Source organism: Winogradskyella alexanderae, from assembly GCF_020166335.1.
Taxonomy (GTDB): domain Bacteria; phylum Bacteroidota; class Bacteroidia; order Flavobacteriales; family Flavobacteriaceae; genus Winogradskyella; species Winogradskyella alexanderae.
On record NZ_JAIUJR010000003.1, the window covers coordinates 115,343 to 173,013 of the forward strand.

General features: G+C 35.4%; 49 protein-coding genes (2 of these 49 running past the window's edge). 24 read left to right on the plus strand and 25 right to left on the minus strand.

What is annotated here, in order from left to right; all coding sequences use genetic code 11:
- From LBU54_RS06270 to LBU54_RS06285, 4 genes are all read right to left on the minus strand, one after another.
- Positions 1–691: the beginning of a 3-hydroxyacyl-CoA dehydrogenase/enoyl-CoA hydratase family protein gene (locus tag LBU54_RS06270; RefSeq protein WP_224527352.1), read on the minus strand. The gene continues 1,718 nt to the left of window position 1, outside the view; only the first 691 of its 2,409 coding nucleotides appear in the window; it begins with the start codon at positions 689–691; its stop codon lies beyond the left edge, outside the window.
- Complete coding sequence (locus tag LBU54_RS06275) at positions 684–1,145, minus strand: MarR family winged helix-turn-helix transcriptional regulator (protein WP_224527353.1); 462 nt, start codon at positions 1,143–1,145, stop codon at positions 684–686. Before LBU54_RS06275 ends, LBU54_RS06270 begins: the two co-directional genes overlap by 8 nt.
- Positions 1,146–1,303: 158 nt before the next feature.
- Positions 1,304–1,636 carry a hypothetical protein gene (locus tag LBU54_RS06280; protein WP_224527356.1) on the minus strand — a complete coding sequence of 111 codons (333 nt, stop codon included), beginning with the start codon at positions 1,634–1,636 and terminating at the stop codon, positions 1,304–1,306.
- 184 nt (positions 1,637–1,820) lie between these two features.
- Positions 1,821–3,599, minus strand: a complete 1,779-nt coding sequence (locus LBU54_RS06285; protein WP_224527359.1) for an AMP-dependent synthetase/ligase — start codon at positions 3,597–3,599, stop codon at positions 1,821–1,823.
- Positions 3,600–3,956: 357 nt separating this feature from the next.
- Between LBU54_RS06285 and pflB the strand changes: the two genes are divergently transcribed.
- The 4 genes from pflB (at position 3,957) to ppdK (ending at position 11,192) form a co-directional block, all read left to right on the plus strand.
- Positions 3,957–6,182, plus strand: coding sequence for a formate C-acetyltransferase (gene pflB, locus LBU54_RS06290; protein WP_224527361.1), 2,226 nt, complete (start codon positions 3,957–3,959; stop codon positions 6,180–6,182).
- 42 nt (positions 6,183–6,224) lie between these two features.
- Positions 6,225–6,995 (plus strand): pyruvate formate-lyase-activating protein, encoded by a 771-nt coding sequence (pflA, locus tag LBU54_RS06295; RefSeq protein ID WP_224527365.1) that lies wholly within the window; start codon positions 6,225–6,227, stop codon positions 6,993–6,995.
- Positions 6,996–7,035: 40 nt separating this feature from the next.
- The gene (locus tag LBU54_RS06300; RefSeq protein ID WP_224527368.1) at positions 7,036–8,292 is read left to right on the plus strand and encodes an L-lactate MFS transporter; all 1,257 of its coding nucleotides are present in this window, start codon (positions 7,036–7,038) and stop codon (positions 8,290–8,292) included.
- Between the two features lie 170 nt (positions 8,293–8,462).
- Complete coding sequence (ppdK, locus tag LBU54_RS06305) at positions 8,463–11,192, plus strand: pyruvate, phosphate dikinase (RefSeq protein WP_224527371.1); 2,730 nt, start codon at positions 8,463–8,465, stop codon at positions 11,190–11,192.
- Between the two features lie 74 nt (positions 11,193–11,266).
- On the opposite strand, the gene LBU54_RS06310 is transcribed toward ppdK, so the two are convergent.
- Positions 11,267–12,061 (minus strand): universal stress protein, encoded by a 795-nt coding sequence (locus LBU54_RS06310; protein WP_224527374.1) that lies wholly within the window; start codon positions 12,059–12,061, stop codon positions 11,267–11,269.
- 264 nt (positions 12,062–12,325) lie between these two features.
- On the opposite strand from LBU54_RS06310, the gene LBU54_RS06315 reads away from it, so the two are divergent.
- The 9 genes from LBU54_RS06315 (at position 12,326) to LBU54_RS06355 (ending at position 21,330) form a co-directional block, all read left to right on the plus strand.
- Positions 12,326–13,468, plus strand: a complete 1,143-nt coding sequence (locus LBU54_RS06315) for a universal stress protein (protein ID WP_224527377.1) — start codon at positions 12,326–12,328, stop codon at positions 13,466–13,468.
- Between the two features lie 25 nt (positions 13,469–13,493).
- Positions 13,494–15,239: a V-type ATP synthase subunit A gene (locus LBU54_RS06320; protein ID WP_224527380.1), complete on the plus strand. Its 1,746-nt coding sequence runs from the start codon at positions 13,494–13,496 to the stop codon at positions 15,237–15,239.
- Positions 15,220–16,548 carry a V-type ATP synthase subunit B gene (locus tag LBU54_RS06325; RefSeq protein ID WP_224527383.1) on the plus strand — a complete coding sequence of 443 codons (1,329 nt, stop codon included), beginning with the start codon at positions 15,220–15,222 and terminating at the stop codon, positions 16,546–16,548. Before LBU54_RS06320 ends, LBU54_RS06325 begins: the two co-directional genes overlap by 20 nt.
- A complete protein-coding gene (locus tag LBU54_RS06330) occupies positions 16,545–17,135 on the plus strand; it encodes a hypothetical protein (protein WP_224527387.1) in 591 nt (196 codons plus the stop codon). Before LBU54_RS06325 ends, LBU54_RS06330 begins: the two co-directional genes overlap by 4 nt.
- Positions 17,136–17,705, plus strand: coding sequence for a hypothetical protein (locus LBU54_RS06335; protein ID WP_224527390.1), 570 nt, complete (start codon positions 17,136–17,138; stop codon positions 17,703–17,705).
- Position 17,706: 1 nt separating this feature from the next.
- Entirely contained in the window at positions 17,707–18,318 is a 612-nt protein-coding gene (locus tag LBU54_RS06340; RefSeq protein WP_224527394.1) for a V-type ATP synthase subunit D, read from the plus strand.
- Positions 18,315–20,138 (plus strand): V-type ATP synthase subunit I, encoded by a 1,824-nt coding sequence (locus LBU54_RS06345; RefSeq protein WP_224527396.1) that lies wholly within the window; start codon positions 18,315–18,317, stop codon positions 20,136–20,138. The genes LBU54_RS06340 and LBU54_RS06345 overlap by 4 nt, the downstream gene beginning before the upstream one ends.
- 41 nt (positions 20,139–20,179) lie before the next feature.
- On the plus strand, positions 20,180–20,644 hold the full coding sequence (locus LBU54_RS06350) for a hypothetical protein (protein WP_224527399.1): 465 nt from the start codon (positions 20,180–20,182) through the stop codon (positions 20,642–20,644).
- Positions 20,645–20,766: 122 nt separating this feature from the next.
- Positions 20,767–21,330, plus strand: a complete 564-nt coding sequence (locus LBU54_RS06355; protein WP_224527402.1) for a hypothetical protein — start codon at positions 20,767–20,769, stop codon at positions 21,328–21,330.
- A gap of 24 nt (positions 21,331–21,354) precedes the next feature.
- Here LBU54_RS06355 and LBU54_RS06360 read toward each other — a convergent pair whose 3' ends face one another.
- The 6 genes from LBU54_RS06360 to LBU54_RS06385 form a co-directional block, all read right to left on the minus strand.
- Positions 21,355–22,098, minus strand: a complete 744-nt coding sequence (locus LBU54_RS06360) for a succinate dehydrogenase/fumarate reductase iron-sulfur subunit (protein WP_224527405.1) — start codon at positions 22,096–22,098, stop codon at positions 21,355–21,357.
- Positions 22,099–22,106: 8 nt separating this feature from the next.
- Positions 22,107–24,017: a fumarate reductase/succinate dehydrogenase flavoprotein subunit gene (locus LBU54_RS06365; protein ID WP_224527408.1), complete on the minus strand. Its 1,911-nt coding sequence runs from the start codon at positions 24,015–24,017 to the stop codon at positions 22,107–22,109.
- Between the two features lie 80 nt (positions 24,018–24,097).
- Positions 24,098–27,757 (minus strand): phosphoribosylformylglycinamidine synthase, encoded by a 3,660-nt coding sequence (purL, locus tag LBU54_RS06370; RefSeq protein WP_224527412.1) that lies wholly within the window; start codon positions 27,755–27,757, stop codon positions 24,098–24,100.
- Positions 27,758–27,891: 134 nt separating this feature from the next.
- Complete coding sequence (locus LBU54_RS06375; RefSeq protein WP_224527415.1) at positions 27,892–28,752, minus strand: fructosamine kinase family protein; 861 nt, start codon at positions 28,750–28,752, stop codon at positions 27,892–27,894.
- A gap of 11 nt (positions 28,753–28,763) precedes the next feature.
- Positions 28,764–30,629, minus strand: a complete 1,866-nt coding sequence (locus LBU54_RS06380) for an endonuclease (RefSeq protein ID WP_224527418.1) — start codon at positions 30,627–30,629, stop codon at positions 28,764–28,766.
- 26 nt (positions 30,630–30,655) lie between these two features.
- Positions 30,656–31,867, minus strand: coding sequence for an RsmB/NOP family class I SAM-dependent RNA methyltransferase (locus tag LBU54_RS06385; RefSeq protein WP_224527420.1), 1,212 nt, complete (start codon positions 31,865–31,867; stop codon positions 30,656–30,658).
- 99 nt (positions 31,868–31,966) lie between these two features.
- Between LBU54_RS06385 and LBU54_RS06390 the strand changes: the two genes are divergently transcribed.
- A complete protein-coding gene (locus LBU54_RS06390) occupies positions 31,967–33,049 on the plus strand; it encodes a WD40/YVTN/BNR-like repeat-containing protein (protein ID WP_224527423.1) in 1,083 nt (360 codons plus the stop codon).
- Between the two features lie 29 nt (positions 33,050–33,078).
- On the opposite strand, the gene LBU54_RS06395 is transcribed toward LBU54_RS06390, so the two are convergent.
- The 7 genes from LBU54_RS06395 to LBU54_RS06425 all read right to left on the minus strand — a co-directional run bounded on the left by LBU54_RS06395 (position 33,079) and on the right by LBU54_RS06425 (position 40,079).
- On the minus strand, positions 33,079–33,531 hold the full coding sequence (locus LBU54_RS06395) for a sensor of ECF-type sigma factor (protein WP_224527427.1): 453 nt from the start codon (positions 33,529–33,531) through the stop codon (positions 33,079–33,081).
- A gap of 14 nt (positions 33,532–33,545) precedes the next feature.
- A complete protein-coding gene (locus LBU54_RS06400) occupies positions 33,546–34,046 on the minus strand; it encodes a hypothetical protein (RefSeq protein WP_224527430.1) in 501 nt (166 codons plus the stop codon).
- Between the two features lie 55 nt (positions 34,047–34,101).
- Positions 34,102–34,644: an RNA polymerase sigma factor gene (locus tag LBU54_RS06405; protein WP_224527433.1), complete on the minus strand. Its 543-nt coding sequence runs from the start codon at positions 34,642–34,644 to the stop codon at positions 34,102–34,104.
- Positions 34,645–34,936: 292 nt separating this feature from the next.
- Positions 34,937–36,763: an ABC transporter ATP-binding protein gene (locus tag LBU54_RS06410; protein ID WP_224527436.1), complete on the minus strand. Its 1,827-nt coding sequence runs from the start codon at positions 36,761–36,763 to the stop codon at positions 34,937–34,939.
- Entirely contained in the window at positions 36,763–38,490 is a 1,728-nt protein-coding gene (locus LBU54_RS06415; RefSeq protein WP_224527439.1) for a phospho-sugar mutase, read from the minus strand. The genes LBU54_RS06410 and LBU54_RS06415 overlap by 1 nt, the downstream gene beginning before the upstream one ends.
- 69 nt (positions 38,491–38,559) lie before the next feature.
- Positions 38,560–39,513 carry a glycosyltransferase family 2 protein gene (locus LBU54_RS06420; RefSeq protein WP_224527442.1) on the minus strand — a complete coding sequence of 318 codons (954 nt, stop codon included), beginning with the start codon at positions 39,511–39,513 and terminating at the stop codon, positions 38,560–38,562.
- A gap of 53 nt (positions 39,514–39,566) precedes the next feature.
- Positions 39,567–40,079, minus strand: coding sequence for a DUF4199 domain-containing protein (locus LBU54_RS06425; RefSeq protein ID WP_224527444.1), 513 nt, complete (start codon positions 40,077–40,079; stop codon positions 39,567–39,569).
- A gap of 165 nt (positions 40,080–40,244) precedes the next feature.
- On the opposite strand from LBU54_RS06425, the gene LBU54_RS06430 reads away from it, so the two are divergent.
- From LBU54_RS06430 to LBU54_RS06440, 3 genes are all read left to right on the plus strand, one after another.
- Positions 40,245–40,496 (plus strand): type B 50S ribosomal protein L31, encoded by a 252-nt coding sequence (locus tag LBU54_RS06430; protein WP_224527446.1) that lies wholly within the window; start codon positions 40,245–40,247, stop codon positions 40,494–40,496.
- 103 nt (positions 40,497–40,599) lie between these two features.
- Positions 40,600–41,775 (plus strand): GlmU family protein, encoded by a 1,176-nt coding sequence (locus LBU54_RS06435; protein ID WP_224527449.1) that lies wholly within the window; start codon positions 40,600–40,602, stop codon positions 41,773–41,775.
- A gap of 4 nt (positions 41,776–41,779) precedes the next feature.
- Positions 41,780–42,685, plus strand: coding sequence for a TolB-like translocation protein (locus tag LBU54_RS06440; RefSeq protein ID WP_224527452.1), 906 nt, complete (start codon positions 41,780–41,782; stop codon positions 42,683–42,685).
- Here LBU54_RS06440 and LBU54_RS06445 read toward each other — a convergent pair.
- Complete coding sequence (locus LBU54_RS06445; RefSeq protein WP_224527454.1) at positions 42,675–44,297, minus strand: ABC transporter substrate-binding protein; 1,623 nt, start codon at positions 44,295–44,297, stop codon at positions 42,675–42,677. The two genes, LBU54_RS06440 and LBU54_RS06445, sit on opposite strands and share 11 nt — an antisense overlap.
- Positions 44,298–44,391: 94 nt before the next feature.
- Between LBU54_RS06445 and mtaB the strand changes: the two genes are divergently transcribed.
- A complete protein-coding gene (gene mtaB, locus LBU54_RS06450) occupies positions 44,392–45,723 on the plus strand; it encodes a tRNA (N(6)-L-threonylcarbamoyladenosine(37)-C(2))-methylthiotransferase MtaB (RefSeq protein ID WP_224527456.1) in 1,332 nt (443 codons plus the stop codon).
- 52 nt (positions 45,724–45,775) lie between these two features.
- Here mtaB and LBU54_RS06455 read toward each other — a convergent pair whose 3' ends face one another.
- Complete coding sequence (locus LBU54_RS06455) at positions 45,776–46,072, minus strand: N-acetyltransferase (protein WP_224527458.1); 297 nt, start codon at positions 46,070–46,072, stop codon at positions 45,776–45,778.
- A 175-nt stretch (positions 46,073–46,247) separates the two neighbouring features.
- On the opposite strand from LBU54_RS06455, the gene LBU54_RS06460 reads away from it, so the two are divergent.
- From LBU54_RS06460 to cls, 3 genes are read left to right on the plus strand one after another with little or no spacing between them, the layout of a single operon-like run.
- Positions 46,248–46,910, plus strand: coding sequence for an alpha/beta hydrolase (locus LBU54_RS06460; protein WP_224527460.1), 663 nt, complete (start codon positions 46,248–46,250; stop codon positions 46,908–46,910).
- Positions 46,911–46,958: 48 nt separating this feature from the next.
- Entirely contained in the window at positions 46,959–47,894 is a 936-nt protein-coding gene (locus LBU54_RS06465) for a lytic transglycosylase domain-containing protein (protein WP_224527462.1), read from the plus strand.
- Positions 47,895–47,896: 2 nt separating this feature from the next.
- Positions 47,897–49,345 carry a cardiolipin synthase gene (gene cls / locus LBU54_RS06470; protein WP_224527463.1) on the plus strand — a complete coding sequence of 483 codons (1,449 nt, stop codon included), beginning with the start codon at positions 47,897–47,899 and terminating at the stop codon, positions 49,343–49,345.
- Positions 49,346–49,348: 3 nt separating this feature from the next.
- Here cls and LBU54_RS06475 read toward each other — a convergent pair whose 3' ends face one another.
- On the minus strand, positions 49,349–49,927 hold the full coding sequence (locus LBU54_RS06475) for a tetratricopeptide repeat protein (protein ID WP_224527465.1): 579 nt from the start codon (positions 49,925–49,927) through the stop codon (positions 49,349–49,351).
- A 153-nt stretch (positions 49,928–50,080) separates the two neighbouring features.
- Between LBU54_RS06475 and rpmH the strand changes: the two genes are divergently transcribed.
- From rpmH to LBU54_RS06490, 3 genes are all read left to right on the plus strand, one after another.
- Positions 50,081–50,242: a 50S ribosomal protein L34 gene (gene rpmH, locus LBU54_RS06480; protein WP_224527467.1), complete on the plus strand. Its 162-nt coding sequence runs from the start codon at positions 50,081–50,083 to the stop codon at positions 50,240–50,242.
- Positions 50,243–50,340: 98 nt separating this feature from the next.
- A complete protein-coding gene (gene carB / locus LBU54_RS06485; protein ID WP_224527469.1) occupies positions 50,341–53,193 on the plus strand; it encodes a carbamoyl-phosphate synthase large subunit in 2,853 nt (950 codons plus the stop codon).
- A 73-nt stretch (positions 53,194–53,266) separates the two neighbouring features.
- Positions 53,267–54,127 carry a T9SS type A sorting domain-containing protein gene (locus LBU54_RS06490; protein WP_224527471.1) on the plus strand — a complete coding sequence of 287 codons (861 nt, stop codon included), beginning with the start codon at positions 53,267–53,269 and terminating at the stop codon, positions 54,125–54,127.
- Positions 54,128–54,169: 42 nt separating this feature from the next.
- Here the strand turns inward: LBU54_RS06490 and LBU54_RS06495 are convergent, their stop codons facing one another.
- The 4 genes from LBU54_RS06495 to LBU54_RS06510 all read right to left on the minus strand — a co-directional run.
- On the minus strand, positions 54,170–54,706 hold the full coding sequence (locus LBU54_RS06495) for an acyl-CoA thioesterase (RefSeq protein WP_224527473.1): 537 nt from the start codon (positions 54,704–54,706) through the stop codon (positions 54,170–54,172).
- A 31-nt stretch (positions 54,707–54,737) separates the two neighbouring features.
- Positions 54,738–56,054 carry a DNA recombination protein RmuC gene (rmuC, locus tag LBU54_RS06500; protein ID WP_224527474.1) on the minus strand — a complete coding sequence of 439 codons (1,317 nt, stop codon included), beginning with the start codon at positions 56,052–56,054 and terminating at the stop codon, positions 54,738–54,740.
- 80 nt (positions 56,055–56,134) lie between these two features.
- Positions 56,135–56,926 (minus strand): ABC transporter ATP-binding protein, encoded by a 792-nt coding sequence (locus LBU54_RS06505; protein ID WP_224527477.1) that lies wholly within the window; start codon positions 56,924–56,926, stop codon positions 56,135–56,137.
- Positions 56,926–57,671: the 3' portion of a FecCD family ABC transporter permease gene (locus LBU54_RS06510; protein WP_224527480.1), read on the minus strand. The gene runs 283 nt beyond the window's last position; 746 of the gene's 1,029 nt are visible here — the last part of the coding sequence; its start codon lies off the right edge, out of view; it ends in the stop codon at positions 56,926–56,928. The genes LBU54_RS06505 and LBU54_RS06510 overlap by 1 nt, the downstream gene beginning before the upstream one ends.

Here is a 57,671-nt window from a genome sequence, read left to right on the forward strand (position 1 = left end):
TTCCTAGTTCTTGTACTACATGGAAAACATTCATAATACTGAAGATTCCAATACGATTACCAATAAAAGCAGGTGTGTCTTTGGCAACAACAGATGTTTTGCCTAAAAACTGTTCACCATACCCATTTAAAAACTCTAAAACACTCGCATCAGTTTTAGGGCCTGGAATGATCTCAAATAATCTTAAATAGCGCGCTGGATTAAAAAAATGTGTTCCACAGAAATGCTTTTGAAAATCCTCGCTACGTCCGTCACTCATGAACTTAATAGGTATACCAGATGTGTTTGAGGTAATTAATGTTCCTGGCGTTCTGTGTTTTTCAAGCTTTTCAAAAACTTGTTGTTTAATATCTAAACGCTCAACAACAACTTCCATAATCCAATCTACATGTGCAACCTTTGCAATATCATCTTCCAAATTACCTGTAGTAATTCTATTTTTAAATGATGGATGATAGAGTGGGGCAGGTTTAGACTTTACAGATGTCATTAATGCATCATTAACCAGCCTGTTTCTTACAACTTTATCGTTTAGCGTTAGCCCTTTGGCTTTTTCCAATTCATTAAGTTCTCTAGGTATAATGTCCAGTAATAATACTTCTACACCGATATTAGCAAAATGACAAGCTATACCACTTCCCATAATACCAGAACCAATAATGGCTATTTTTTTTATTCTACGTTTACTCATTATTTAATGTCTGTTCGTTTTTAGTGTATATCTTTTTATTTGAAATCATATTATTTATTACCTCAGCTACTTCGTAAAAGTTTTGTAGTTGTTCTGAAGTTATATTACCTCTAATAGCATCGTTAAAAATTAAAACGCGCTCCTTTGAGTATTGTCGTTTCTCCCTTCCAAATTCTGTTAAGTGGATTAATACACCTCGACCATCTTCTGGATTTGGTTTACGCTCAATTAAACCCTTTTCTTCCATGGTTTTTAATGTACGGGATAAGCTAGTAGCTTCCATTCCCATTTTTGGTCCTAAGGACGTTGAAGCCGTACCTTTATCAGGATCTATACTGAGCAATGCAAAGCCGGTAGCCATTGTTGTGCCAAACTTTGAGGCTTCTTCATTATACATTTTATTGACTGCTAACCAGGTGGTTCTCAGGATATAATCTATTGTTTTTTCTTTCATAGTTTGTTGGACGATTCCAAATATAATAAAAATATACTATGCGTGCATAATAAAATAAAAAAATTATGCACGCATAGTATATTTTAAATTTAGAGTAATTTTTTTTGGATTAAATGTGGAGTATTTTACCCTTTGCGAAGCGGTTTTAATGGGTAAAATTAATTTGCATATTGCTCTATAGTGACATTTAAAAGCGCATTAGCATCTTCAGACTTTATCTTAACAGTATAAAATCCTAGATATGGACTATTGATAACTTTATTTATGTCACTTTTTACATTTTCCTTAAAAGTAGCATTATCCTGAGGATTGTTTGTTTTAGATCCACCAACGGCAAAGGAACCATAGTTTTCTCCAGTATCTGTATTAGATATGAGAACAGACATTGAACCCTTTAACAATTGACAGTTAACAATGAAATGAACACTTAAACTATTCTCCGACACATAGACCTCAATAAATCTCTCCTCAGAACTATTTTCAAAGCTCAATTCACTAGTTGTTTTAGAAAAGCTATCCTGTAAAAAAGGATAAAACAGGAATTGTTAAAAACAATAAAAAAAGAAATATTGATAGTAGAGTTTTAATAGGCTCAATTTTTTTTCAATGTGATCAATTCATTCGATTGTATCCTTAAATGAAAACAGCAATACGTCTTATTATTAAAGTATATCTTTAGGAGCGGTAAATTTTCTCATACAAGGCATCATATTTCTTTCTAATGACATCACGCTTCATTTTCATAGTTGGGGTGAGGTGACCATCGTCTATAGACCAAATGTCTGTTGTGAGTTCAAAACGTTTTATTTGCTCCCATTTACCAAAGTTTTGATTGTATTTATCCACCTCTTTCTGAATACGTTTAATTACTTTTTCTGAGGTAGCTATTTCATGCTCAGATGTTCCGATATCGTCATATTCCTTATCTTCAATCCAATCTCTAATAAATTCAAAGTTTGGCTGAATAAATGCACCAGGCATTTTTTCACCTTCACCTATGACCATAACTTGTTCTATAAAAAGAGATTGTTTTAGGTTGTTCTCGAGAAGCGTAGGTATAATGTATTTACCACCGGATGTCTTAAACATTTCCTTTTTTCGTCCTGTTATCTTTAGGAAGCCATCTTCATCAATTTCACCCTTGTCACCAGTGTGAAAATAATCGCCTGTCATAACACTAGCTGTTTTTTCAGGATCTTTATAATATCCTTTCATAACATTAGGGCCTTTGATGAGAATTTCACCATCATCTGCAATCTTTACCTCAACATTTTCAATTGGTTTTCCAACTGTTCCCACTTTATAGTGGTTGTCATCAATCATCCCAACAGACACAACTGGCGAGGTTTCTGTAAGGCCATAGCCTTCCATAACTTTCATGCCTGCAGCCCCAAATACTCTTGCAAGTCTTGGCTGTAGGGCTGCACTACCAGAAACCATTGTACCCAATTCACCTCCTAAAGCCTCACGCCACTTGCTGAATATGAGTTTATTGGCAATTTTTAATTTGAATTCATACCAACTACCATTGGCACCATAGGGTTCCCATTTTTCACCTAAACGCACTGCCCAAAAGAATAATGCTTTTTTTAGTCCTGTTAAATCTTCTCCCTTAAGCATTATTTTATCAAATACCTTCTCTAAGAGACGTGGTACTACACTCATTAGGTGTGGGTGCACTTCTTTTGCATTTTCCCCAATCTTGTCTAAGGCCTCTGCAAAATAAATGGATGTCCCGGCATATTGATAAACATATATAAGAACGCGCTCAAAAATATGGCAAATGGGCAAGAAACTTAAAACTCTAGTTTTACCAGAAGGTGGTAAGGGTACTCGAGGAGAACTATCTAAAACATTACTTGTAATATTCCAATGCGAAAGCATTACACCCTTTGGCCTGCCAGTGGTTCCAGAGGTATATATTATTGTTGCTAGATCATCTGGTTTAACCGCATCTTTTCGTTTTTCAACTTCAATCTGTGAACTCTCGTTCTTACCGAGTTCAAATAATTCCGAATAATGCTTACACCCTTTAATGTGGTCAAAGGAATAAACCTCCTTTACCTTTGTTTTAGCTTTAATCTTATTTACTTTTTCCAAAACCTCCTCATCAGAAACAAAACAATAGATGGATTCGCTGTGGTTAAGCACATATTCATAGTCTTCTGAACTTATGGTTGGGTATATTGGAATGTTTTGTGCGCCTACTTGCAAAACACCAATATCCATAATGTTCCATTCGGTTCTATTGGTAGATGATATGACAGCAATTTTATCATTTTTCTGAACACCTAATTGTAAAAGTGCTCTACTTACTGCATTGGCTTTATCCAAATATTCTTTTGTGGACATAGGCGTCCATTTACCGTTATATTTGGTTACAAGTGCAGAATCGTTTGGTTTGTTTTCTAATTGATAGTAAGGGAAATCAAAAAGACGTGTAACTTCAGTCATAGTAGTTTTTGCAAATAATTAGTCGGATTAGTACGAAAATATGAAAATCTCTTCTATAATTATGACTAATTGAATAATGCTTGTTGTTTTTTTAACAAAATTTTGGAAATTCTATATTTCATAACTATCGTTTGTCAAAATTAAGTGTTTAGTTGAAGGTGATACTTAATTTTGAAAGTGGTGTAATAATTTAACATATTTGACTTCCCTTATTTCAAACGTTTTCGCTCAAAAACCCTTTAATTATAAGGTGTTGAAAAAGTAAAACATGATAAAAATCAGCATTCCCAATTTATTTCAAAATTAATTTTGTAGCGTTAAGAAACGAAAATAGTTAAGAAATAAAACCATATAATCATGGAAGTAAAACCATTCTTGGATGGTCTCTGGACCGAATCAGTTAATGTAAGAAGTTTTGTTTTTAATAACATTACGCCATACCATGGCAATGCTGAATTTTTAGAAGGTCCAACATTTAGAACTAAAAAGCTCTGGAGTATTTGTAAAAAAGCAATGGCTGAAGAACGTAATAATAATGGTATACGTTCAATCGATACTGAAACCATTTCTACAATTGATGCATTTGATCCTGGCTATATTGATAAGGAAAGTGAAGTAATTGTTGGATTACAAACAGACGACCTTTTAAAACGAACAATGAAGCCATTTGGTGGCTTTAAAGTGGTAAATAAGGCCCTATCTGAATATGGTCTAAAACCAAATAAAAAAATAAAAGAGTTATTCTCAAAATATGTAAAAACCCATAATGATGGTGTTTTTGATGCGTATAACGATGAGATTAAAAAGTACCGTTCATTAGGTATCCTTACAGGATTACCAGATAATTATGCAAGAGGTCGAATTATTGGCGATTACAGACGCCTTGCACTTTACGGACTAGATTTTCTAATTAAAAAGAAAACGGAAGATCTGGCAAAGGTTACTGGTCCAATGACTGATGATGTTATACGGTTACGTGAAGAAATATCTGAACAGATCAAGGCATTGAGAGCCATGAAACGTCTAGGTGACAAGTATGGCTTAGATTTAAGTAGACCTGCTCAAAATGCCCAAGAAGCCGTACAATGGACCTACATGGCTTACTTGGCGGCTGTAAAAGAACAAGACGGAGCAGCTATGTCTTTAGGTAATGTTTCTACATTTTTAGACATCTATATTGAAAATGATTTACAGAAGGGAAGAATTACTGAAGCTGAAGCCCAGGAGTATATTGACCAGTTAGTGATGAAATTAAGAATGGTACGTCATTTAAGAATGAAGGCTTATGAAGAAATTTTTGCTGGTGATCCAACATGGGTAACTGAGGCTATTGGTGGTATGTTTTCGGACAGCAGAACAAAAGTGACAAAAACGTCTTTCCGATTCTTGAATACACTTTATAATTTAGGACCATCACCAGAACCAAATATGACTGTATTATGGTCTGAGGATTTACCAGAAAACTTCAAAAAATTCTGTGCAAAAGTTGCCATCGAAACATCATCATTGCAATTTGAAAATGACCGATTAATGCGCGAATTACGCCATAGTGATGATTACGGAATTGCGTGTTGTGTTTCACATCAAGATTTAGGTAAATCCATTCAATTTTTTGGTGCAAGAACCAACTTGGCTAAAACGCTATTACTGGCGCTTAATGGTGGTCGATGCGAGCTTACCGGAGTCCAAATATTTGAAGGTGTTCCATTAGATAAAGATGAGTATTTAGATTTCGATAAAGTGATGACCAACTTCAAAATCGCAATGCAAGAAATCGCCCGAGTTTACAGTGATACTATGAATATCATTCATTTTATGCATGATAAGTATTACTATGAAAAAGCCCAAATGGCCTTGATTGATACAAATCCGCATATTAATATTGCATATGGCATTGCAGGTTTATCAATAGTGGCAGATTCATTATCTGCTATTAAGTATGCTAAAGTAAAACCTGTGCGTAACGAAAAAGGTTTAACTGTAGATTTTAAAATAGAAGGTGAATTTCCTAAATATGGAAATGATGACGATCGTGTGGACCAATTGGCTGCGCAAGCAGTTTCAGATTTTAATCATGAGCTCAAACAGTTTCCTGTTTACAAAAATGCAGAACCTTCATTATCTGTTTTAACCATAACTTCTAATATTGCTTACGGCAGAAAAACTGGAGCTACACCTGATGGTAGGGCACAGGGTGTGCCATTTGCACCAGGAGCAAACCCTATGCAAGGACGTGACGAAAATGGAGCTATTGCGTCATTAAATTCAGTAGCTAAAATTAACTACAGCGATGCACAAGATGGTATTTCAAATACATTTTCAATTGTACCAAAATCCTTAGGTCCTGATATTGAAACGAGAGTTGAAAACCTAACATCAATTCTAGATGGTTATTTTGAGAACAATGCACAGCACATCAATATAAATGTATTGGATAAAGAGACATTACTAGACGCGATGAAGCATCCTGAAAATTACCCGCAACTTACAGTTAGGGTTTCTGGTTATGCGGTAAATTTTGTGAGACTCACGAGAGAGCAACAAATAGAGGTCATTTCAAGGTCGTTCCATGAAATGATGTAAAAAGGTCTAACCAAAGCATCTGAAAACAAGACGATTTTTCAGGTGCTTTTTTTATCAGAGATTATAAAAACGCAAGATAACATACTAAATGTACACTCCATTGAATCATTTGGCACTCATGATGGTCCAGGAGTGCGATTTGTTATATTTCTTCAAGGATGTAAACTTAAGTGCCTGTATTGTCATAATCCTGATACAATTGGTTTAGAAGGGGGTAAACCCTATCATATTGAGACTCTATTTAGTTTAATACTAAAATCAAAACCTTATTTTGGCAAAAATGGTGGTGTTACGGTATCAGGTGGTGAACCATTGCTGCAGGCTAAAGCGCTTATTCCTTTATTTAAGAAATTGAAAGAAGCAGGTATTCATACAGCATTGGATACAAATGGAAGAATATTAAATCATTTTGCACAAGAGCTTCTGGATGCGTATACAGATCTAGTGATGCTCGATGTAAAGCATATGACTGAAGAGGGATACCAATATATTACTGGGATGAAGAATAAAGAAACGACATTTAATTTTTCAAGATATAGGGAACTATCGAGCAAGCCAATGTGGTTGCGCTATGTTCTAATACCGGGACTAACTGATCAAACAGAGCTTTTACAATCAATGGGAAATTACTTTAAAAACTATAAAACCATTGAAAGACTAGAAATTCAACCATATCACAAATTAGGTGTTCATAAATGGGATGCTTTAGGTTGGGACTATAAATTAAAAAATGCTAGAGAAAATACGATAGAAGAAATTGAACATGCTGTTCAAACTTTAAAACCTTACTTTAAAAAAGTAGTTGTAAATTGAATATACTATAAGAACTAATGATAACTAAATGAAATTAGATATGAATACTCCTAAATTAAAAAACCGTTGGTTAATTGCACTTTCTGCCGTAGGAATTCATATATCAATTGGTTCGGTTTATGCCTATTCTGTAATTACTAATCCGGTTAAGGAAATTTTTGATGTTGAAGGAAGTGTCATAAAATGGGCCTTTAAAATAGCAATCTTATTACTTGGCTTTTCAGCTGCTTTCCTTGGTCCTTGGGTAGAAAGGGTTGGTCCAAAAGTAAGTGGAACCACGGCAGGTATTTTTTATGGAATAGGAATTCTAGGCTCAGGTTTGGCCGTACAATTAGAGTCTTTGGTTTTGTTCTACCTCTGTTATGGTGTAATTGGTGGTATAGGTCTTGGTCTAGGCTATATTACTCCCGTAAGTACGCTTGTTAAGTGGTTTCCTGACAAAAGAGGCTTAGCAACTGGCATGGCTATAATGGGATTTGGATTTTCTGCTTTAATCTTTGGTCCTGTTATGCAAACGTTCTTCGAAGCAGTTGGTGTAGCAAATGCTTTCTTTTTATTAGGTCTTATTTACATGATTCTTATACTTTCATCTGCAAGATATATTGAGCGTCCTCCTGAAGGCTATTTACCAGATGGTTACAAGCCAGGGCAATCTAAAACGGTAAAAGCAGACATATCTAATGTTACTGCAAGAGAAGCCTTAAGGTCGTCACGTTTTATCTACATATGGTTAATGATGTTTATAAATATAACTTGTGGTATTGCAATTATTGCGGCTGCAAGTCCAATGATGCAGGAGAAATTGAGCTACACACCAATGCAAGCGGCTACGGTGGTTGGTTTAATAGGTGTCTTTAACGGACTGGGTAGGATTATTTGGTCAGGATTATCAGATTATCTAGGTCGTCCAAACACTTATATTATATTTTTTGCATTTCAAATTTTAGCATTCTATTTTTTACCTCAGATTACTATTGAGATAGTATTTTTAATTATTCTTTTTACTGTAATAACGATGTATGGTGGGGGTTTTGCAACACTTCCTGCATTCTTGGGAGATTTGTTTGGTACCAAACAGCTTGGTGCTATCCATGGAATGGTTTTGGCAGGTTGGGGACTTGCAGGCGTCATAGGTCCGACGATCTACGATGTAGTCAAAAATACCACGGGATCACTCGACATCACCTTAAAGGTGTTTAGCGGTTTATTCGTGGTTGCTTTGATAGTTTCATTTTTAATGAAACGCTCTGTAAAAAAGGCTTATTCCAAAATGGAGAACAGTACTCTTGTAGCCTAATTTTATGCAATTTTCTTAATCATGTTTATTGACCTTATTAATTCATATTAATGTCAAAACTTTTTCTGATAGATGATAATTATCATGTAAATTCTTCCGTATTACATCTACTTTTATACCGTCTTTTGGAAAATTAGACATTAAAAAAGAGAATCAAAAAATTATATAAAATGGAAGTAATGGAAGGGTTAAAAACTCGAGTTTACAGATTTGGAAACAAAACTGCAGACGGAAACAGTAAAATGAAAAATTTGTTAGGAGGTAAAGGTGCTAATCTAGCAGAAATGAGTGCGCTCGGCATACCTGTTCCTCCTGGATTTACTATCACAACTGAAGTATGTACTGAATACAATCAACTAGGCAAAGATGCCATAATTGAGTTGGTAAAAGAAGAGGTTGAGCAGTCTATAGCTAATATTGAAACTCAAATGGGTTCAGTATTCGGGGATAAAGAAAATCCACTATTAATTTCAGTCAGATCTGGAGCAAGAGTATCTATGCCAGGAATGATGGATACTGTGTTGAACTTAGGTTTGAATGATGAGGTTGTAATTGGTTTAGCCAAACGTACAAACAACGAACAGTTTGCATGGGATTCTTATCGTCGTTTCATTCAAATGTACGGCGGTGTTGTTATGGGGATGAAACCAGAATCAAAAGACGATATTGATCCTTTTGAAGAAATAATGGAACACCTAAAGCATAAACGAGGCATTCAACTAGATACTGAATTTACCGTTCAAGATTTAAAAGATTTAGTGTACGATTTTAAAGACACAATCAAAAAGCGCACAGGTAAAGATTTTCCAACAGATCCATGGGAACAGCTTTGGGGTGCAATAATGGCTGTTTTCAATAGCTGGAATGGTGATAGAGCAGTCTATTATCGTAATATGCATGGTTACCCTGCTGATTGGGGAACTGCTGTAAATGTTCAAGCTATGGTGTATGGAAACATGGGAGATAATTCTGGTACAGGTGTTTGTTTTACACGTGATGCCGGCACTGGCGAAAATGTATTCAATGGTGAATATTTAATAAATGCGCAAGGTGAGGACGTTGTTGCAGGGGTACGCACACCACAGCAAATCACAAAATTAGGATCTCAACGCTGGGCAAAATTAGCGAAAATTGAAGAAGACGATCGATTAGAAAATTATCCTTCACTCGAAGAATTGATGCCATCAATTTTTAATGAATTAAACGAATATCAAGATATATTAGAGAAGCATTATCGCGATATGCAGGACATGGAGTTTACGATTCAAGATGGTAAGCTTTGGATTCTTCAGACTAGGAACGGTAAGCGTACCGGAGCGGCCACTGTTAAAATAGCAATGGACTTGCTTAAGGAAGGCATGATTAACGAAAAAGAAGCCTTGTTGTTAATTGAACCGAACAAACTAGATGAATTATTACATCCCATATTTGACCCTACTGCATTAAAACGCTCAAATGTTATAGCACAAGGTTTGCCTGCTTCTCCTGGAGCAGCAACAGGTAGAATAGTGTTCTTTGCGGATGAAGCCAAAAAGTATAAACACAGTATTTTAGTCCGTATCGAAACTTCTCCCGAAGATTTAGAAGGTATGAATATTGCCAAGGGTATTTTAACAGCACGAGGTGGTATGACCTCTCACGCTGCTGTGGTAGCTAGGGGTATGGGCAAATGTTGTGTATCTGGCGCAGGGGCGCTCAACATTAACTATAAGACTAGAACACTAACTGTTGGGGATCACGTTTTTCATGATGGTGACTGGATTTCCTTAAATGGTACAACAGGAAACGTTATTGAAGGTAAAGTAGCAACTATGGAGCCAGAACTTAGTGGTGAGTTCGCAGAACTTATGACACTTGCTGAAAAGTATGGTGAAATAAAAGTTCGTACCAACGCGGATACACCGAAAGACGCAAAAATAGCTCGAGCATTTGGTGCACAGGGTATAGGCCTAACTAGAACTGAGCATATGTTCTTTGAGGTTGATAGAATTAAAGCGATGCGCGAAATGATTTTAGCAAATACCATTAAAGGACGTAAACATGCATTAGACGAATTATTACCAATGCAACGTGTTGATTTTGAAGGTATTTTTGAAGCTATGCAGGGACAATCAGTTACGATTAGATTGTTAGACCCGCCATTACATGAGTTTGTGCCTCACCAATTAGCTACTCAAAAGGAATTGGCTGAAGATATGCATATCTCACTACAGGCGGTTAAGAATAAGGTCGCCGAATTGGAAGAATTTAATCCAATGCTTGGACACAGAGGCTGTAGGTTAGGTAATACTTATCCTGAAATTACAGAGATGCAAACAAGAGCAATAATTGAGGCAGCACTTAATTTAAAAGAAAGAGGCATTGTTTGTAAACCTGAAATAATGATCCCTCTAGTGGGAACCGTTAAGGAGTTTGAAATGCAAAGTGAAATAATTAGAGACACTGCTAATAAAATTTTCGAAGAACGTGATGACACAATAGAATTTTTAGTTGGTACTATGATTGAGGTACCAAGAGCCGCTCTTGTGGCAGATCTAATAGCAGAGAAAGCAGACTTCTTCTCCTTTGGTACAAACGATTTAACGCAAATGACTTTTGGCTATTCACGTGATGACGCGAGTAAATTCTTGCCAATCTATATTGAAAAGGGAATTTTAAAAGTAGATCCTTTTGAAGTAATAGATCAGGAAGGAGTGGGGCAATTAATAAAATTAGGTACACAAAGAGGTAGAGCTACAAAACCAAACCTAAAAGTAGGTATTTGTGGAGAACATGGCGGAGAGCCTAGTTCAGTTGAGTTCTGTTATAATACAGGAATGGATTACGTAAGTTGTTCACCTTATAGAGTTCCAATTGCAAGGTTGGTATCTGCACAAGCAGCTATCAAAGCAACTATGTAAATATTTTTTGGTTCCAAAAAGCCTGAAGATTTTCTTCAGGCTTTTTTATTCTTTGTGGTACATGTAAGAAAAAATTAGCTATGTAGTATTAGAATCGGTACAGGACTATTAAATGTTTGTTTTAAGGTTACACTTCCGCTAAATAAACGGTCTAGGAAATCCTTTTTAGTTCGCAATAAACAAAGTAAGTCTATATCATTGTTATTAATATGAACGTTTAGTTGTTGGTTTAAATCTCCTTTAGCTTTCTTATGTGTAAATTCAGGATTTAAATCCTTAACAGCTGTAGTGATTTTATCGAAACTGGGCAACCCATTATTCGAAATATGAAGAATTTCTAGCTTGCTTTTATGAAGTGTAACTATTTCTTTTAGAGATGACAGAGCAGAGGCATCTTTTATTGAATCATCACCAATTGCAAAAACAACTTTTTCAATGTCCTTGAGTTCATAATCTAGAGGCACGACAATGACTGGAATTGATGATTTTGAAACAACACCTCCTGCAATGCTGCCCATAAAGACTTCCTTTAGACCACTCACGCCTTTCGTTCCCATCACAACCATATCAAACCTACCGGAATTTCCGAGTTCAGAAATCGTTGAAACTGCATAGTTCTTAGCCATTTTAGTTTTGAAGACCACATCAGGCGCTTTTTCTCTCATAGCACTAATCAAAGCTTCCATTTCCTTAGTAGCTTCCTTGATTAAAATGCTGTCAATAGATTTCATCATTAATGCAGTAGATTTTGTGCCGTATATATGTAAAACTGTAACTTCTAGAGCATTACTATTATACAAATCAATAGCATATTGAAGCGCATTTTTTGAAGTATCCGAAAAATCGACAGGTACAAGAATTCTTTTCATTCTAAAGGGTTAAAATTACTCTTAATTTCTTTTTAAATGTATAATAACTAAATTGAAAAATCAAGGATAACATCAATTATATTCCATTCATTCTCTTAAAAAAGTTGCAGGCGAAAATTCGCTAAATTAATTTCAACAATCATGAGAATTGTCATTATTTTTTTTTGAGAATTCACTAAATTTGAGCAGTTTCAAACGATACTTGTTTTCTGTCAAAATAAGTTCGGCTCATATAAAAATCACATAAAGATAAATCTAAATTAGATGAAAATACTCGATAAAATATTATTTGCTCAAGACTTTGCATCAACATCAAAAAACCTACAAAATGTGGCCATGTCACTAGCTAAGACATTTAAGTCAACCATTGTACCGATTCATGTCTTACCCGAGGATATTGTTAACCCAAAGGCAAAAGAGTTATTAGATACCGTTGCAAAAGAAAAACTAAATGAAACAATCGAAGCGTTTAAGAGCAATGGTATAAACGCAGAAAACCCAATACTTAAGCATGGTGTTGCCCATGATTTGATTGCTATGACGGCATCTGCTGTGAATGCAAATATGATACTGGTTGGATCAGGTGAAAATAAATCTAAAGATAAGTTTAAGTTGGGTACTACAACGGAGCGAATAATACAGTATAGTGAAAAACCTGTATTGGTTATTAAAGAAGATGACAAATTTAATATAAGGACAATACTTTGTCCGGTGGATTTATCAGACCCGTCAAAACGTGCTTTAAACAACGCAATAATTATAGCAAGAAGATTTGATGCAAATCTTTTGATATTAAGTGTTTCGGAAGAACAAACATCCTCTTGGTTTACATCAAAAGAGGAGCTCAACAAGGAAAATGAGGAGCGCTTTGAAAAGCATAAAAAAGAATTCGCCAAGTTTTTAGAGCAATTTAATCTTGATAATCTTAACTGGGATAAATTAGAAACCAGAGGAGAAGCGTCTAAAGAAATATTAGGAACCATAGCATCAGACAGCGTAGATTTATTAATTATGGGTACTGCTGGCAGAACAGGATTGAATAGATTAGTAGTTGGGAGTGTAACCGAAAAGGTCATTCGTGAAGTTCCATGTAGTTTCTTAACTTTAAAATCGCAAGATGTTATAAATCTTCATCTTGAAACAGATATCAAAGATTTTGAAACCTTATATAAGGCTGGAGAGCAACTTGAAAAAGATGGTTTTTATGAAGAAGCCATAGAGCAATACAAGGCAAGTTTGGGGATCAATACCATGCATGTTCCCGCATATAGCGCTATTGCTAAACTGTACGATAAGTTAGATAAACCTGAGAAGGCAAAATTGTACCGTAAAAGTGCCAATGAAATCAAGGAGCGTATATGGTATAATAAAATTGAGGAAGAGGTGCGAAAATTGAGAGGCAGTTAAAAAAAAATAAAAAGACCGAATTTACTTGGGACAAGCAAAAGGAAAAGTTGTAAGCGTTAATGAATCTTTAGTTGGTGTTGAAAACACTGAGGGTTCAGTAATGAATGGAGAGGTAGCCTATATCATTATCGATGGAGGTAAAAGATTAAAATCCGAAGTTATTGATGTTAAACCTGGTAAACTGGTCTATCTTCAGGTGTTTGAAGACACGTCATGGATGCGTGTTGGTGATGTGGTAGAATTTACTGGCTTACCGTTATCCGTAAAATTAGGTCCTGGAATATTAGGCACTGTTACAGACGGGCTTCAAAACCCTTTGTACGAGCTCGCCAAAGAAGCATGGTTCCTAGAGCGAGGAATGGTGGTCGATCCTTTAGATACTAAAACTAAATGGCATTTTACCCCTAAGGTAAAGAAAGGAGATTCTGTAAGTGGTAGTTCTATTTTAGGTTCAGTTCCTGAAAAGTTATTTACCCACAAAATATTTGTTCCATTTTCATTCCAAGACGAATACACAATTTACAGTATTGCAGAAGAGGGTGATTATTCAGTTAATGATACTATTGCAACCATTAAGGATGAGTCAGGTAACACGATAAATCTTACGATGGTTTTCGACTGGCCGGTAAAACAACCCATGCCATTTCATCAACGCTCAGTTCCTACAGAAACTTTACCTACAGGAATGCGAATTCTTGATGCACTCTTTCCCATAGCCTATGGTGGCACGGCATGTAGTCCAGGTCCTTTTGGTGCTGGGAAAACTGTATTGCAACACAGTATTGCAAAACACTCAAGAGCAGATGTTGTAATTATTGCAGCTTGTGGTGAAAGAGCTGGTGAGGCAGTTGAGGTATTTAAAGATTTTCCTGAATTGATAGACCCTAGAACAGGTAAGTCGCTAATGGATAGAACCTATATCGTTGGTAATACATCGTCAATGCCAGTTGCCGCACGTGAAGCTTCAGTTTACATGGCAACCGCAGTAGGCGAATATTATCGTAAGCAAGGCCTTAATGTATTAATCTTGGCCGACTCTACTTCAAGATGGGCACAAGCACTACGCGAAACCTCTGGAAGGAAAGAGGAAATTCCTGGTCCAGAAGCTTTTCCAATGTATATATCAACCCTTATTTCAGCATTTTATGACAGAGCAGGTGTTGAAATCTTACCTGACGGAACCAAAAGTTCCCTCAGTATTATCGGAACCATATCACCAGCTGGTGGTAATTTTGACGAACCGGTTACTCAAGCTACATTGTTAAGTACAGGTGCATTTCTAGGATTATCCAGAGAACTTTCTGACGCCAGAAAATATCCAGCAATAGATCGCATTGATAGTAGTTCTCAATATCCATCATTGATAACAGCAGATGAAGTAATGTTTTTAAAGAATTTGCTAAAAGAAGGAAAAACCATTTCTTCTAATTTGTTGCTAATGGGTGAACGTGGTATTACTAATGAAGCATATATTACCTATCAAAAATCTGAACTATTAGACGCCGTATTTTTACAGCAAAATAGTTTCCATCCTATCGATGGGGTAACTGCGCCGGATCGTCTACGGATGATGTTCGATATGATAAAACACATTATTGATTCGCCAGTTCACATAGAAACCAAGGAGGATATTCGGTCGCATTTCAATTTCTTACGTCAAGCCTTTATTGATTGGAATAATTTAAAGTTAGATGATTCTAATTTTGAAAACCAAAAAGCTAAAATTGTTAATCTGGTTAAACAAAAAGCACATGCTAAGGAAAACGTATGAGAACATAGATAGTATTGGAAGGGCTATTTTAACCATTGAGGCCAAGGACGTCCATAATAAGGAGCTGGCCGAGGTAATTTATCCAGATGGTAAAAAAGCTTTTGCTCAAGTTATTGCCCTGAATGGTAATAAGGTAACCTTGCAACTCTTTGGAGGTGGATTTGGGGTTTCAACCGATTGTAAAATTCGTTTTTTAGGACACCCCGTTCAAGTTGGTTTTTCTGACGATATGTTGGGTCGAGTATATGCTGGAAATGGCGAGCCTATCGACGGAGGACCTCAATTAACATCAGATATGACTCGGGTTGCAGGGCCGTCAATTAATCCAGTTAAACGTCTCATTCCAAAAAATATGATACGGACTGGTGTACCCATGATCGACGTCTTTAACACTTTAGTACGGTCTCAAAAAATACCGATTTTCGCTAGAGCTGGCGAACCCTATAATAGACTATTGGCTAATGTAGCGACGCAAACTGATGCCGATGTTATTATTATTGGCGGTGTTGGACTTAAATATGACGAGTACCACTACTTTAAAGAACGTATCGAAGAAGCAGGTAGTAAGAGTAAAACGATTATGTTTATTCATACGCATCGCGACTCGATTGTAGAGGGATTAATGGTTCCAGATTTAGCATTGGCAGTTGGTGAACGATTTGCACTACAGGGCAAAAACGTATTTGTGTTATTATCGGATATGACCCAATGGTCAGATTATTTGCGTCAAGTGGCCAATGCCCAAGATCAGATACCGGCTAACCAAGGGTATCCTGGTGATTTGTACTCGCAATTAGCAAGTCGTTATGAAAAGGCCGCAGACATAGAGGATTCAGGAAGTTTAACCATTTTAGGGGTTACAACCATGGATGATGTAACACATCCAGTTCCAGATAACACAGGCTATATTACCGAAGGCCAGTTTTTTATGAAGGATGGTTACTTGGAATTGTTCGGCTCTCTGAGTCGCTTAAAGCAACAGGTCAATGATAAAACCCGTGACGACCATCGCGGGATTATGAACGCCATGGCGCGATTGTTATCGGAAGCAGAAGAGCGTGTAAAGGCTCAAAAATTTGGTTCTGTTAAGGATGATTATTCGCTACGTCTATTGGATTATCGTAAAACGTTTCAGCGTGAATTAATGGATCCGTTTAGGTATTTGGAATTAGAAGAGGCCTTGGACTTATGTTGGGATATTTTAGCCAATCATTTCAAGAAAGAGGAAGTAGGATTGGCATCAAACCTCGTTGAAAAATATTGGCCAGAAAAAGGCAAGTTTAAGATTTTAAAAGCAGAGTACTTATGAGTGAACAGACATTAGATGGATTGATTGCCAAGGTAAAATCTGAGGCTATAGAAGCCTCTGAATTAGAAGCTCAAAGTATTATTAATGACGCGAAGCTGAAAGCAAAACAGATTATAAATAAGGCTGAGGCAGACAAAAGAGCACTTATAAAAGATGCTGAAGTACATGCCGAAGGCTTAGTCAAAAAAGGAAAAATAGCTTTAAATCAAGCGGCACGAGATGTACAGATTTCAGTAAAAAACGATATTCACAATCTTTTTAAATCCGTTCTAGAAGCAGAGGTAAAAGAAGCATTCACAACAGATTTATACACTAAAGTTATTTCTAAGGTAATGGATAGTTTGGGGGGTAAAGTAGCAGTTACGCTTCCTAAAGATATGGAAGACGAGATGATTAAATCTTTGCAAAATAGTCTTGCAACCTCTAAATCAGTACCTCAAATAATAAAAAAAAATAATTTACTCTCAGGACTATCAGTTACCAAAATTGATGAAGGTTGGAGCTATGATATAACTGCCGAAGAAATTGCTGAATTGTTAAGTCAACATTTAAGTCCTAAATGGGCTGAAATTCTTAAAAACGCATAAATGCTCACAGGAAACCTAGAATATCTCATTAGCAGTCTTCCAAATCTTACTTTTAGTTATTCGGATACGGTTAAACTTGAGATTAGGGGTCTGTTTCAAAAGTATGCTTCTAATGAGGAGGACTCTCAAGACTTGGTTTCCATATTACATGATGATGCTTCCAAATATTTATCACCTTCGGAATTTAATAGGTTTAAAACTATTGAGTTAAAATCCATTCATCTACCAAACTTTCGAGACAGTTCTGTAGATGTGGTTGCTAAATTCTCAAAATTTATGCACCACTTAAAAAGTGAATTAAAAGACTATCGTATAAATCGTAAATCAATTGAATCTACTGGTAAATTGCATTATGAAATCCTAGGTGAACTGCCAGAAAATCCCTTAAAAGCAGAAGAGTATCTACTCGGTTTGCAATGGCAGAAATTAGAAACCTTATCTTTAGGTCACTATGCGAACTTTTCTGCTTTAACACTATATAAACTTAAGCTTGAGGTATTGTTACGTTGGTGGCAATTTGATGCAGAGGTAGGATTCGAAGTTTTTCAACAATCCTTAAAAGTAGCGTGATATGGCAGACAAGATTTTAATGAATAAAAACACCTTGGCTGCCTTGAAGATTGAATTGAAAGGTTACAGAACAGCGTTACCTGTCTTTGAAATGAAGGAACAGCAGTTAAAGGAGGTGATTACCACAATTGAAACTGCTGTCGAACGCTTGGAAGAAGCCATTGAAACTGCTAATAATGAGATTAAGGAATGGGCTGCAGTCATGGCTGAACCTATTATGTCTTTGGAAAAGTTGGTTTCAGTAAAAGAACTCAAATCTACAACTCGTGAAATAGCAGGTGTTATTATTGAACAATTTGTTGATATTGAATTCGAAGAAAGTAATGTTGATCTCTACGAAACACCACTTTGGGTTGATACTGCTATCCAATCTAGTAAAGACCAAACAACGAACTATGAAATATTAAAACTAGAATTGAAAAATCTAGAAAATGTAAGAGAAGAATTGGCAGAAGCACGACGCATGAAAAATGCATTAAAAGAGGTCTTTATACCAGAAACACAGCATAACATTCGAAAAATAGAGATTTATTTAGGAGATGTAGAGCGTCTTGCCATAGGTTGTGCTAAATTGGTTAAGAAGAAAAAGCAAGTTAAAAGTGAAGTAGTATGATTGTACGCATGAAGGAAATACTACTCTTTACGACTGCCAATACAGTTGATGAAACGATACAAAAGTTGGGCGCGTTAGGTGTTGTTGATATTAAAGAAGTTAATTTACCAAATAGTGATTCAATAGAGCGCTGTAAAATTGAAATTGATGAAACCAAGGAAGCTTTAAAACTACTCAAAGAACACGAACTATCTGAAAATTCAGGTACTCAGGAGTTTGATCCTAACGGCAAAGACCCAAAAAGGTTAGTAGAGCGTCTTTTAAAGTCTAAAATTGTAAAGCAGAATATATTAAGTAGCATTAATGACATAAACGAGAAGTTAGCCTTCTATAAAATCTGGGGAGATAACCTTAACGAAAAGGATTTAAACTTTTTAGAAAAAAATGGCATTTATGTAAGGTTATACCGAATAGATAAATCACTTTTAAAAACACTTCCAGATGATAAGGTAATTTTATCCTTTGATGAGTTTGAAAATAAAATTCCAATTGCACTTTTTTCACAAGTTAAGAACGAAAAGCTCATCTATAAGGAAGAAGAAATACCCAACTTATCCTATAAAAGTTTAATGGACATCAAGGCGCGAAAACTGCGTCAATTTGTGCAATTGACAGCATTTCTGGATGAATATATGAGCTATCAATCGGTATTGGAATCCTACGAACAATCATTACAAAAAAGATTGGCTTCTGAAACTGCAATTGATGGGATGGGAGACATACAATCAAAAGTCAAGTATCTTCGAGGTTTTATTCCAAAAGACGAGGTTACAGGATTTAAAAAATTTGCAGAACAAGAAGCCTTAGGTTATGTCATTAACGAACCTACCAATATGGATGAGGTGCCAGTATATATCAAAAATCCAAAATGGATTAGTATAATCAATCCAATGATGAAGTTTATCGATATAGTTCCTGGCTATAAAGAAATAGATGTATCTATTTATTTTCTAATTGCATTTGCTTTGTTTTTTGCCATGCTTGTAGGTGATGCAGGCTATGGTGTTATATTCTTAGTGTTAGCCATTATTTTTAGGAGGAAAATGGTACCACAACTTCGTACATTGATTTATGTATTAAGCGGTTCTACAATCATTTGGGGAGTTTTGAGTGGCACTTATTTTGGCGCTGAGCAAATTGCACAATTACCATTCCTAAAGGAACTAGTAGTGCCAAATATTTCAAGTTTTGGTGTAGACAACGTCAATTTTATGATGCATTTGTCCTTCTTAATAGGTGCTATACATTTAACGGTAGCCCATGGTATACGCGTGTTTCAATTTATTAATTCCATTAAAGCACTTAGTGAAGTTGGGTGGATTTCATTGGTTTGGGGACTTTATTTTATTACGGAACAATTGGTACTGGGTAAACCTGCGCCAAGTTGGTATATTTGGTTGTTTATAGTAGGAGCAGGGTTGGTTATTTTGTTTTCTAAAGAAAGTAACAGCTTCTTAAAAAGCATGGGTGCATCAATTGCCAATTTACCTCTGAGTTTAATAAGTGGCTTTTCTGATATTGTATCTTATGTAAGACTTTTTGCCGTGGGTATGGCTACAGCAGCTGTGGCCGCAAGTTTTAACAATATGGCTTTACCTGATGGCATTTCAGGAATAGGAATACTTGATTTTATAATGGCTGTCATTGCACTATTATTAGGACATACATTGAATATAGCATTGGCATTAATGGCTGTTATGGTACATGGTATTAGATTGAATATGCTTGAATTTGCAGGTCATTTAGGTGTGCAGTTTTCAGGCGAGGCCTATGTGCCATTTAGACTAGATGTATCAGAGTCAACTCAAGAGACGAATTAAAGAATATAAAAAGAATAACACTATTTTAAAACCAGATAATTATGGGAATTTTTTCACTTATACAAACAACAGTTGAAGGCTTAGGAGACATGGGAATGTCTCTTAGTATTGCCGCAATCGGTTCGGCTATTGGTACGGGTATAGCAGGAATGGCAGCCATTGGTGCTTGGAAAAAAATGATAACAAATGGTCAAAAAGCTGCTACTGCATTATTAATTTTTGTTGGCGCACCCTTGTCCCAAGTTATTTACGGTATGATACTTAAAAATCAAATCGCTGACGCTAATTTGAATCCTGATTCCTATTTGTGGCAGATTATTATTGGCTTGTTTGCCGGAGCAGCTATGGCAGGTTCTGCGATTTTTCAAGGTAAAGCAGGTGCAAGAGCCTGTGATGCTATTGCATCTGGAGCTAATGATACAGCCAAGTATATTATGATAATCGGTGTTGTTGAAACTGTAGCACTTTTTGTTATGATTTTTACCATGACTGGATTACCGAGTTAAGGTTCCGTCTTATTCCGACCTTACAAGAACAAAGTTCCTTAGATGGTTTGGATTAGTTGCCAATTTACCTTTTGAGTCAAGACCAACTAAACAAAGTAAAGCAAAACTGAAGACTAAAAATTATGAGTAATCAGTCACTAAAGTATGGTTCGTTAGGCATAGTATTAGTAAAATTCTCTCTGCTCTACGTGTTACTTTTGTTTCTTGCGTCTCTTGCAGGTCATGGTATTTACGACTTTATTTCTGGTAACGCCTTTGATTATCATAGCATTGCGACCTCACTTTTGTTTGCTATAGTAGTTTCTTCTATTACAGCATTTATATATAGGAATATGATTAAGGATATATTTAGTTTTTTAACTACTGAGCATATCGAAATTCCTCATAACCGAAATATTTCAAAAGTGGTAATGGCAAGCAAATCATTTCAAATAGATAATCTAATAGCGACACTTCAAGATATGGGGATGCTGATTACCTATTTAAATCGCGATAAAAATATTATTAAAATGAGGCAAAGGCTTATTTTTCTTAATGGTTGTGGAGCACTGTTATATTATAATAAAAACACCGAGGAACTAACGCTAATAAGCTTTTCCCTCTTTGAAAATACTCTCAATGATTATTCTAAAAAAGTAAAACAGTTTAGTCAGAAACTGAATAATAAACTTAGTCTACAAAGTTGAGCTCAAGCACTGGTTATCTTTTTCTTAGCCAAACAATTTTGTTCGCATCCAGTTGGCGTTCATCTCAGCAATATTTTTAATCGAGATTCCTTCTGGACATTCTACTTCGCATGCTCCTGTATTGGTGCAATTTCCAAAACCTTCTATGTCCATTTGATAGGTCATCTGTTTTAGGCGATTAGAGGATTCTGCCTTGCCTTGTGGTAAACTATTTAAATGATTTATCTTCGCAGAAGTAAATAGCATGGCCGATGAATTTTTACATGAAGCAACACAAGCGCCACAGCCTATGCATGCCGCTGCGTCCATTGCTTTATCAGCAATTTCTTTTGGTATTGGAATAGCGTTAGCTTCAGGTGCTGTACCTGTTTTAGAACTTATATAGGCACCTGCTTCAATAATCCGGTCAAATGCCGAACGGTCGACAACCAAATCTTTTATTATTGGAAACGCTTTTGCGCGCCATGGTTCTACTGTAATTGTCTCGCCGTCCTCGAAGCTGCGCATATGTAATTGGCAAGTGGTCATATTTGGATGGGGTCCATGTGCACGTCCATTAATAAAAACGCCACATTGACCGCAGATACCTTCACGGCAATCATATTCATAGGCTATTACTTTTTCATCCTTTAAAACAAGTTGTTCATTAAGATGATCTAAGGCCTCCAAAAAAGACATATCTTCAGTTAATCCTTCGACGTCATAAGATTTAAATCCACCTTTAACATTTGGATTGTCCTGTCTCCATATTTTGAATGTTACTTTCATCAAAAATCTTATTTATAACTACGTACCGTAGGCTTCACAAATTCAAATTTCAATTGTTCCTTGTGTAGATTGAATTTGCCATTATCATATTCCCATGCCGAGACAAATGAGAATTCATCATCAACCCTTAATGCTTCGCCTTCGTCAGTTTGATATTCTTCCCTAAAATGTGCACCACAAGATTCTTCGCGTTGTAATGCATCCGTGCACATTAAAAGGCCTAATTCAATAAAATCTGCTAATCTATACGCTTTTTCTAATTCGGTATTCATCTCATATTGATCGCCAGTCACTTTAACGTCCCTCCAAAACTCCTCTTTTAGGGCTTCAATATTAGAAATAGCTTTCTTAAGACCTTCTTTTGTCCTGCTCATAGCACATTCGTGCCACATAATTTTACCAAGTTCGCGATGAAAATGATCTACTGTCTTGGTTCCATTTATTGAAAGAATTTTATCAATATGTGCTTGTGCTTCTTTTTCGGTTTTCTCAAACTCAGGATGGTCAATTGTAGGATGGTCTGCTTTGATCTCATTGGCCAAATAATTATTTATTGTATTTGGTAGAATAAAATACCCATCAACACTGGCTTGTAATAAGGAATTAGCACCTAACCTATTTGCGCCATGATCTGAAAAATTACATTCACCAACAGCATATAGGCCAGGTATGGTGGTCATTAATTCATAGTCTACCCAAAGGCCACCCATAGAGAAATGAGCTGCTGGAGAAATTAACATTGGAGTGGTGTAGGCATCAATCCCAGTTATTTTCTTGTACATATTAAACAGGTTACCATAGCGATCTTGGATGGTTGTTAAACCGAACTTTTCAATAGCATGTTTAAAGTCTAAATAAACTGCATTTTTGAGTCGGCCTACACCATAACCTGCATCGATGCGCTCTTTTGCGGCTCTTGAGGCAATATCTCTTGGTGCAAGGTTTCCAAAGCTTGGATAACGTCGTTCAAGATAATAATCGCGTTCATCTTCAGGAATTTCATTGGCTTTTCGTTTATCATCTTTTTGTTTTGGGACCCAAATGCGTCCATCATTACGCAAAGACTCTGACATTAATGTAAGTTTAGATTGCGCTTCACTTGATTGTGGTAAGGCTGTTGGGTGAATCTGCGTAAAACTTGGCGCCGCGAAAAAAGCACCTTTTTTGTGGGCCTTCCAAATGGCACTGCCATTGCATCCTATGGCCAAAGTAGACAATCTAAACACCCTAGAATAACCACCAGTCGCTAAAACCACAGCATCTGCTGCATAACGTTCTAATTGTCCTGATACTAAGTTTCTAACTATTATGCCTTTTGCTTTTCCATCAATTACTACCAGATCTAACATTTCACTTCTTGGAAACATTTGAACCTTTTTGGCCTTTATCATTTTATACAATTGCGAATAGGCTGCCAATAAAAGTTGTTGACCTGTTTGTCCACGAGCATAGAACGTACGTTGCACTTGTACACCACCAAAACTACGGTTAACCAATGTTCCCCCATATTCTCTGGCAAATGGAACACCTTGTTGAACGAAATGATCAATTAGTGGAGCAGATAATTCTGCTAGACGATATGTGTTGGCTTCTCTTGATCTAAAATCGCCACCTTTAAGTGTATCATAAAACATGCGATACACACTGTCTCCATCATGCTGATAATTCTTTGCTGCGTTAATACCTCCTTGTGCAGCTACCGAATGTGCACGCCTTGCGGAATCTTGATAGCAAAAGCATTTTATATCATAGCCTAATTCTGCCAAAGTAGATGCAGCGCCTGCACCACTTAAACCAGAACCTACTACTATTACACTAAGTTTTTTTTTATTGGCAGGATTAATGAGTTGGGATTTCAACTGATAGTTGCTCCATTTTTTCTCAAGATCACCTTCAGGAATTTTTGGATTTAGTCGCATAGTTTACCTATTAAAAGTAAGTAAATCTATACAGATTTCAAAACAAAATCATGCTGTAATATTGAAAACTATATAAGCTATTATTTCAGGTTCTCAATCCACTTTCTTGCATTGACAAATGCTTCTAGCCAAGGCGAAACCTCGTCTTTTCTTCCTGATGGATAATTTGCCCAATTCCACTGGAATGTTGACCGTTCTATATGTGGCATGGTTACCAAATGACGACCCGTTTTATCACAAAGCATAGCTGTGTTATAGTCTGACCCATTTGGATTGGCAGGATAACCTTCATAACCATATTTAGCCACAATGTTATACTGATCTTCAGCATAAGGTAAATCAAACTTTCCTTCGCCATGTGATATCCAAACTCCTAAGGTAGAACCACTCAAGGATGATAGCATAACAGAGTTGTTGTCTTCGATCTTTACGGATGTAAAACTACTTTCGTGCTTGTGAGAATCGTTATGCACCATTTTACCATGATACTCATGTTCAGGGTAAATTTCTTCGAGCTCCATAAATAATTGACAACCATTACAAATACCTACCGATAGAGTATCTTCTCGTTCAAAGAACTTTTGGATCACCTCATTTGCTTTTGCGTTGTATTTAATGGCACCTGCCCAACCTTTTGCAGAGCCTAAAACATCACTATTACTAAAACCACCAACCGCACCAAGGAACTGAATATCATTTAGATTTTCCCTTCCTGAAATTAAATCGGTCATATGGACATCCTTAACATCAAATCCTGCTAAATACATAGCGTTTGCCATTTCACGCTCTGAGTTACTTCCTTTTTCCCTTAAGATGGCTGCCTTTGGTCTCGTTTTACCAACAGAAGGTATTTTACCATTAAAATGATCAGGGAATTTATAGGCAAGCGGTTGATTCCTGTAATTATTGAAACGGTCTTTTGCCAATTTGTTTGCCGTTTGCTTTTCATCTAGCAAATAAGATGTCTTATACCACACATCTCTTAAGCGTGAAACAGTCATCGTGTAAACTTCGTTGCCATTAATTACACCCAAAACATCACTTTCTTTAACCTCTCCAATCTTATGGAAGTCTATGCCTGCATCTGAAAGATCTTTTTCTATGGAATCATTTGATGATTGGATTACGACACTTGCATTTTCAGCAAAAAGTACCTTAAAGCCATCTTTCTCGCCTAAATCCGTTAAATCGATTTCAGCACCTAGATTATTTTCGGCAAAGCACATTTCTAAAAGCGTTGTAATCAATCCACCAGAGGCGACATCATGACCTGCAACAATTTTATCTTGTTTTATCAAAGATTGTAGGGTATTAAATACAGTCTTGACATAACCAGCATCTAACACGCTAGGTGTATTATTTCCAATTTTATTGTTAATCTGAGCAAAAGAACTTCCGCCAAGTTTATAGGAATCTTGGGATATGTTGATGTAATAGATACTACCTTTATTTTTTTGTAAGACAGGTTCTACCACTCGTGTAATATCGTTGCAATTACCAGCCGCAGAAATGATAACAGTTCCTGGAGCAACAACATCACCTTCAGGATACTTTTGTTTCATTGAAAGTGAATCTTTCCCTGTAGGAACATTAATGCCTAATTCAATTGCAAAATCAGAAACTGCTTTTACAGCTTCGTATAATCTGGCATCCTCACCTTCATTTCTGCATGGCCACATCCAATTTGCAGATAATGACACACTCTTTAATCCATCTTTAAGTGGTGCCCAAATAATATTTGTCAAGGCTTCAGTAATTGAGTTTCTACTGCCCGCAACTGGATTTATCAAACCAGAGATAGGAGAGTGGCCAATAGAAGTTGCAATACCTTCCTTTCCTTTAAAGTCTAGAGCCATTACTCCAACATTATTTAGAGGTAGTTGCAAGGCACCAGTACATTGTTGTTTTGCAACTTTACCACCAACACAACGGTCTACTTTGTTGGTTAGCCAATCTTTACAGGCAACAGCTTCAAGTTGTAAAACTTGGTCCAAATAGTCGTAGAAATTATCTGTATTATATGAGATACCTGAAAAGGTTTTATCAAGCTTTGAATCGGTCATAATGGTCTTTGGAGAACTACCAAACATATCTTCTAAGGCCAAATCCATAGGTTTTTCGCCAGTTGTTTCGGACTTAAAAGTAAATCGATCATCTCCAGTAACATCACCAACATCATAAATAGGTGAGCGCTCGCGATCTGCAATTTTGTGCAAGAGTTCTAAGTGATCCTTAGATATAACGAGTCCCATTCGTTCTTGGGATTCATTACCAATAATTTCTTTAGCGGAAAGTGTTGGATCTCCTATTGGTAGTTTGTCTAAGTTTATTTGACCACCAGTATCCTCTACAAGTTCAGAGAGACAATTAAGATGTCCACCAGCACCATGGTCATGAATAGAGACTATAAAATTTTCGTCACTTTCAACCATGCCTCTTACGGCATTGGCAGCGCGTTTTTGCATTTCTGGGTTAGAACGTTGCACGGCATTTAGTTCGATTCCACTATCAAACTCACCTGTGTCAGCAGAAGATACTGCTGCACCTCCCATACCAATGCGGTAGTTGTCGCCTCCAAGTATAACTATTTTATCACCTTGTTTAGGTGTATCCTTTAATGCTTGATTTTTTTTACCATATCCAATACCACCAGCAAGCATTATCACCTTGTCAAAGCCTAGTCTATCATTTTGTTCTTGGTGTTCAAACGTTAAGACGGAACCGCAGATGAGTGGTTGGCCAAATTTGTTTCCAAAATCAGAAGCACCATTACTTGCCTTTATCAGAATGTCCATTGGTGTTTGATATAACCATTTACGTTCAGGAAAGGCTTTCTCCCATGGACGCTCTTCTTCCAAGCGCGAATAAGAAGTCATGTAAACAGCTGTTCCTGCTAACGGTATTGAACCTTTTCCACCGGCAAGTCTATCTCTAATTTCTCCACCAGAACCTGTTGCAGCTCCATTAAATGGTTCTACAGTAGTTGGGAAGTTATGTGTCTCTGCCTTTAAGGATATAACAGATTTAAAATCTTCCGTTGTATAGTAATCCGGAATATCGGCACGCTTTGGCGCAAACTGTTTAACTACAGGACCATCAATAAAAGCGACATTATCTTTGTAAGCTGAAACAATTGAATTTGGATTTGCTTCAGAAGTCTTCTTAATTAATTTGAACAATGATGTAGGCATTTCTTCGCCATCAATAACGAAGGTGCCATTAAAAATTTTATGTCTACAATGTTCAGAATTGACCTGTGAAAAACCAAATACTTCAGAGTCGGTCAAAGGACGACCAATTTTTTTGGAAACACCTTCCAGATATGTTACTTCTTCTTTGCTCAGGGCCAAACCTTCTTGTTGATTATAAGCTTCAATATCGACAATATCTTTGATGGCTTCAGGTACAACTTTTATTGTATAAATCTCTTGATCTAGCCCGTTGTACTTTTCAGAAATCATCGGATCAAAACCTTTAAAATCTTTTTCAACCATTGTGAACTCTTCAATTCTTACAATGCCATCAATACCCATATTCTGGGTAATTTCCACGGCATTGGTACTCCATGGGGTGATCATTGCAGCTCTAGGACCAACAAAAAAAGCATCTAACGATGCTTGTTCTATTTTAGGTTGGTTGCCAAACAACCATACTAATTTTGATATTGTTTCTGTTGAAAATTCTCTTGTTGCTTGAACAGCAAAAACTTTACTGTTTTGGTTTCCAAAGAAATGAATCATTTATGTCTCAGGTTTGGTGTGAAAATTAAAAACACAAAGTTAATCTAAATTGTGATATACCTTCAAGAAAAATAAATTCAAATACCTAATTATTCAACAGGTTTTAAACAATAAGTTCGACCAAAGAGATAAAGTTAAAAGTGTTTATTTAAAACACGTTTTACAGAGCTGTAATACGAGGCACCAAACATATTAAGGTGCACAAGTAAATAATACAATTGATAGATTTCTAATCGTTTCTGGTAGTGAGCGGTTATTGGATTTTGAATGTGATAAGCATTATAGAAACTTATATCAAACCCACCAAATAGCTTGCTCATAGCGATATCAATTTCTGCATGCCCAAAATAAACAGAAGGATCAATTAAATAAGGTGTGCCATCGGTGGCAATCAAGAAGTTTCCGTTCCACAAGTCACCATGAAGTAATGTAGGTTTGATGTCTTGACAAATGGTTTCTAAATATGATTTTATTAGCTCACTAGAAGGTATTTCGGAATCTTTTAATAGTCCATTATTAGAAGCTAATTTAAATTGAATTCCTAACCTCTGTGAACCATAAAAATCAATCCAACTATTCGTAAGATTATTTTGTTGCTTGAGCCTTCCAATAAAATTATTATAATCTAATCCAAAACTAGCTGATGAGTGCTTATGTAGATTTGCTAATTGAAGTCCTAGTCTTGAAAAATCAGCTTTGGTAGGTGATTTAGACGTGACATATTCCATGAGGATATATGAAATGTCATTGTGTACTCCCGAATCGTAAACCTTAGGAGTCTTAATGGTTTCGGTATTTTCAATGAGATGAAGCCCTTTGACTTCAGCTTGAAACATTTCATTCGAAATTTTCACAGGACCACACTTTAGAATAAAAGACGTTTTGTTCTCTGTATCTAATTTGTAAACAGAGGATGTGTCACCACCAGAAAGAGGTCGTGAGTCAATTATAGACATATTAAGAAAAGACTCAAGATGTCGTTTTAAGTCTTCCATCAATAAGATTATTAAAGACGCACCAATTTATAGGTTTTACTTTGGCTACCCGAAGTGAATTTGATCAGATAAATACCTTTTTTTAAATCGCTGATATTGATTTGACTATTTAAAACTTTACCTTCTGAAACTTTTTTACCTAAAATTGAAAAAACTTCAAAATTCAAATTAAAGTTTGATCTCACTTTCAGTATGTTCCCGCTTAAAGGATTTGGATAGATTTTTATTGGAGTAGATTCAAATGTCTCAATATTGAGAACTTGTGAATGACTACCAAGACCAGAGCAATCATTTATTGGTAGAATATTCCACTCAGCGCTGTTGTAAGTGGTTGTTGGGAATTCTACAGATTGCTTTCTTTGTAAAGTAACGTTTTCGGCAAAATCGCTACTATCGCCTTCTATACCTATAATGTCTATTAAGACATCATTGTTAAATAAGCCTATTGCATCATTGCCATTAAAAGAGGTTATCGTGTTATTAACATCATCTTGCTGAGGTTGACAAGAACTATCTAGACCACTATTGGCAACTATAAACACATCACCATTTGCAATTATCGTATTTGGGAAGGAATACGTTGTTCCGAAAGGGTTTCCATTTGACCCTAATTTCAATGTATAATCAGACAGATTGACTGAACTACCTGTAAAGTTTGCAATTTCTAGTGCCTTATTTGTCCCAGAACCTTCAACATATTCAGAGAAGAATAAATCGTTAGTTCCGCCAGAAGAATCTAAAGTCGTTGCACAATCTTGATTACTAGAAGCCGATGTATTCATGGCCTCATCCCTTGCAAATACTGTGAAACAGTATTCTGTATTAAGAGCTAATCCTGTTATTGTGGTACTGGTTCCTGCAACGCTTTCTGAAAACGAACCACCAATGTAAATATCATAAGCAGTGACTGCAACATTATCTGTAGAAGCTGTCCAGCTTAGATCAATCGTACTTGTAGTTGGGTTAGCAGCCATTAGATTTGTCGGTGCTGTTGGTGCTTCGGTATCTGGTGAAGGATTCCAAATCATTGATGCGTATTCAGGATGATCCACAAAGGGATTTGCATTGCCTTGGAAATTATAGGCTTCGTTGTTTCTGTCAATTTCTCTCTGATCAACAGGATCTACATTATTATGCCAATCTAAGAGTAAATCGATTGCCCATGTAAAAAATACTTCATCATTTGTGCCATTGAACATATCGAAACTTGTGTAACCATCGACTGTGTCCTCATATCTTACCGCAAAATAGAGTAGCGCTCTAGCAATATCTCCTTTAAACTCATCTATTGGTTCAAACATATCTCCTGAATATCCGCTAACATCGCTATTGCCACGTTTAGAACCATTTAAAGAGGTCCAAAGGTCCGGGTCACTAATATCAACAATACCAAAAGGCAATGACCCTCTAAAGTTATTTACTCTGCCATCTGTTGGAATGACGTGGTGAATGTCACTTTGCATCGGGAATGCACTGTTAAATGATGATTGTGGTACTAAATGCTCCCTATTATAACAATCGCCTTCAGCCGTTTGGTTACCACATTGATTGATGATGTCATGTGTATAGTTGTAAGGGTCTGCACCAATCGGATTTTCGGAGTAAAAATCTAGTATAGTGCCATCATTTTCATAATTGGTTCCACCCGTAACATTAAGGTCGGAATGTGTGTCTTCATACCCATTTGAACCAGTGATTCCATTACCATCGTACAACTGATCATAAGTTCTTGCGATATGACCGTTTGAAACAATATTTTTTAATTCGGTTTTAAGTGCAAAACCACTAAGGCCATTAGCACTATCGTAATAATTTGCTGGAATTTGCGCATATACTAGGCTACAAGTGAATAAAAATAGAATGTAAAGCTGTTTCATATAAATTAATCTGATTAAGATTTGGATTAATTCTTTTCTAATAAAGCCATGTAAAAACCATCATAGCCTGATTGATGTGCAAGAATTCTTTTGTCTTTCACAAATTTAAAATCTTTTCCTGCTTCCGAAGTTAAGAAATTATCAACTTGTTCTTGGTTTTCTGACGGTAAAATAGAACAGGTTGCATAGACCATTTTGCCACCAGGTTTAACCATTTTAGAGTACTTTTCTAATACTTCAGTTTGCACTTTTTTTATGTTATCAATAAACTCTGGCTGTAATTTCCACTTTGCATCAGGATTTCGTCTTAATACGCCAAGTCCAGAACATGGTGCATCTATTAATAACCTGTCTGCTTTACCATACAGTTTTTTAATTGGTTTTGTTGAGTCAAGAACTTTCAATTCTACATTGTGAATGCCATTTCTCCTTGCTCTTACCTTAAGTTTCTTTAATTTACTTTCATAGACATCCATTGCAATGATCTGACCTTTGTTCTCCATTAAGGATGCCAAATGTAGCGTCTTGCCACCAGCACCTGCACAGGCGTCCACAACTTTCATGCCTGGTTTTACATCTAAAAAATCAGCTACTAATTGCGATGACGCATCTTGAACTTCGAACCAACCATCTTTAAATGCTTCGGTTTTAAAAACGTTAGCACGTTCTATTAATTTTAAAGCACTTGGATAATTAGGTAAAAATTCTGTTTCAATACTTTCAGATTGAAGCTTTAATTTTAAATCCTTTTTATTGGTCTTTAAAGTATTTACGCGCAGAATTACTTCTGCTTGCTCATTCTGTTTACAAATTTCCTTAGACCATGTTTTTTCCCCTAATTCTTTAAGACCCAAGTCGTCCATCCAATCTGGAATAGATTCGCTGTACTTTCTAATTTTAGAAAGCTCATCGAATCTTCCTTTAATCTTTCTGGTTGGTGTATCAGAGAAATATTTCCAATCTGGTAATCTAATGCCTTTAAGTGTTGCCCAAACAGCAAACATACGCCACAGATTATCACGATCAAATGGTTCTTTTACATGAGCAATCTCTGCATAAAGTCGCTTATATCTAACAATTTCATAAGTCGTTTCGGCAATAAAACCTCGATCTCTGCTTCCCCAACGTTTATCACGTTTTAGCAATTGTTGTACTACTTTATCGGCATATTCATTTTCATTGAAGATTTTGTGTAATCCATCAATTACTGCAAAGCATAAGTTTCTGTGTAGTCGCATTATAATTAATTAGGCAGGCAAAGGTACATAAATGTTTAATTGCTAAAAGGTTTATCAGGTTAATCATTAGACTTTTCTATTTTTATGAAAAATAACTCTATGAGAACGATACTATTCTGTTTTGTTATGCTTTTTTTCTTTTGTTGTAAAGACGAATATAGTAGGCCTTCTAATGTTGCACTGGTAGAAATTGAATCTATTTACATCGATTCTACTTTAAATATAAGAGCTTTAGAATTTAATGATGAGTATATTTTTTATGGTAGTTCTAGTCATATAGGTAAGCGTGATCTCATTGGGCAATTCAAAATAAATTTAAATAATTTTTCCACAGAAAATGGAAGAGAACATTATAAGAATATTTTAACATATAATGCTAAGCCCCTTCATTTTAGAGCAATTGAAGAAGTTAAAGGTGATTTGTTTGCCTTATCTATTGAGAATCCAGCAAGACTATATAAACTTTATAGAAAAGCGAGAGAACCAAAATTGGTCTACGAAGAAGTTAATGACAACGTTTTTTATGATGCTATGGCGTTTTGGAATGACAAAGAAGGTATTGCCATTGGTGACCCAACCGAAGATTGCATTAGTATTATTATAACTAGGGATGCTGGAGAATCGTGGTCAAAAATAAACTGTATTGATTTGCCAAAAGCTAAGGAGGGTGAAGCGGCTTTTGCAGCTAGCGATACTAATATTGCTATTGTTGGTGACAACACTTGGGTAGCAACTGGAGGTGTGGCAAGTCGAGTGTATTACTCATCGGATAAGGGTGAAAGTTGGGTAGTATTTGAAACTCCTATAATTCAGGGTCAATCTACAACTGGAATGTATTCTATTGATTTTTATGATGAAAAGAATGGCTTTGCTATTGGTGGTGATTATACAAAACCTAATGACACATTGGCAAATAAAATAAGAACAGTAGATGGTGGTAAAACTTGGCAAATAGTAGCCGATGGTATTGGTCCAGGTTATAGAAGTTGCGTACAATATGTGCCTGGTAGAGATGCAAAAGAATTGGTAACAGTTGGTTTTAAAGGAATAGATTTTTCAAATAATTCTGGAGAGTCTTGGACGCACTTGAGTGATGAAGGCTTCTACACCATTAGGTTTTTGAATGATTCTGTTGCTTATGCTGCGGGAAAGGGTAGAATAAGTAAATTAACTTTTAGATAAAAAAAGGAAGCGATTAGGCTCCCTCTAGATTAGTTTCTGTTTGCTCTTTTTTGTCGCATTTGTTTTAAGCGCTCTAAAAGTATTCGGTTGAACTCGTCCTCAGCTGCCCTTAACTTAATAATTTTTTTGGAGGACAAAATAGATTGTAAATCTTTCGCCAATTTTATTTTTGCATTGTGAATCTCATTTTCAGCATCTAGTACTTGTTCTAAAAGTCTACTAGCTTCATTATCTGACATGTTAGGATTACTTCTAATCTTGATCTTGGCATCTCTAAGAGGGCCAGATTTAATTCGTTCACGTTTTTCCTCAAATGCATTATAGATAGGCCAAAATTGTTGTGCTTCTTCTGCAGTAAGACTCAGCTTCTCAGTTATAAAAGCAACCTTTTGTGCTTTTATACGCTCATTCATTCTGCCATCACGTTGTGCATAACTTGAGAGACCTATTAATAATATTAATATTGGGATTAATTGTTTCATAATATTGTAAAGTTCTATTCTATAATTAAGTCTATTTCTGAGTTTTTAAGAAGATAGGATTCTAAATTATCTTCTTCAAAACTTGTTTCCGTTATCACAAAATCATCTTCTAGTAAGTCTGAATCTGCCAGTAATTCTGCAAGTTCATAACTGCTTAGGTCTCTATTTTCCAGGTAGTTTTCTACCATTTCTATTGATAATTCTTCTTCAAATGGTTTGTTGATGAAAATAGCCAGCATCAATATAATTGAAGCTGCCATACTAGCCACATAATACAATTGGCGTCTAGAAAATAGTTGAATTACAGGCGTATCATTTTCTTTTACCTTATTCAATATTTCTGTCTCTGCTTTTTTAAAGTAATCATTAGGTACTTTAAAACCAGAATTATTGATTTTGGATAAAGTATCAGATAGATTCAGTCTATCCATGAGTTTGTCTTCGAATGTATCGAAGTATCCCTCAGGAGTTTTAAACCCTTCATTTTTGATGTTATGTAATTTATCTTTTTTCACTTGTACTGAACTGGTTTCAATATCTATTGGTTTGACTCATAATTGTGACAATGGTTTAATTAGAGGTCAAATAAGTTTCAATCTTTTTTACGGCTATATGATATGATGCTTTTAAAGCACCCTCGCTGGTTTCCAAAATATCTGCCATATCCTTGTATTTAATATCGTCAAAATATTTCATATTAAATACCAGTTGTTGCTTTTGTGGTAATGATGCAATTGCCTTCTGTAATTTAAGCTGAATTTCATCACCTTCAAAATATACATCAGCTGTTAAATTATTTATTGCATTGCTTTTCTGCTCTTCATTGCTAATCTGTAATCGTTTTGCATTTTTATTTAAATGTGTAATCGACTCGTTGGTCGCAATACGATATAACCATGAAAATAATTTACTCTCTCCTTTAAATTTGTCAATGCTTTTATAAACCTTTATAAACGTGTTTTGCAAAACATCATCAGCATCGTCATGGTTTATAACTATTTTTCGTATATGCCAATATAGTCGCTCTTTATAGAGCTGTAATAACTCCCTGAAAGCACCTTCTTTAGACTTGGGGTCTTGTAGACGCAATATGAATTGTGATTCGTCGGTCAATTAATTTCTTTTGCTTTTTGACTCGTTAAAATACTAAAAGTTTAATTAGAATTTTTTCAAAATTACTAGTGGTAAATTAATACATTGATAATGAGGTATATATGATTTTTTATATCGACAAAACGCAAAAAAATACGATAAAAAGCAATTTTTTTTTGGTTTGTAATATTTTTTGTCATATGTTTGACCTGCTTAACCTATTAACTGTTGCCAGTGTCCCCAAATCTGGTAACAAACAGAAGAGGATGTGCCGAAAGGTGCATCCTTTTTGATTTAAATACGTTGACATTTTTTAATCGAAGCTTTGCATATCTACAAGCCTTTTGTACACGCCATTTTTGGTCATTAGTTCTTTGTGAGTGCCTTGCTCTGCAATCTCACCTTTTTGCATAACTACAATCTGATCTGCATTTTGTATGGTAGATAATCTATGAGCTATAACAATTGAAGTTCTATTACGCATCATATTTTCTAATGCCTCTTGGACCAGTCGCTCGCTTTCAGTATCAAGAGCAGAGGTCGCCTCGTCCAAAATCATAATTGGGGGATTCTTTAATACGGCGCGTGCAATACTAAGTCGTTGTTTCTGACCACCAGATAATTTATTCCCAGAGTCACCGATGTTTGTATCAATTCCATTGGGTAAATCCCTTACAAATTCCCAAGCATTAGCAATTTTTAGTGCATCAATAATTTCATCATCGGTCGCATTTTCCTTACCTAATAGTACATTATTCTTTATGCTGTCGTTAAATAGAATTGAATCTTGGGTAACTAAGCCCATAAGTTTACGCAATGAATTTTTGGTCAATTCCTTGATGTTTTCACCATCTATTGTTATGCTTCCTTCGTTAACATCATAGAATCGAGTTACTAAATTGGCAATAGTGCTTTTACCACTACCGGATTGGCCTACTAGCGCAACACTTTTTCCTTTTGGTACGGTTAAAGTAAAGTTCTTAAGAACGAATTCATCATCATACTTAAATGAAACATTATTGAGATTTAGATTTGAATTAAAGTCACTTTTTGATTTAGCGTTTGGTATATCTTCTAATGGAGAGCTTGTGTTTAGAATTTCCAAAACACGATCTGCGGCGGCATTGCCTGCCTTTACCTTATAACTTGCCTTGCTGATAGCCTTTGCTGGTGTAAGAATTTGATACGCCAAGGCCATATACCCAATAAAGGCACCGCCAGACAGTGATCTTTCAACTAAAACCATGCTACCACCATACCAGAGTAAAGCAGCGATAGTGACGATTCCCAAAAATTCACTTGTTGGTGAGGCCAAATTTTGACGGTTCATTAAAGTATTTGAAAAGTTGTAGAATCTGTTTGTAGAATCTTTAAATCTATTATTAAATCGATCCTCCGCATTAAAACCCTTGATAACTTTTAAACCGCTCAATGTTTCTTCTAACGTCGAAAGAAAAACGCCTTGCTCAGTTTGAACACGATCTGATTTCTTTTTAAGGCTTTTTCCAATTCTAGATATGATAAAACCAGAAACAGGAATGAATAAAAACACAAAAATTGTTAGTTCTACGGAGATCGTGAACATCGCGATAATTGCAAATAGAATAGTGAGAGGTTCTTTAACAATCAATTCCAATATGGCCAACAATGAGTTTTTTACCTCGTTAACATCTCCAGAAATTCTTGCAATAATGTCACCTTTCCTTTTTTCAGAATAATAGGATATAGGGAGGCTTGTGACCTTGGAGTAGATTTCATTTCTTAAATCCTTTAAAACACCATTTCTGAGAAATGTGATAAAATAGAGTCCTAAATAGTTAAAGAGATTTTTAAGCAAAAACAAACTTATAATTAATACTATCATATATAGCAAAGAGCGCTGTGCGCCATATTGCTGTGATGTTGTAGTAATAATATAATTAATGAAATTTTCAATATAGTCTTTTAAAGACCTAATACCTTCATAAATGGGTTTTGAGGTAACTTTTTTTCCTTCTCCAAATAACACATTTATCATGGGCATTAGAGATACCATTGCCAATGTGCTAAATAATGCATATAAAATATTGGAGATAATATTTAATATTCCATAGCGCTTATACGGAATAATAAATCTTGATAGTTTTTTTAGATAATCCATTAATTTAAATTCATATCCTTCAGGATAGCATCAATTCTGGATTCCAATAACTGCTCCTTTTTTTCAAAATCGGACACATTGTCTAATTTAGTCTTAACACTTATGTAGAATTTAATCTTAGGCTCTGTACCGCTTGGCCTTAAAGCAATTTTGCTGTTGTCCTCAGTATAGTAAATTAACACATTAGATTTTGGAATATCAATTTTCTCTTCTTTCTTGTTTACCATATCCTTAGCAATAGATAATTGATAATCTTCAATGCGTACAACCCTTGATCCGTTAACTTCCTTTAAGGGGTTTTCACGGGCATCAACCATCATTTGTTTTATTTCTTTAGCACCTTCTATTCCTTTTTTGGTTAAAGAAATAAGACGCTCTTTGTAAAATCCAAATTCAACATACAGTTCGATCAGCTTTTTGTAGAACGAACTTCCTTTTGATTTGGCATCCGCGGCAATTTCACAAGCTAATAGTGTAGATGTTACAGCATCCTTATCTCTAACAAAATCACCTACCATGAAACCGAAACTTTCCTCACCACCGCCTACAAAATCAAGTTCAGGAAAGTCTTTAATCATTTTGGCAATCCATTTAAAACCGGTAAGACCAATTTTCAATTCTGTATTATAACCATCTGCCAAGGCTTGCATCATTGGCGTTGATACAATTGTCGAACCTATAAACTCTCTTCCTTTAAGTTTGCCGGCTTTTTTCCAATTGTTTAAAAGAAACTCGGTCATAACTACCATGGTCTGGTTTCCGTTTAAAAGTTTCATGTTGCCTTCAAGGTCTCTAATTGCAATTCCTAAACGGTCACTATCTGGATCTGTACCTATAACGATATCTGCGTTGGTTTTTTCTGCCAAATCTAAAGCCATTTTAAGTGCCTCAGGTTCCTCAGGGTTTGGAGAATCTACTGTAGGGAAGTCTCCATTTGGTTCTGCTTGTTCTTCAACAATATGAACATTTTTATAGCCAGCACGTTGCAATGTGTCGGGTATTGTTGTAATTGATGTGCCATGGAGTGATGTAAAAACAATTTTAAGATCATCTCTTGATTCTTGCGTAGTAAAACTCCCCTTTTCAATAGAAGCCTTTATAAAAACATCATCAATATCTTTGCCTATATATTGAATTAAATCATTATTGGCCTTAAATTTAACCTGTGAGTAATCTAAACTATTGATTTCATCAATAATTTCAGCGTCTTGAGGAGGTACCAATTGGCCACCATCTTGCCAATAAACTTTGTAACCATTATACTCTGGAGGATTATGTGATGCTGTCAATACAATACCACAATGGCAATGTAAATGCTTTAAAGCAAACGATAATTCTGGAGTTGGCCTTAAATCCTCGAAGAGGTATACTTTTATACCATTGGCAGAAAATACATCTGCTACCACCTTACCAAACGTTTTGCTGTTATGCCTACAGTCGTATGCTATTGCTACTTTTATGGCTTCCTTGGAAAACACTTTTTTCAAGTAATTACTTAGGCCCTGGGTATTTTTCCCAAGTGTGTATTTGTTTATTCTGTTGGTGCCTAAACCCATAATACCTCGCATGCCACCCGTACCAAATTCCAAATCTTTGTAAAAACTTTCCTCTAATTCCTTCGGATTTGAAGCGATGAGTTCTTTAATTTGACTTTGTGTGTCCTTATCAAAACTTGGGGTCAACCATGTATTTACACGTTTTAATATTTCTGGTTTGATGTATATCATTTGGAAAAAATTTATAATATAAAATTAATCAAATATGCTTTCACTGTATTACATTAATACATTCGATTATTAGTCTGTTGTATTTATTTCTTCGTTTATATAATAACGTTGCTGTTGCCTTTTGGTTCGAAGTATTAGTTCGCCAATGAAACCAGCAATAAAAAATTGGACACCAATTATCATTGTTGCTAATGCAATAAAAAACTGTGGTCTATCAGTAATTAATCGACCTGTTGGGTTTATGAAAAGTTTGTCAATGCCGAGATATGCGGCAAATCCAAAACCAATTATAAACATTAAGACGCCTAGTGCACCAAATAGATGCATGGGTCTTCTTCCAAATCTAGAAATAAACCAAACGGTCATTAGGTCTAGAAATCCATTGATAAATCTACTCATACCAAATTTTGTATGTCCATATTTTCGAGGTTGGTGCTGCACCACCTTTTCGCCAATTTTAGAAAACCCTGCACTTTTTGCTAAAACAGGGATATACCGGTGCATCTCACCATATACATCGATGGTTTTTATAACAATTTTATTATAGGCTTTCAGACCACAGTTAAAATCATTCAATTTTACTCCTGAGGTACGCCTAGCCGCCCAGTTAAAAAGTTTAGAGGGTATATTCTTTGAGATGACAGAATCATATCGTTTTTTCTTCCATCCTGAGACCAAATCGAAATCACCAGAATTTATTAGATTATACAACTCTGGAATTTCCTCTGGGCTATCTTGAAGATCTGCATCCATAGTAATAATTACATCGCCATCAGCCTTTGCGAAACCGGCATTAAGGGCTTGTGACTTACCGAAGTTTCTAAGAAAACGAATACCTCTTACATTGGTATTGATTGATGCTAGTTTTTTTATAGTATCCCAAGACTTATCTGTACTTCCGTCATCGATAAAAAGAATTTCATAAGAAAACGAATTGGATTGCATCACTGATACAATCCAATCGTGTAATTCTTTTAAAGATTCTTCTTCGTTTAGTAGTGGTATAACTACTGATATGTCCATGGGCTATAAGTCTTCTTTGTAGACTTCAAAAATAAAGAAATAATTTAAGGATATTACTTGTCATTTTTGAGTATCGCACCAATAATAAGGGATATAATAAATCCGAAAAATAGACTAGAAACAAGAAACATAGTAGACAAAAAGAACGTTGAGGTAAACATATTTACCATCTTTGTGCCCATTTCTAGCTGTTCGCCTTCCATGTTTGGATTTTGTGACAGCATATCATCCATTGCTTTTTCGCGGATACCTTCCATAAATTCTGGTGCAATAACACCGTAATGCAGTGCAGCATAGAGCGCAGCTACGATACCACCAATGGCTGCCATACCCATACCAACTTTCAATGCGTCTTTTAAACTTAGAACATTAGCATTTTGCTTTTTAAAAAGGTTAATACCGTAATAATAAATATAGATGGTAAGTATTATGCTAATGCCACTGAGTATCCAGTTGCGTTCTTCGTTTAAAACATATAAAATAACTAGCCCTGCTATAGATAATAAGGCGAGATATAACCCATAAGTATAGGCTATTGGCTTAATTGATGGTTTTTGATGTTCCATGATTAAAAAGTGATTTTTTAGTTAATTGACTTGTTAGTACTTAAAGATAAGAATTTGTTACATCATTTTCTCTAAATAAAAAAGAATAAAAAGATTGTAGATTTAATAAAATTAATTAAATTTGCACCTCGAAAAATTCGAAATACAGATTAAATAAGTTTAGAGATGAAAACAGGAATACATCCAGAGAATTATAGACTCGTAGCCTTTAAAGACATGTCTAATGACGATGTGTTTTTAACTAAGTCTACGGCTGATACAAATGAAACGATTGAAGTTGACGGTGTTGAATACCCCTTAGTGAAATTGGAAATCTCTAGAACATCTCATCCTTATTACACAGGAAAATCCAAACTTGTTGATACGGCAGGTCGTATTGATAAATTTAAAAGCAAATACGCGAAGTTTAAGAAGTAATTCTAACGAATTGATATTTAAGAGCCTTTCTTCATTAAGAAAGGCTTTTTTGTTTTGAGCAATTACCCTACTTTTGATAGGTAACTAAAGCTATAATCTGTTTATGAATTATATCCTATTTGATGGTCCTTATCGCAATAACTTGCTTCCATTTACATTTACACGTCCAGTTGCCGATATAAGAGTAGGTATATTAACCATTAGACAAAAGTGGGAATCTTACCTGGAGTATACTACTACAACAGTAACTGAAGATTACCTTTCTGATAAATACCCAATGGTTGAAATGGACGAGAATATCATGATTAATGCTTCATTTTTACCAAATAGAGAAATAGCTGAAATTGTTAAAGGGTTAAGTCACAATCAGGCGTTGTTTAAAGGTGAAGATGTTATTGCCTTTTTTGCAAAGGAAGGTGAAGAAGTAGAGGATTTTTCTTCATTTGAAGCAATCGATTATGACGACGATATTATTAAGATTGAACATACTTGGGATATATTCGCAAAAAACGGTGATGCTATCATTGAAGATTTTAATCTCATAACTAACGGTCGTCAATCAGAAGCAATACCGACTTCAGTTAATACTATAAATCCCGAACAGATTTTTATTGAGAAAGGCGTTAAAATGGAATTTGTAACGTTAAATGCTAGTTCTGGACCCATTTACATTGGCAAGAATGCTGAGGTTATGGAAAACTCAGTGATAAGAGGGCCTTTTGCGCTTTGCGAAGGTGCTACTGTAAAACTAGCTTCTAAGATATATGGTCCAACAACCGTTGGTCCTTTTAGTAAAGTTGGAGGTGAGGTGAATAACTCGGTGATTTTTGGTTATTCAAATAAGGGTCATGATGGCTTTTTAGGAAATTCTGTACTGGGTGAATGGTGCAATCTTGGTGCTGATACCAATAATTCTAATCTAAAAAATAATTACGCAGAAGTACGCTTGTGGGATTATAAAACCGAAGGATTTGCTAAAACAGGACTTCAGTTTTGTGGTTTAATGATGGGAGATCATAGTAAATGCGGCATCAATACCATGTTCAATACTGGTACGGTTGTTGGTGTAAGTGCTAATATATTTGGGAGTGGATTTCCGCGTAATTTCGTTCCAAGTTTTTCATGGGGAGGAAGTAAAGGCTTCGTTACTTATAAAACCAACAAGGCATTTGAAGTTGCCGAAGTGGTTATGGGCAGACGAAATGAGGAATTTACGAACAAGGATAAAGCTATTTTAGAACATGTTTTTGAAGAAACTAAACAATACCGTAGAGAATAAAACCATGAAAAAGCACCAAATCTCAATCCTACTTGCATTCATCAGTACATTTGCTTTTACGCAGAGTAAAGATGTTGAGGTAAGACAATTAGAACTAAATACAGAACTAGACCATTTTGCAGCGCGTGTTGTGGGTGATAAAATATTTTACAGCCATAATCTTACTACAAAAAGGGGCAGGCCAATTAAGGATAAGTATTCTGGATTTGTTTATGGGATATATGAAGGTGAGATAAATTCTGATGGTGAAATTGTTAATGGAAAACCAATAGTAAAAACAGAATTGGGACAATTTAACATGTCTGCAGCTACCTACTCAAAGGATGGTAGATTTATGTACTTTACTTCAAATCATACAGGAAAGGGTGCTAATAAGCTAAAAGGCATTGAGACTTATAATCTCTTAATACAGAGAGCGGAGTATGTTGAGGGAAAAGGCTGGACAAACTTTGAAACCTTGCCATTTTGCAAACCCAACAACAACTTTGCACATCCCGCTTTAAGTCCAGATGGTAATACACTTTATTTCATTTCAGATATCAGGGGAACAAAGGGGAAATCAGATTTATATAAAGTATCCGTCACAAATCATAAGACATATGGTGAAGTAACCAAACTGAGTGAAACCATCAATAGTTCAAGAACAGAAATATTTCCATTTGTTAGTGCAGATAACGTATTGTATTTCACATCAAATCGTAGGTATGGTAAAGGAGGACTAGATATTTATCGTTACGACTTAAATTTAAGTGATCCAGAGCAACTACCAGTTTCGCTTGAAACACCAATAAATAGTCCTGGTGATGACTTCTCGTTCTTTTTAAATGATGATTTAACATCAGGTTATTTGTCTTCAAGACGATTGAAAGGCGCTGGTGGCGACGATTTATACTACTTTACTAAATTTTAGTCTTCCTTACTGCTTTTAGCTCTAATAGATTGGTAGCATTAATTCCAAGACCATTAACGGTCTTGCGTGTAAATCTTACTACTTCGTCATAAAATAAAGGAACAATAGGGGCAGAAACCATAACCAATGAGTCCATTTTTGTATATAAGTCTGCCCGCCTTTGAGGATTGGTTTCTAAATACGATGCTTCAAAATAATTATCAAATACTTTGTCCGCAAAATGTGTATAATTTGGTCCATTTGGAGCGAAATTATTACTGTAATAAAGCGAAAGGTAATTTTCGGCATCCGGATAATCAGCAATCCAACTTGCTCTAAAAAAGTCAAGCTGTCCGTTAGCTTTAGCATCTTTTAAACTCGATGCAGGTATAACATCAACGTTGACTGTTATTCCAATTTTTTCAATCTCACGTTGAATAAATTCACATAAGCTCAAATAGTTACTCGTAGTGGTTAGTGTTATTTCTGGATTCTGAATTCCAGTTTCAGTCTTAAAAGTTTCTACAAGCTGTTTTGCCTTTTCTGGATTATAGGTATAGCCGATTGTTGAATTGTATCCTGGCAATCCATTGGGTATAAAGCCTCCATAGGCTGGCGTGCCGATGCCGTTTCTTAGATAGGTAATCATCTTGGCCCTGTCAAAACCTAAGTTAATAGCTTGTCTAATGGTTTTACTTTTTAAAGATTCAACATCAGTCTCCATAAAAAATGCGAGGTATTCTGTGTTTAAATATGGACCTCTTATCATGTTTACATCATCTTTATATAAGGCTTTTAATTTGCCGTCATAGGTCAAAATTTCGTCCTTGTAAGAAGCATCCAATCCCGAAACAAAGTCGATGTTATTTTGGGCAAACTGTAAAAACTCACTTTGCTTATCAGGTAAAAAGGTGATGGAAACTGCCTCCAAATAAGGTAGTTTTTCACCGTTCTCATCAAGTTCAAAATAGTTGTTGTTTTTTCTAAAAACTAGTTTAATGTTCTCTTCCCATCGTTTAAATCTAAAGGGACCAGTTCCTATTGGATTAGACCGGAAATCTGTTCCGAAGTACTCGACAATTTCCTTTGGAACAACGGAGCAGTATTTCATTGTAAGAAGTCCCAAAAAGGCAGGAAAAGGTTGTTTTAATTTTACTTGAAACGTTGAATCATTAATTACCTCAAAACGTTCCACTTTATTCATAACCCAGCTTCCAGGAGAGGCTAAGGAGGGATCTTTTAGTCTGTTTAAGCTGTATTTAAAGTCATAAGCTGAAACTTGTCGTGTTGAATCTTTTCCAAACAATGAATGTTTATGAAAATAGACATCTTTTCTCAAGCTAAACGTATATGTTCTAGCGCTGTCAGTAATCGTCCAATTCTTTGCAATACAAGGAATAACATTGAGATTATTATCCATCTGCACCAATCCGTTAAATAGTTGGTGTGTAGCCCAGATATCTGCTAAGTCTTTTGAAAATGCAGGGTCAAGAGAACCTATGTTTTTATGCTCATTGTATCTAAAAACAAGATGGTTTTTACTTTTTTTGGATTTAGGTCCACAAGAAATTGAAATAAAGCTAAAAGCAACTAAAATCAAGAATTTTAATATTAAACCGCTCTGTTTTAACATGTAAGTATTAAATCGTAAATTTGCCAACTCTAAAATTAAAGCCGAGTAAATATATACGAATAAAGGTCTGTAAACAAGTTTGGAAGTCTAAAACATGGAAACAAAAAAAGTTGCTTTTTACACACTTGGTTGTAAGCTTAACTATTCTGAAACCTCAACAATTGCTAGAGGTTTTAAGGAGAAGGGCTTTCAGCGTGTTGATTTTAAAGACAAAGCTGATATCTATGTTATAAATACATGTTCGGTTACAGAAAACGCAGACAAACGATTTAAAACTATTGTTAAGCAAGCTCAAAAAGTTAATCCTGATGCATTCGTCGCTGCCATTGGTTGCTATGCACAATTAAAACCAGAGGAATTGGCAGATGTAAACGGTGTAGATTTAGTTCTTGGGGCAACTGAAAAGTTCAAAATCACCGATTATATTAATGATCTTTCTAAAAATGATTTTGGCGAAATTCATTCCTGTGAAATTGAAGAGGCAGATTTCTATGTCGGCAGCTATTCTATTGGTGATAGAACTCGGGCATTCCTGAAGGTTCAGGATGGTTGTGATTATAAATGCACCTATTGCACAATTCCCTTAGCTAGAGGTATCTCTCGAAGTGATTCTATGGACAACGTTTTAAATAATGCAAGGGAAATATCTGAACAAGGTATTAAGGAAATTGTATTGACTGGTGTAAATATCGGTGATTATGGTAAAGGTGAATTCGGTAACAAAAAACACGAGCATACTTTTTTAGATCTCATTACAGAGTTGGATAGAGTAAAAGGGATAGAGCGTTTGCGTATCTCATCAATTGAACCAAATTTACTTAAAAACGAAGCTATTGAACTCGTTTCAAGGTCAAGAGCATTTGTGCCTCATTTTCATATACCCTTACAGAGCGGAAGCAATGAAATCCTTAAGAAGATGAAACGGCGTTACATGCGTGAACTTTATGTAGACAGAGTCAAAAAAATTAAAGAGGTAATGCCGCACGCTTGTATAGGCGTTGATGTTATTGTTGGTTTTCCAGGAGAAACAGACGAGATATTTTTAGAAACCTATAACTTCTTAAATGAATTGGATATCTCTTATCTGCATGTTTTTACGTATTCTGAGAGAGATAATACGGAGGCATCTTATATGGAAGGCGTTGTATCTAAAAATATAAGGGCGAAACGCAGCAAAATGTTGAGAGGTTTATCAGTAAAGAAACGACGTGCTTTCTACGAAAAACAGCTAAATACAGAACGTGTGGTATTGTTTGAAGGCGAAAATAAAGAAGGCTATATTCATGGTTTCACAGAAAACTATGTAAAAGTTAAAGCGCCTTGGAATCCTGAATTGGTCAATACATTGCACAGAGTAGAGCTTTCTGAAATTGACGATGACGGTCTAGTACGTTTTAATTTCACACAAGCTCTAGTCCATGAATAAAAAAACCCATAACTATAAAGTTATGGGCCTCTCAATCTATCTCTTTTTCAAATTATATTCGAATGCCAACTGGCAGCATACGTTTATATTTTCTATTACTTCTCACAAATTTCGCAATTTCAGGACTTGTGGGTACAACACTGATATTTCGTTCTTTAATGTTATCAAATACCATTGCCAAAAATTCTTTTTCAAACTCATCAGACTTCATCGGGTCTGGAATAATCATTTTTGTAAGGAAAATTTTGCGTTCTTGAAGAGAATATTCAATAACAGCCATGTCGTTTTCAACCTTTAATTCAAATTGACGTAGAAAATCATTGTCAATCAATTCGGCAGTTTCAGTCATAATTTCATTATTTAAGATTAGCGGTTGGCGTGTAGATACTATATTTTATATAGTTTTGCAATGCAAAGGTATAAATAATTAGGGAATTCTCCTAGGTCCCAAGTGTTAAATGCTTGTAATCTCGGTATTTATAAAGGATTCCGCCAAGACTTAAGCCCTTACATAAACATTAAAAATGGTATCAGAACTTACTCATGTTTATTTCATGCCTGGTATGGCAGCAAGCCCTACAATTTTTGAATACATTTCTCTTCCAGAAGATAGATATAAAATCCATTGGCTAGAATGGCAAATTCCGAATAGAGATGAGACGTTACAAAACTATGCTAAGCGTATGTGTAGTTTTATAAAGTACGACAATGCCGTGCTTCTAGGTGTGTCTTTTGGAGGTATTTTGGTCCAAGAGATGAGCAAATACCTAAACCTAAAAAAGTTATTCGTTGTATCCAGTGTAAAATCACGCCATGAATTGCCAAAGAAATTTAAACTTCTAAAAGTTACTAAAGCCTATAAAATATTGCCAACCCAGCTAGCAGGAAAAATTGATATTTTGGCCAAATATGCTTTTGGAGAGACAATAAAAAAAAGAGTAGACTTATATAAAAAGTACCTTTCTGTTAATGATAAAGCATATTTAGATTGGTCTATTAAGCAAGTTGTATGCTGGGACCAGGATAAACCACATCCAGAAGCGATCTACATCCATGGAGATAAAGATGCTGTTTTTCCACACTCCTGTGAAGGCGATTGTATTGTAATTAAAGGAGGTACACATGTCATGATTATAAATAAGTATAAATGGTTTAATGAAAATCTACCTAAACTTATAGAGTCTTGAATTTGAAAGAATTAAATAGATTACTTACATTTAAAAAAAATTGAAGCCATGCAAATCTTAAAAAATATTTTAGCCGGAATTGGTTTAGTATGTATATCAGGATTATTCATATTTGCAGTTCAGAAAGCACCTTCTGACGAAACCATTGGTAAAGAACAACCTATTGTTAATGATTACAATGTTTATGCCCTCGAGATGCCTGAAGGTCTAAATTTTTCTGGTGAACCTGTACCAGTAGACAATCCAGATATCTACGAACGAATGGATCGTGAGCTTCTAGTAAATACCTATTGGCAGTCTAATGGGTTGTTAATGTTTAAAAGAGCACAAAAGTATTTTCCTATCATTGAACCAATTCTAGAAAAAAACGGTGTTCCAAATGATTTTAAATATTTAGCTGTTATTGAAAGCGGATTGTCAAATGCAGTCTCTCCTGCAGGTGCCAAAGGATTTTGGCAAATAATGAAAACTACCGGTCGCGAAAACGGTCTAGAAGTCAATAGTAATGTAGATGAACGCTACAACCTGGAGTTGGCAACTGAGGTGGCTTGTAAATATTTAAAAAAGGCAAAAGAGCAATTAGGTTCCTGGACCCTTGCAGCAGCGGCATATAATGCTGGAAACGCTGGAATTGAAAGACGACTGGAAGAGCAGAATGTTGCCGACTACTACGACTTACTTTTGGGTGAGGAAACAGGTAGATATATATTTAGAATTGTAGCATTAAAGGAAATATTAAACAACCCAAGTAAGTATGGGTTTAATTTCAATAAAAACGATTTATATAAACCTGTACCTACTTATAAAGTTGAAGTTGATACCGCTGTTACAGATTTCACCCAGTTTGCTAGTCGTTTTGGAATAAATTATAAAATATTGAAAATTCATAATCCTTGGTTAAGAGAGAAACATCTCAACAATGGCTCAAGGAAGTTATACAAGATTGAAATTCCAAAAGAAGGGTATTACAAAACAACACCATAAACTTGGAGTTTGTAAAAGACAACTTCATTTATATTTTATTTGGGCTAAATTATTTTTTAGCGCTATTAGCAACAATAACGTTGCTTTTCCAAAAGATTAATCCAACAAAAACATTGACCTACATTATTGTTTTGTTGGTTTTTCCATTTGTAGGGTTACTCGTTTATTACTTCTTTGGTCAAGATTATAGAAAGACCAAGATTTTTAACAGAAAACACGTACTTAACCAATCTGTAATTGCCAAAATTCAGAATGAATTGGAAATTGATACACAGGCAATTTCTGAAGTAGATGAGCTACTCGAAGAGAAGTCAAAGTTAATCCGTTTGTTATATAATAGTCAAAGCTCAAAATTAACCCTAAAAAATGATGTTCAGGTTATATGTAACGGAGATGAAAAATTAAGGTTACTTCTTGAGGATTTAAAAACAGCAAGGAATCATATTCATCTAGAATATTTTATCATTAAAGATGACGAGACTGGTACTGAGGTTTTAAATCTACTTTCAAAGAAGGCAGAAGAAGGTGTGGAGGTAAAAATAATTATTGATGATGTTGGAAGTAAGATTTCAAATGGACGATTGTCTTCACTGAGGAAAAGTGGTGTTATTATTTACAAGTTCATGCCAGTACTTTTTTCAAGATTTACAGGACGGATGAATTATAGGGATCATCGAAAAATTCTAATTGTAGATGGTAAAATTGGTTACGTTGGAGGTATTAACATTTCCAACAACTATATAAATAGTAGAAATCAAAGATTTTGGAAAGATACCCACTTGAGAATTGCTGGGGAGGCAGTGCATCAACTTCAGATTTTATTTTTTACAACATGGGATTTTGTAAGTCAAGGAGAATTACAAATTAGAGAAGCTCATTTTCCAAGGATAGATATAGAATCAAAAATTCCATTACAAATTGCTGCGAGTGGCCCAGATACAGATTGGTCTAATATCATGGAGTCTATCTTCGTTGCAATAAATAATGCCGAAGACTTTATTTATATAACAACACCGTACTTCATACCTAATGATGAGATAGTCACCGCATTACAAGTTGCTTCAAGAAGCAATATCAAAGTTAAAATCATAATACCGAAGAAGTCTGATTCATGGATTGCAGAGTATGCAACAAATTCCTACATAGAGAAGTTACTGGAAGCTAGTGTTGAAGTATATCAGTACCATAAAGGTTTCGTTCACAGTAAGACTATGATTGTAGATGATGTTTTTTGTACTGTAGGTACTGCAAATATGGACTACAGAAGTTTCAACATAAACTTTGAGGTAAATGCTTTGATTTACAATAGACTAATTAGTAGTCAAATTAAAGCCATGTTTAATGAGGATTTGAAGAATTCAAAAAAAGTTGAACCAAACGAGTGGGAAAGGCGTTCTAATAAAGAGAAGTTTCTAGAAGGATTCGCTCGACTTATGGCGCCATTACTCTAGGAATTAACGTCTGCTTCTGCGGTGTTGCCTTGCAGAAGTTGGTTGGCCGTAATGTTGTTTTGGTATAGAAGCCTTTTTCATCTGTTGTTTCATCATTTTAATTTGGTCGGCTAACATGTCACGCTTATCTAATTTTTCTGCTTCAGATAACAGTTTCTGTGCTTCTTGTTTACGTCTTTTAGAAAATGCAATTCCTGCTAGGTTCAATTTAGCCATTGCTAAATCGTGGTCCATTGATAGTCCAAGACTAATAGCCTTTTTAAAGTACTTTTCAGCTTCATTCATATTGGTTTGCGAAACCATGATACCATTAAGGTAATTTAGATAACCTTGTTGTTTCTTTACCAACGCACCTTCTGGGTTTTTAATTTTGTCCAACCATTTTTTAGCACCTGTAAAGTCCTGCTTACGCAATCTTAAAAAAGCAAGTAGAATAATTTCATTTTTAAAATACAAAAAAATAAAGATGGTAGAAAAGAGAATATACATAATGCCATTACCAATGTAACCCTCGGTAAATTGATAGATGGCATAAGCTATTATAAGTGCAGCAAGAACAAGTTTAATATTTTTATTGAACATTTATACGTGTTTTAAGAGAGGTCAAAGTTAATAAAAAGTAATAGAAATATTTTTAAACAGGCTCTTGTTAAAGTAAAAAGTTGTTGTATATTTGCACGCGGTTTGAAGAAAACCGCATTGATATAAGTATAAAAGATTTAAAAAGATAGGGCAATGCCAAAAAGAACGTTTCAACCATCGAAAAGAAAGAGAAGAAACAAGCACGGTTTCAGAGAAAGAATGGCTTCTGTTAATGGAAGAAAAGTCTTAGCTCGTAGAAGAGCGAAAGGAAGAAAGAAATTGTCTGTATCTTCAGAATCAAGACATAAGAGATAATGATTAACAATTGTTAATATTTTAAAGGTGTTACTTAGGTGTAACACCTTTTTTTGTACCCTTTTGATAAGTATTTTTGCTCACCAAAACTAATACTCATGCCAAAAAACACAAACATCAAATCTATTTTACTAATCGGTTCAGGTCCTATCATTATTGGTCAAGCCTGTGAGTTCGATTATTCAGGATCCCAAGCGCTACGTTCGTTAAGAGAAGATGGGATTGAGACCGTTTTAATCAACTCCAATCCAGCAACCATCATGACAGATCCAACCATGGCAGATCATGTTTACCTTTTACCATTAACAACAAAATCAATAATAAAGATTTTAAAGGAACATCCGCAGATTGATGCAGTTCTGCCAACAATGGGTGGACAAACGGCTTTAAACTTGTGTATTGAGGCAGATGAAAAGGGTATTTGGGATGATTTTAATGTTGATATAATCGGTGTTGATATAGATGCCATTAATATTACAGAAGACAGGGAAAAGTTTAGAGAGTTAATGACAAAAATTGGTGTTGGCATGGCACCTCAGGCAACTGCAACCTCTTTTCTTAAAGGAAAAGAGATAGCTCAAGAGTTTGGTTTTCCTTTATGTATTAGAGCATCTTTTACCTTAGGTGGAGCAGGTGCTTCCATCGTTTATAATGAAGACGAATTTGATGAATCCTTAACGAGAGGACTGGAAATTTCTCCCATACATGAGGTTATGATTGACAAAGCTATGATGGGATGGAAAGAATATGAATTAGAGTTGTTAAGGGATAAAAATGATAATGTTGTAATTATCTGTACCATTGAAAACATGGATCCTATGGGAATTCATACAGGAGATTCTATTACGGTGGCGCCTGCAATGACTCTGTCAGATAAAACATTCCAAAAAATGCGTGATATGGCCATTCATATGATGCGCAGTATTGGAGATTTTGCAGGTGGGTGTAACGTTCAGTTTGCTGTTAGTCCAGATGAAGAAGAAGAGATTATTGCCATAGAAATTAATCCACGGGTTTCTAGGTCTTCTGCATTGGCAAGTAAAGCTACGGGTTATCCAATCGCCAAAGTAGCGGCAAAACTCGCACTAGGTTACACACTAGACGAACTGAGTAATCAAATAACAAAGTCAACATCGGCTCTATTTGAACCTACTTTGGACTATGTGATCGTTAAAATTCCACGTTGGAATTTTGACAAGTTTGAAGGGTCTGACCGTACATTAGGATTGCAAATGAAAGCCGTTGGAGAAGTAATGGCAATTGGACGTTCCTTCCAGGAGGCATTGCACAAGGCTACGCAATCACTAGAAATCAAGCGAAATGGATTAGGAGCAGACGGCAAGGGTTATAAGAATTATGACCAAATCATTCAAAAATTGACTAAAGCTAGCTGGGACAGGGTTTTCGTAATTTATGATGCCATACAAATGGGTATCCCATTGAGTCGTATACACGAGATCACGAAAATAGATATGTGGTTTTTAAAGCAGTATGAAGAACTGTTCCATCTTGAACGTGAGATTTCTACATATAAAATAGATTCTATTGAAAGAGAATTGCTTCTGGAAGCAAAGCAAAAAGGTTATGGAGATCGCCAAATTGCTCACATGCTTGGATGCTTAGAAAGTCAAGTTTATAATAAGAGGCGTGAATTCAATATCAATCGAGTATATAAATTAGTTGATACCTGTGCAGCAGAATTTAAGGCAGAAACACCGTATTATTATTCAACTTTTGAAAGTGAAGTAGAAGATGCGAATGGCGACGTTTATGTTGCAAATGAAAGTGTTGTTACAGACCGAAAGAAAATAATAGTCTTGGGTTCTGGACCAAATAGGATTGGCCAAGGAATTGAGTTTGACTACTGCTGTGTTCACGGAGTTTTAGCTGCATCAGAATGTGGTTATGAAACAATCATGATTAACTGTAACCCTGAAACGGTATCAACAGATTTTGATATTGCGGATAAACTTTATTTTGAACCTGTTTTCTGGGAGCATATTTATGATATAATTCAACATGAAAAGCCAGAAGGTGTAATTGTACAATTGGGTGGGCAAACAGCGCTTAAATTGGCAGAGAAATTAGAACGTTATGGTGTAAGAATAATGGGAACGAGTTTCCAATCACTTGATTTGGCAGAAGACAGAGGTAATTTCTCAACCTTGTTAAAAGACAATAACATTCCTTACCCTGAGTTTGATACAGCACAAAGTGCCGAAGAAGCTCTTGAAGTGGCAGAACGGTTAAATTTTCCAATATTAGTTCGTCCGTCTTATGTCTTAGGTGGACAAGGCATGAAAATTGTAATAAATAAGAAAGAATTAGAGGAGCATGTAATTGACCTCTTAAAATCTATTCCAGGGAATAAGTTGCTACTAGACCATTATTTAGATGGCGCAATAGAAGCAGAAGCAGATGCTATATGCGATGGTGAAAATGTCTATATAATTGGTATCATGGAACATATAGAACCATGTGGAATCCACTCTGGTGATAGTAATGCTACATTGCCACCTTTTAATTTAGGTGAATTTGTGATGCAACAAATCAAAGACCACACAAAGAAAATCGCTCTGGCGTTAAATACGGTTGGTTTAATAAATATCCAATTTGCCATAAAGGACGATACGGTATACATAATTGAAGCTAATCCAAGAGCTTCTCGTACAGTACCGTTTATTGCAAAGGCCTACGGAGAACCTTATGTTAATTATGCGACTAAAGTAATGTTAGGGCACAAAAAACTAAGTGATTTTGATTTTAAACCTCATCTAGATGGATATGCCATAAAGCAACCTGTATTTTCATTCAATAAATTTCCAAATGTGAATAAGCAACTTGGTCCTGAAATGAAAAGTACAGGTGAGAGTATTTTGTTTATTGATAGCCTCAAGGATGATGAATTCTATGATCTATATGCACGTAGAAAAATGTATTTAAGTAAGTAAATTCTTTCTATCTGTTAAAGTTAGCGTGGTATTTGCTTTATTATTACTAACTTAGCTTTAAAATAACCTACATATGAAGCGAACTTTACTTTTATTTTCCACTTGTTTAATCACTTTTAGTTTAACAGCCCAAGTTACCTTAAACCAAGTAGATGATTTCCAGGATGGAACAACACAAAACTGGAGAATTGGTGGCGCTGGTAATGCGACTGATGGGCCAATCAATGTAACTAATGGTGGGCCAAGTGGAGCTGGAGACAATTGCTTACAATACACATCTACAGGTACAGCAGGCGTTGCTAGTAAAATGGTGTTTTTTTCTCAAAATAACCAATGGAGCGGTGATTTCATAACTCAAGGTATAGATCAAATCAATTTTGATGTTAATGTGCAAACAAATGCACTTAACTTAAGAATTGCATTGCAAGGCAGTGGTACACGTATTTGCTCGACTAGTGCAATAAATGTGCCTGCTACTGGTAATTGGTCAAATATTACAATACCGATTGATCCTTCTGATTTTACCATTGTTTCAGGTGGAGTAGATGCTGCTACCGTATTGTCTAATGTTCAAACCCTGAGAATTTTGAGCAGTTCCACACCAACTTGGGATGGACCTGATGTAATAGCAGCAATAATACAAGTAGACAATATCTTGGCATCCTCATCTTTGAGTATTCCAGAATTTCAAAATCAAAACACCGAATTCACAATTTCACCTAATCCAGGTAAAAACAGTTTAAATATAAAATTGCCAACTTCAAACGGTGATATGAAGCTCGAGGTATTTGATGTTTTAGGTAAACGTGTTTACCAAGGAATCATTACTCAACTCCAATCATCAGTTAATGTTTCTAATTGGAGAAGCGGTGTGTATTTGGTACGAGTTTCAAATAACGAAAGTGTACAAACAAAGCGTTTCATAAAACAATAAAATTTTTAAAATAAAAAAAGCCATTTAATGGCTTTTTTTATTTTAAAAATCTACTCTAACACGATAGTTCTGAAGTAAGTCTAAATGGTCACTAACATTTTTGTAAACTGAACTCAAGGCTTTATTCTTTTTAGATTCGCTTTCTTGTCGTTTTATTGCTTTGATAAATCTCTTGGCGTCTATTTTAGAGTCCAATCTTAAGCCAGGTACTTGGGCTGTTTTGCCATTTTCATCTATGGCTACCATGGTAAAATAGGATGAATTACAATGCTTTTTTTTACCAGTTCTGATGTTTTCAGACTCAACACGAATGCCAACAACCATAGAAGAAGTGCCGACATAATTAATAGATGCTTTCATGGTAACCAGTTCGCCAACCTCAATTGGGTTTAGAAAGTTTACTTTATCTACTGATGCTGTAACACAGTAACTCCCAGAATGTTTTGAGGCGCAGGCAAATGCAATTTGGTCCATAAGACTTAAAATATATCCACCATGTATTTTTCCACCAAAATTAGTATAGGAAGGTAACATGAGTTCCGACATTTGAATTCTTGAATCGTTGACCGCCTTGAACATTACAAATTCACATTTATTAAATAACCTATTCTCAATCTTCGGTTGCGCGTTTTATTATATTTTCAGGAAGTGATTTTTTTGCTTTTGCTCCCATTTTTTTAATTTTCTCAACGCGTGAAATTAAATTTCCTTTTCCTTCAACAAGTTTATTCATTGCAGAAGAATAATCGCTTTTTGCTGCATCTATTTTTTTACCAACACCAGTTAAGTCGCTTACAAGGCCTTCAAACTTATCGTATAAAGCACCAGCTTGTTTGGCAATTTCAATTGCATTCTGTTGTTGTTTCTCATTATTCCACATGGTATCTATTGTTCGTAATGTGGCAAGAAGTGTTGACGGCGTAACAATTACAATGTTTTGCTCAAAAGCTTTATTATAAAGCGTGTTGTCTTCATTTATAGCAACTGCAAATGCAGGTTCAATAGGAATAAACATCAATACGAAATCAGGCGATTCAATATCATACAGATCTTGATAATTTTTTGCGGAAAGCTGATCTACATGCTTCTTTATAGAATTTACATGAGCCTTTAGGAAAAGTTCTCTTTGGTCATCTTCTGCATTGACCATACGCTCATAATCTGTTAGAGACACCTTAGAATCAATAATCATTTTCTTTGAGTCTGGCAGGTGTAAAACAACATCTGGCATGACGCGAGTGCCATCGTCTCGCTGAAAATTTTGTTGTACAAAGTACTCTCTGTCTTTTTCTAACCCTGATTTTTCAAGTACTCGTTCTAAAACCAACTCGCCCCAATTCCCTTGTGTTTTACTGTCTCCTTTTAGTGCCTTTGTTAAATTTGTTGCCTCTTTAGCCATTTGCTGATTAAGGTCTTTTAGGCCTTTTAATTGCTCTTCTAATGCAGAGTGCATTTTTACACTTTTTAGTTGTGTGTCCTCAACTTTTTTCTCAAAGCCTTGGATTTTTTCTTGTAAGGGATTGAGTATGTTTTTTATGTTCTCCTTATTCTGTTCTGTAAATTTGTTTGATTTCTCTTCTAATATTTTATTGGCAAGTAATTCAAAGTCTTTTCTGAGTTGCGCTTGGCGCTCTTCCAATTCTTCATCACGTTTTAAATTTTGTTGTTGAAGATTCTCGAGCTCTGTATTACGTTTGGATAATTGAGAATTTAGAAACTCTTTATCTTTTCGTATTGATTCTCGCTCTAGCTCAATCTTTTCAACATTATGTTTTAATTCTGAAATAGTATTGCTAAGCTGACGTTGCCGTTCCTCTAAAGCACTTTTATCTCCTTTACTTTTTAATTTGGCAAATTGCATTCCTAAAAAGGCGCCAATGCTCGCAGAAATAAGAATAGCTATTAAAATTAAGAGGGTATCATTCATTATTAAAAGTGTATAATTCAAAGATAGCCTTTAAAAACCTAAAATGAAATTGGTAAAATCTATCAATTTATTAACAATTACTATTTACTTACCCTGAAACTTCCTGTTGCATTATCAAAGGATATGAGATCCTTCGGGAAAAGCGATTCAAATACACCATTAGATATCAAATTGCATGGTTGATCACAAATTACTGCTTCTTTTGTCATTACAATCATGGTATCACAAAGTTGAATAGCCAAATCAATTTCGTGTGATGAAAACAAAATAGTCTTGCCTGTTTCTTTGGCGAGGTGTTGAAGCAATTTTAATATGTATGCCTTATGGTACATATCTAAATGTGTGGTAGGTTCATCAAGAACTATGATATCCGTATCTTGGGCTAAAGCTCTAGCAATCATGACTTTTTGAAATTGGCCATCACTTAACTCAAAACATTTTTTATCCTTTAAGTCAGAAATGTTTACCAGCTTTAGTGCGTTATTTACAATGTTTTCATCGCTGGTGGTTAAATTACCGATCCAATTGGTGTAAGGATGTCTACCTAAAGCAACTAATTCATATACAGATAGATTCTTAGAGGTCAGTTGTTCAGTTAATACAATACTTAGTTGTTTGGCAAGATCTGTAGAATCTATCGATATTAAGTCTTGATTATTTATAGTGATGTTACCCGAAATAACGGGTTGGACTTTGATAATAGTTCTTAGTAAGGTTGACTTGCCAATGCCATTTGCACCGACAAGCCCGATGAGTTGCCCCTTTTTAAGTTCAAAATTGATGTCTGAAGCTACTACTAACTTGGATCTATTAGTTAAATAACCAATTGCGAGATTGGTTGTACTTAGAATAATAGTTTCATTTTCTACCATTAAAACATCATTTTACGTTGTCTAACTAATAACCAAATTACAACAGGAGCACCAATTAATGCTGTAATTGCGTTTATTGGTAAGATATAATCGCTCGCAGGAAGTTGGGCTATACTATCACAAATAAGCATTACAATTGAGCCATACAGGCATACTGCAGGCAATAAGACTCTATGGTTAGAGGTTTTAATAATCTGACGTGTAAGGTGTGGGATAGCCAAACCGATAAATGCAATAGGACCAGCAAATGCGGTGATTGTACCTGCAATAATACTCGTTGAGAGTATTATAACCATTCTACTCTGTTTTAAATTTAGTCCTAAACTTTTCGCATAGTTATCACCTAATAATAAACTATTTAAATCTTTAATGGAAAAAATCGCTAGTAGTATACCAATAACATAAAGTCCAAAGAAAATAGTCAATTCATTCCAAGAAAGATTGCTTAAACTTCCAAAACCCCAAAAAATATATTGTTGAAGCTGCTCGGCGGTGCTGAAATAGGAAAGTACACTCACAATTGCTGCTGTAATACTACCAAACATTAAACCAATAATTAGAATAGCCATTGTGTCACGCACTTTGCTAGAAACGGCTAAAACAGCTATGAGAACCAGTAAACTGCCAATACTTGCTGCAATTACAATGCTCCACTTAGAAACAAGATAGGTTGCGAGAATGCCACCAAACAAACCTGATCCCAGAATAACTAAAGCTACACCCAAACTGGCCCCAGAACTAATTC

Excerpts from the sequence above, each read along its gene's own strand:
- LBU54_RS06275 (WP_224527353.1), bottom strand. The coding sequence starts at position 1,145 with ATGAAAGAAAAAACAATAGATTATATCCTGAGAACCACCTGGTTAGCA.
- LBU54_RS06285 (WP_224527359.1), bottom strand. The coding sequence starts at position 3,599 with ATGACTGAAGTTACACGTCTTTTTGATTTCCCTTACTATCAATTAGAA.
- pflB (WP_224527361.1), top strand. The coding sequence starts at position 3,957 with ATGGAAGTAAAACCATTCTTGGATGGTCTCTGGACCGAATCAGTTAAT.
- LBU54_RS06300 (WP_224527368.1), top strand. The coding sequence starts at position 7,036 with ATGAATACTCCTAAATTAAAAAACCGTTGGTTAATTGCACTTTCTGCC.
- ppdK (WP_224527371.1), top strand. The coding sequence starts at position 8,463 with ATGGAAGTAATGGAAGGGTTAAAAACTCGAGTTTACAGATTTGGAAAC.
- LBU54_RS06310 (WP_224527374.1), bottom strand. The coding sequence starts at position 12,061 with ATGAAAAGAATTCTTGTACCTGTCGATTTTTCGGATACTTCAAAAAAT.
- LBU54_RS06315 (WP_224527377.1), top strand. The coding sequence starts at position 12,326 with ATGAAAATACTCGATAAAATATTATTTGCTCAAGACTTTGCATCAACA.
- LBU54_RS06325 (WP_224527383.1), top strand. The coding sequence starts at position 15,220 with ATGCTAAGGAAAACGTATGAGAACATAGATAGTATTGGAAGGGCTATT.
- LBU54_RS06330 (WP_224527387.1), top strand. The coding sequence starts at position 16,545 with ATGAGTGAACAGACATTAGATGGATTGATTGCCAAGGTAAAATCTGAG.
- LBU54_RS06335 (WP_224527390.1), top strand. The coding sequence starts at position 17,136 with ATGCTCACAGGAAACCTAGAATATCTCATTAGCAGTCTTCCAAATCTT.
- LBU54_RS06340 (WP_224527394.1), top strand. The coding sequence starts at position 17,707 with ATGGCAGACAAGATTTTAATGAATAAAAACACCTTGGCTGCCTTGAAG.
- LBU54_RS06345 (WP_224527396.1), top strand. The coding sequence starts at position 18,315 with ATGATTGTACGCATGAAGGAAATACTACTCTTTACGACTGCCAATACA.
- LBU54_RS06350 (WP_224527399.1), top strand. The coding sequence starts at position 20,180 with ATGGGAATTTTTTCACTTATACAAACAACAGTTGAAGGCTTAGGAGAC.
- LBU54_RS06355 (WP_224527402.1), top strand. The coding sequence starts at position 20,767 with ATGAGTAATCAGTCACTAAAGTATGGTTCGTTAGGCATAGTATTAGTA.
- LBU54_RS06360 (WP_224527405.1), bottom strand. The coding sequence starts at position 22,098 with ATGAAAGTAACATTCAAAATATGGAGACAGGACAATCCAAATGTTAAA.
- LBU54_RS06365 (WP_224527408.1), bottom strand. The coding sequence starts at position 24,017 with ATGCGACTAAATCCAAAAATTCCTGAAGGTGATCTTGAGAAAAAATGG.
- purL (WP_224527412.1), bottom strand. The coding sequence starts at position 27,757 with ATGATTCATTTCTTTGGAAACCAAAACAGTAAAGTTTTTGCTGTTCAA.
- LBU54_RS06375 (WP_224527415.1), bottom strand. The coding sequence starts at position 28,752 with ATGGAAGACTTAAAACGACATCTTGAGTCTTTTCTTAATATGTCTATA.
- LBU54_RS06380 (WP_224527418.1), bottom strand. The coding sequence starts at position 30,629 with ATGAAACAGCTTTACATTCTATTTTTATTCACTTGTAGCCTAGTATAT.
- LBU54_RS06385 (WP_224527420.1), bottom strand. The coding sequence starts at position 31,867 with ATGCGACTACACAGAAACTTATGCTTTGCAGTAATTGATGGATTACAC.
- LBU54_RS06390 (WP_224527423.1), top strand. The coding sequence starts at position 31,967 with ATGAGAACGATACTATTCTGTTTTGTTATGCTTTTTTTCTTTTGTTGT.
- LBU54_RS06395 (WP_224527427.1), bottom strand. The coding sequence starts at position 33,531 with ATGAAACAATTAATCCCAATATTAATATTATTAATAGGTCTCTCAAGT.
- LBU54_RS06410 (WP_224527436.1), bottom strand. The coding sequence starts at position 36,763 with ATGGATTATCTAAAAAAACTATCAAGATTTATTATTCCGTATAAGCGC.
- LBU54_RS06415 (WP_224527439.1), bottom strand. The coding sequence starts at position 38,490 with ATGATATACATCAAACCAGAAATATTAAAACGTGTAAATACATGGTTG.
- LBU54_RS06420 (WP_224527442.1), bottom strand. The coding sequence starts at position 39,513 with ATGGACATATCAGTAGTTATACCACTACTAAACGAAGAAGAATCTTTA.
- LBU54_RS06425 (WP_224527444.1), bottom strand. The coding sequence starts at position 40,079 with ATGGAACATCAAAAACCATCAATTAAGCCAATAGCCTATACTTATGGG.
- LBU54_RS06430 (WP_224527446.1), top strand. The coding sequence starts at position 40,245 with ATGAAAACAGGAATACATCCAGAGAATTATAGACTCGTAGCCTTTAAA.
- LBU54_RS06435 (WP_224527449.1), top strand. The coding sequence starts at position 40,600 with ATGAATTATATCCTATTTGATGGTCCTTATCGCAATAACTTGCTTCCA.
- LBU54_RS06440 (WP_224527452.1), top strand. The coding sequence starts at position 41,780 with ATGAAAAAGCACCAAATCTCAATCCTACTTGCATTCATCAGTACATTT.
- LBU54_RS06445 (WP_224527454.1), bottom strand. The coding sequence starts at position 44,297 with ATGTTAAAACAGAGCGGTTTAATATTAAAATTCTTGATTTTAGTTGCT.
- mtaB (WP_224527456.1), top strand. The coding sequence starts at position 44,392 with ATGGAAACAAAAAAAGTTGCTTTTTACACACTTGGTTGTAAGCTTAAC.
- LBU54_RS06455 (WP_224527458.1), bottom strand. The coding sequence starts at position 46,072 with ATGACTGAAACTGCCGAATTGATTGACAATGATTTTCTACGTCAATTT.
- LBU54_RS06460 (WP_224527460.1), top strand. The coding sequence starts at position 46,248 with ATGGTATCAGAACTTACTCATGTTTATTTCATGCCTGGTATGGCAGCA.
- LBU54_RS06465 (WP_224527462.1), top strand. The coding sequence starts at position 46,959 with ATGCAAATCTTAAAAAATATTTTAGCCGGAATTGGTTTAGTATGTATA.
- LBU54_RS06475 (WP_224527465.1), bottom strand. The coding sequence starts at position 49,927 with ATGTTCAATAAAAATATTAAACTTGTTCTTGCTGCACTTATAATAGCT.
- rpmH (WP_224527467.1), top strand. The coding sequence starts at position 50,081 with ATGCCAAAAAGAACGTTTCAACCATCGAAAAGAAAGAGAAGAAACAAG.
- carB (WP_224527469.1), top strand. The coding sequence starts at position 50,341 with ATGCCAAAAAACACAAACATCAAATCTATTTTACTAATCGGTTCAGGT.
- LBU54_RS06490 (WP_224527471.1), top strand. The coding sequence starts at position 53,267 with ATGAAGCGAACTTTACTTTTATTTTCCACTTGTTTAATCACTTTTAGT.
- LBU54_RS06495 (WP_224527473.1), bottom strand. The coding sequence starts at position 54,706 with ATGTTCAAGGCGGTCAACGATTCAAGAATTCAAATGTCGGAACTCATG.
- rmuC (WP_224527474.1), bottom strand. The coding sequence starts at position 56,054 with ATGAATGATACCCTCTTAATTTTAATAGCTATTCTTATTTCTGCGAGC.
- LBU54_RS06505 (WP_224527477.1), bottom strand. The coding sequence starts at position 56,926 with ATGGTAGAAAATGAAACTATTATTCTAAGTACAACCAATCTCGCAATT.